The sequence below is a fragment of the Parachitinimonas caeni genome (genome assembly GCF_030129945.1).
GTDB classification, from domain to species: domain Bacteria; phylum Pseudomonadota; class Gammaproteobacteria; order Burkholderiales; family Chitinimonadaceae; genus Parachitinimonas; species Parachitinimonas caeni.
Map to the genome: position 1 here is coordinate 57,672 of NZ_JARRAF010000015.1, position 57,671 is coordinate 115,342.

At 56.1% G+C, this 57,671-nt stretch carries 54 protein-coding genes (2 of these 54 cut by a window edge); 38 read left to right on the forward strand and 16 right to left on the reverse strand.

The features are described 5' to 3' along the window. Positions 1-464: the final stretch of a sensor histidine kinase gene (locus PZA18_RS13660; RefSeq protein ID WP_284101409.1), read on the forward strand. It extends 1,222 nt beyond the left edge of the window; only the last 464 of its 1,686 coding nucleotides appear in the window; its start codon lies off the left edge, out of view; its stop codon occupies positions 462-464. A gap of 428 nt (positions 465-892) precedes the next feature. Then, the gene (locus tag PZA18_RS13665) at positions 893-5,128 is read left to right on the forward strand and encodes an ExeM/NucH family extracellular endonuclease (protein ID WP_284101410.1); all 4,236 of its coding nucleotides are present in this window, start codon (positions 893-895) and stop codon (positions 5,126-5,128) included. Positions 5,129-5,236: 108 nt separating this feature from the next. Here PZA18_RS13665 and PZA18_RS13670 read toward each other — a convergent pair whose 3' ends face one another. Continuing rightward, a complete protein-coding gene (locus PZA18_RS13670) occupies positions 5,237-6,184 on the reverse strand; it encodes a hypothetical protein (protein WP_284101411.1) in 948 nt (315 codons plus the stop codon). A gap of 203 nt (positions 6,185-6,387) precedes the next feature. After that, the gene (locus tag PZA18_RS13675) at positions 6,388-7,335 is read right to left on the reverse strand and encodes a hypothetical protein (RefSeq protein WP_284101412.1); all 948 of its coding nucleotides are present in this window, start codon (positions 7,333-7,335) and stop codon (positions 6,388-6,390) included. 746 nt (positions 7,336-8,081) lie between these two features. On the opposite strand from PZA18_RS13675, the gene PZA18_RS13680 reads away from it, so the two are divergent. Both PZA18_RS13680 and pseB read left to right on the forward strand, forming a co-directional pair. Continuing rightward, complete coding sequence (locus PZA18_RS13680; protein WP_284101413.1) at positions 8,082-10,469, forward strand: O-linked N-acetylglucosamine transferase family protein; 2,388 nt, start codon at positions 8,082-8,084, stop codon at positions 10,467-10,469. After that, the gene (pseB, locus tag PZA18_RS13685; protein WP_284101414.1) at positions 10,462-11,460 is read left to right on the forward strand and encodes a UDP-N-acetylglucosamine 4,6-dehydratase (inverting); all 999 of its coding nucleotides are present in this window, start codon (positions 10,462-10,464) and stop codon (positions 11,458-11,460) included. Before PZA18_RS13680 ends, pseB begins: the two co-directional genes overlap by 8 nt. A gap of 97 nt (positions 11,461-11,557) precedes the next feature. On the opposite strand, the gene PZA18_RS13690 is transcribed toward pseB, so the two are convergent. After that, on the reverse strand, positions 11,558-12,097 hold the full coding sequence (locus tag PZA18_RS13690; protein WP_284101415.1) for a hypothetical protein: 540 nt from the start codon (positions 12,095-12,097) through the stop codon (positions 11,558-11,560). A 482-nt stretch (positions 12,098-12,579) separates the two neighbouring features. Between PZA18_RS13690 and PZA18_RS13695 the strand changes: the two genes are divergently transcribed. Continuing rightward, positions 12,580-13,209 carry a TetR/AcrR family transcriptional regulator gene (locus PZA18_RS13695; RefSeq protein ID WP_284101416.1) on the forward strand — a complete coding sequence of 210 codons (630 nt, stop codon included), beginning with the start codon at positions 12,580-12,582 and terminating at the stop codon, positions 13,207-13,209. Between the two features lie 34 nt (positions 13,210-13,243). Beyond that, entirely contained in the window at positions 13,244-13,690 is a 447-nt protein-coding gene (locus PZA18_RS13700; protein WP_284101417.1) for an AAA family ATPase, read from the forward strand. Positions 13,691-13,779: 89 nt separating this feature from the next. On the opposite strand, the gene PZA18_RS13705 is transcribed toward PZA18_RS13700, so the two are convergent. Both PZA18_RS13705 and PZA18_RS13710 read right to left on the reverse strand, forming a co-directional pair. Continuing rightward, on the reverse strand, positions 13,780-14,433 hold the full coding sequence (locus PZA18_RS13705; protein WP_284101418.1) for a hypothetical protein: 654 nt from the start codon (positions 14,431-14,433) through the stop codon (positions 13,780-13,782). 84 nt (positions 14,434-14,517) lie between these two features. Continuing rightward, positions 14,518-15,108 carry a hypothetical protein gene (locus tag PZA18_RS13710; protein WP_284101419.1) on the reverse strand — a complete coding sequence of 197 codons (591 nt, stop codon included), beginning with the start codon at positions 15,106-15,108 and terminating at the stop codon, positions 14,518-14,520. 353 nt (positions 15,109-15,461) lie between these two features. On the opposite strand from PZA18_RS13710, the gene PZA18_RS13715 reads away from it, so the two are divergent. The 29 genes from PZA18_RS13715 (at position 15,462) to PZA18_RS13855 (ending at position 40,463) form a co-directional block, all read left to right on the forward strand. Continuing rightward, positions 15,462-17,210 (forward strand): sensor domain-containing diguanylate cyclase, encoded by a 1,749-nt coding sequence (locus PZA18_RS13715; protein ID WP_284101420.1) that lies wholly within the window; start codon positions 15,462-15,464, stop codon positions 17,208-17,210. 118 nt (positions 17,211-17,328) lie between these two features. Further along, a complete protein-coding gene (locus PZA18_RS13720) occupies positions 17,329-17,850 on the forward strand; it encodes a GNAT family N-acetyltransferase (protein WP_284101421.1) in 522 nt (173 codons plus the stop codon). Between the two features lie 14 nt (positions 17,851-17,864). Then, positions 17,865-18,575, forward strand: a complete 711-nt coding sequence (locus tag PZA18_RS13725) for a proteasome-type protease (RefSeq protein ID WP_284101422.1) — start codon at positions 17,865-17,867, stop codon at positions 18,573-18,575. A gap of 233 nt (positions 18,576-18,808) precedes the next feature. Beyond that, positions 18,809-19,075: a flagellar biosynthesis protein FliQ gene (gene fliQ / locus PZA18_RS13730; protein ID WP_284101423.1), complete on the forward strand. Its 267-nt coding sequence runs from the start codon at positions 18,809-18,811 to the stop codon at positions 19,073-19,075. A gap of 9 nt (positions 19,076-19,084) precedes the next feature. Further along, on the forward strand, positions 19,085-19,849 hold the full coding sequence (locus PZA18_RS13735; RefSeq protein WP_284101424.1) for a flagellar biosynthetic protein FliR: 765 nt from the start codon (positions 19,085-19,087) through the stop codon (positions 19,847-19,849). A 3-nt stretch (positions 19,850-19,852) separates the two neighbouring features. Continuing rightward, complete coding sequence (locus PZA18_RS13740) at positions 19,853-20,929, forward strand: EscU/YscU/HrcU family type III secretion system export apparatus switch protein (protein WP_284101425.1); 1,077 nt, start codon at positions 19,853-19,855, stop codon at positions 20,927-20,929. After that, positions 20,926-22,977 carry a flagellar biosynthesis protein FlhA gene (flhA, locus tag PZA18_RS13745; protein ID WP_284101426.1) on the forward strand — a complete coding sequence of 684 codons (2,052 nt, stop codon included), beginning with the start codon at positions 20,926-20,928 and terminating at the stop codon, positions 22,975-22,977. Before PZA18_RS13740 ends, flhA begins: the two co-directional genes overlap by 4 nt. Positions 22,978-22,987: 10 nt before the next feature. Then, complete coding sequence (locus PZA18_RS13750; protein ID WP_284101427.1) at positions 22,988-23,713, forward strand: flagellar hook-basal body protein; 726 nt, start codon at positions 22,988-22,990, stop codon at positions 23,711-23,713. Positions 23,714-23,728: 15 nt separating this feature from the next. Continuing rightward, positions 23,729-24,505 (forward strand): flagellar hook-basal body protein, encoded by a 777-nt coding sequence (locus PZA18_RS13755; RefSeq protein WP_284101428.1) that lies wholly within the window; start codon positions 23,729-23,731, stop codon positions 24,503-24,505. Between the two features lie 18 nt (positions 24,506-24,523). Beyond that, complete coding sequence (locus tag PZA18_RS13760) at positions 24,524-25,507, forward strand: flagella basal body P-ring formation protein FlgA (protein ID WP_284101429.1); 984 nt, start codon at positions 24,524-24,526, stop codon at positions 25,505-25,507. A gap of 5 nt (positions 25,508-25,512) precedes the next feature. Continuing rightward, on the forward strand, positions 25,513-26,088 hold the full coding sequence (locus tag PZA18_RS13765) for a flagellar basal body L-ring protein FlgH (protein WP_284101430.1): 576 nt from the start codon (positions 25,513-25,515) through the stop codon (positions 26,086-26,088). Next, positions 26,055-27,224 carry a flagellar basal body P-ring protein FlgI gene (locus PZA18_RS13770; RefSeq protein WP_284101431.1) on the forward strand — a complete coding sequence of 390 codons (1,170 nt, stop codon included), beginning with the start codon at positions 26,055-26,057 and terminating at the stop codon, positions 27,222-27,224. The genes PZA18_RS13765 and PZA18_RS13770 overlap by 34 nt, the downstream gene beginning before the upstream one ends. 3 nt (positions 27,225-27,227) lie before the next feature. Beyond that, positions 27,228-27,626 (forward strand): flagellar basal body rod protein FlgB, encoded by a 399-nt coding sequence (gene flgB, locus PZA18_RS13775; RefSeq protein ID WP_284101432.1) that lies wholly within the window; start codon positions 27,228-27,230, stop codon positions 27,624-27,626. Continuing rightward, on the forward strand, positions 27,626-28,057 hold the full coding sequence (gene flgC, locus PZA18_RS13780) for a flagellar basal body rod protein FlgC (protein ID WP_284101433.1): 432 nt from the start codon (positions 27,626-27,628) through the stop codon (positions 28,055-28,057). The genes flgB and flgC overlap by 1 nt, the downstream gene beginning before the upstream one ends. 1 nt (position 28,058) lies before the next feature. Then, a complete protein-coding gene (gene fliE, locus PZA18_RS13785; protein WP_284101434.1) occupies positions 28,059-28,364 on the forward strand; it encodes a flagellar hook-basal body complex protein FliE in 306 nt (101 codons plus the stop codon). Positions 28,365-28,375: 11 nt separating this feature from the next. Beyond that, positions 28,376-29,884: a flagellar basal-body MS-ring/collar protein FliF gene (gene fliF, locus PZA18_RS13790; RefSeq protein WP_284101435.1), complete on the forward strand. Its 1,509-nt coding sequence runs from the start codon at positions 28,376-28,378 to the stop codon at positions 29,882-29,884. After that, positions 29,881-30,426, forward strand: a complete 546-nt coding sequence (locus tag PZA18_RS13795; protein WP_284101436.1) for a hypothetical protein — start codon at positions 29,881-29,883, stop codon at positions 30,424-30,426. The genes fliF and PZA18_RS13795 overlap by 4 nt, the downstream gene beginning before the upstream one ends. 185 nt (positions 30,427-30,611) lie before the next feature. Then, positions 30,612-31,229: a FliH/SctL family protein gene (locus PZA18_RS13800; RefSeq protein ID WP_284101437.1), complete on the forward strand. Its 618-nt coding sequence runs from the start codon at positions 30,612-30,614 to the stop codon at positions 31,227-31,229. After that, entirely contained in the window at positions 31,226-32,539 is a 1,314-nt protein-coding gene (locus PZA18_RS13805) for a FliI/YscN family ATPase (RefSeq protein WP_284101438.1), read from the forward strand. The genes PZA18_RS13800 and PZA18_RS13805 overlap by 4 nt, the downstream gene beginning before the upstream one ends. A gap of 98 nt (positions 32,540-32,637) precedes the next feature. Continuing rightward, positions 32,638-33,012, forward strand: coding sequence for a hypothetical protein (locus tag PZA18_RS13810; protein ID WP_284101439.1), 375 nt, complete (start codon positions 32,638-32,640; stop codon positions 33,010-33,012). Continuing rightward, positions 33,009-34,106, forward strand: a complete 1,098-nt coding sequence (locus tag PZA18_RS13815) for a hypothetical protein (protein WP_284101440.1) — start codon at positions 33,009-33,011, stop codon at positions 34,104-34,106. Before PZA18_RS13810 ends, PZA18_RS13815 begins: the two co-directional genes overlap by 4 nt. A 90-nt stretch (positions 34,107-34,196) precedes the next feature. Further along, a complete protein-coding gene (locus PZA18_RS13820; RefSeq protein ID WP_284101441.1) occupies positions 34,197-34,601 on the forward strand; it encodes a flagellar hook assembly protein FlgD in 405 nt (134 codons plus the stop codon). 21 nt (positions 34,602-34,622) lie between these two features. Continuing rightward, the gene (flgF, locus tag PZA18_RS13825; protein ID WP_284101442.1) at positions 34,623-35,801 is read left to right on the forward strand and encodes a flagellar basal-body rod protein FlgF; all 1,179 of its coding nucleotides are present in this window, start codon (positions 34,623-34,625) and stop codon (positions 35,799-35,801) included. A gap of 2 nt (positions 35,802-35,803) precedes the next feature. Next, positions 35,804-36,565: a FliM/FliN family flagellar motor C-terminal domain-containing protein gene (locus PZA18_RS13830; RefSeq protein WP_284101443.1), complete on the forward strand. Its 762-nt coding sequence runs from the start codon at positions 35,804-35,806 to the stop codon at positions 36,563-36,565. 339 nt (positions 36,566-36,904) lie between these two features. Next, a complete protein-coding gene (locus PZA18_RS13835) occupies positions 36,905-37,249 on the forward strand; it encodes a FliM/FliN family flagellar motor switch protein (protein WP_284101444.1) in 345 nt (114 codons plus the stop codon). After that, positions 37,249-37,686 carry a flagellar biosynthetic protein FliO gene (locus PZA18_RS13840; protein ID WP_284101445.1) on the forward strand — a complete coding sequence of 146 codons (438 nt, stop codon included), beginning with the start codon at positions 37,249-37,251 and terminating at the stop codon, positions 37,684-37,686. The genes PZA18_RS13835 and PZA18_RS13840 overlap by 1 nt, the downstream gene beginning before the upstream one ends. Continuing rightward, positions 37,679-38,449: a flagellar type III secretion system pore protein FliP gene (gene fliP, locus PZA18_RS13845; protein ID WP_284101446.1), complete on the forward strand. Its 771-nt coding sequence runs from the start codon at positions 37,679-37,681 to the stop codon at positions 38,447-38,449. The genes PZA18_RS13840 and fliP overlap by 8 nt, the downstream gene beginning before the upstream one ends. Before the next feature lie 24 nt (positions 38,450-38,473). Beyond that, entirely contained in the window at positions 38,474-39,235 is a 762-nt protein-coding gene (locus PZA18_RS13850; RefSeq protein WP_284101447.1) for a sigma-70 family RNA polymerase sigma factor, read from the forward strand. Between the two features lie 64 nt (positions 39,236-39,299). Further along, the gene (locus PZA18_RS13855) at positions 39,300-40,463 is read left to right on the forward strand and encodes a tetratricopeptide repeat protein (protein WP_284101448.1); all 1,164 of its coding nucleotides are present in this window, start codon (positions 39,300-39,302) and stop codon (positions 40,461-40,463) included. A gap of 113 nt (positions 40,464-40,576) precedes the next feature. Here PZA18_RS13855 and PZA18_RS13860 read toward each other — a convergent pair whose 3' ends face one another. Next, complete coding sequence (locus PZA18_RS13860; protein WP_284101449.1) at positions 40,577-40,960, reverse strand: MAPEG family protein; 384 nt, start codon at positions 40,958-40,960, stop codon at positions 40,577-40,579. A 209-nt stretch (positions 40,961-41,169) separates the two neighbouring features. On the opposite strand from PZA18_RS13860, the gene PZA18_RS13865 reads away from it, so the two are divergent. Then, complete coding sequence (locus PZA18_RS13865; protein WP_284101450.1) at positions 41,170-41,799, forward strand: hypothetical protein; 630 nt, start codon at positions 41,170-41,172, stop codon at positions 41,797-41,799. Between the two features lie 115 nt (positions 41,800-41,914). Then, entirely contained in the window at positions 41,915-42,679 is a 765-nt protein-coding gene (locus PZA18_RS13870; protein ID WP_284101451.1) for a DUF1223 domain-containing protein, read from the forward strand. Positions 42,680-42,738: 59 nt separating this feature from the next. Here the strand turns inward: PZA18_RS13870 and dhbA are convergent, their stop codons facing one another. The 10 genes from dhbA to PZA18_RS13920 form a co-directional block, all read right to left on the reverse strand. After that, positions 42,739-43,503: a 2,3-dihydro-2,3-dihydroxybenzoate dehydrogenase gene (dhbA, locus tag PZA18_RS13875; RefSeq protein WP_284101452.1), complete on the reverse strand. Its 765-nt coding sequence runs from the start codon at positions 43,501-43,503 to the stop codon at positions 42,739-42,741. Between the two features lie 15 nt (positions 43,504-43,518). Next, positions 43,519-44,367 (reverse strand): ABC transporter ATP-binding protein, encoded by an 849-nt coding sequence (locus tag PZA18_RS13880; protein ID WP_284101453.1) that lies wholly within the window; start codon positions 44,365-44,367, stop codon positions 43,519-43,521. After that, entirely contained in the window at positions 44,364-45,434 is a 1,071-nt protein-coding gene (locus tag PZA18_RS13885; RefSeq protein WP_284101454.1) for a FecCD family ABC transporter permease, read from the reverse strand. Before PZA18_RS13885 ends, PZA18_RS13880 begins: the two co-directional genes overlap by 4 nt. Next, complete coding sequence (locus PZA18_RS13890) at positions 45,431-46,501, reverse strand: FecCD family ABC transporter permease (RefSeq protein ID WP_284101455.1); 1,071 nt, start codon at positions 46,499-46,501, stop codon at positions 45,431-45,433. Before PZA18_RS13890 ends, PZA18_RS13885 begins: the two co-directional genes overlap by 4 nt. Continuing rightward, the gene (locus PZA18_RS13895) at positions 46,498-47,427 is read right to left on the reverse strand and encodes an ABC transporter substrate-binding protein (RefSeq protein ID WP_284101456.1); all 930 of its coding nucleotides are present in this window, start codon (positions 47,425-47,427) and stop codon (positions 46,498-46,500) included. The genes PZA18_RS13890 and PZA18_RS13895 overlap by 4 nt, the downstream gene beginning before the upstream one ends. Beyond that, positions 47,424-48,263 carry a siderophore-interacting protein gene (locus PZA18_RS13900; protein WP_284101457.1) on the reverse strand — a complete coding sequence of 280 codons (840 nt, stop codon included), beginning with the start codon at positions 48,261-48,263 and terminating at the stop codon, positions 47,424-47,426. Before PZA18_RS13900 ends, PZA18_RS13895 begins: the two co-directional genes overlap by 4 nt. Positions 48,264-48,361: 98 nt before the next feature. Then, positions 48,362-52,276: an amino acid adenylation domain-containing protein gene (locus PZA18_RS13905; protein ID WP_284101458.1), complete on the reverse strand. Its 3,915-nt coding sequence runs from the start codon at positions 52,274-52,276 to the stop codon at positions 48,362-48,364. A gap of 2 nt (positions 52,277-52,278) precedes the next feature. After that, positions 52,279-53,145, reverse strand: a complete 867-nt coding sequence (locus PZA18_RS13910; RefSeq protein ID WP_284101459.1) for an isochorismatase — start codon at positions 53,143-53,145, stop codon at positions 52,279-52,281. A 111-nt stretch (positions 53,146-53,256) separates the two neighbouring features. Further along, positions 53,257-54,888, reverse strand: coding sequence for a (2,3-dihydroxybenzoyl)adenylate synthase (locus PZA18_RS13915; protein WP_284101460.1), 1,632 nt, complete (start codon positions 54,886-54,888; stop codon positions 53,257-53,259). After that, positions 54,885-56,081, reverse strand: a complete 1,197-nt coding sequence (locus PZA18_RS13920) for an isochorismate synthase (protein WP_284101461.1) — start codon at positions 56,079-56,081, stop codon at positions 54,885-54,887. Before PZA18_RS13920 ends, PZA18_RS13915 begins: the two co-directional genes overlap by 4 nt. 485 nt (positions 56,082-56,566) lie before the next feature. Between PZA18_RS13920 and PZA18_RS13925 the strand changes: the two genes are divergently transcribed. After that, positions 56,567-57,671 carry the 5' portion of a TonB-dependent receptor domain-containing protein gene (locus PZA18_RS13925; protein WP_284101462.1) on the forward strand. The gene runs 842 nt beyond the window's last position, so only the first 1,105 of its 1,947 coding nucleotides appear in the window; the start codon lies at positions 56,567-56,569; its stop codon lies off the right edge, out of view.

A 57,671-nucleotide genomic window follows, 5' to 3' on the forward strand; every position in this document is an offset into this window, starting at 1 on the left:
ATCTGGGCAAGCTGGCCCACGAGATTCTGGATGAGCTGGAGGTGGATACCTCCCATCCATCTGTCCTCCGTCAGATTCCAGATAACCTGACGGCTTATGGCGATGCAGGTTTGTTGCGACTGGCGCTCGACAACCTGATCGGCAATGCCTGGAAGTTCAGTCGGTATACTGAGTCACCGCTGATCGAAATGGGTGCGGAAGAGCGAGATGGAGGGAAAGAATTCTTCATTCGCGACAACGGGGCTGGTTTTGATGCAGCAAACGCAACGAAACTATTCGCCCCGTTTCAACGTTATCACGGTACCGATCTATTTCCTGGGAGTGGAATTGGCTTGGCGATTGTCCAGCGCATTGTCTATCGCCACCACGGTACCTTGCGCATCCAGAGCTGCCCGGACGATGGTGCAACCGTCTATTTCCGATTGCCGGGAGCCGCCGAGATCTCCTTGCTTGAAGCCCCTTGATCACTGACCGGGCAGGCTGTGACAGCGTGCAGGTTTCCGGGTGGGTGGATCTCTTTTACCTGAAACAAATCGGCAACACCGGTCATATGGGCTTTGCTGCATTGTTTGTCTGCCTGGCGATATTGCGGTAAACCAGTACAGACTCCTGGCAGGGTAGTGCAGACGATGTAGCGTGAAGACTTTTGCGCCCTCTTCAAATGTGCTCAATATGTTGATTTGCCTGAAACTGTCTCAATTTCCCAACAGAAAAATCCTCGCAAACGTTTGATTGTCGTACAGGTCGGTAGTTTGGCAGTTTTTTGTCAACAATTATTCACCTTGAAACGCTAGACTGCGCCCTCTCTCTGGTTCGGGATAGGGGTCTGGTGCTGTTCGGAGCGGTACGCCTTGTCCTGGCCAAAGTTCTACAAACCGGGAAAGGGGTTTTCATGCAGTTCCGCAGAACAACGCTGGCGACACTGATCGCAGCACTGGCTGTTACCGCACAGGCCGACACCACGTATCACCTGTTGGCCAATGGCAATTTTCGGCAGGATTGGACCAACACGGCGCTGATCAGCGCAGACAATAGCTGGGCCAATATCCCCAGCATCATGGGCTATGCAGATGCCCTGACTGGCACGGGTGTCGATGCCAAAACCATTCTGGTTGCGCAGAGCGTCGTCAATCTCAAAGCCAATCAGACTACGCCTAATACCAATACAGCCGGCGGTCTCGCGGAATTTGAACTGACTGACCCGGTCGTTGCCTTCCAAGGCTCAAGCAAAGCCCCGGCTCCGGCACTGGTCATCCATCTTGACACCACCAATAGCAAGAACATCAGCGTCAGCTACCGTCTGCGTGATATCGATGGTAGTGCCGACAATTCAGCTCAGACGGTTGCCCTGCAATACCGTGTCGGCGAAACCGGCGATTTCAAGAACATCGATGCCGGCTATGTGGCCGATGCCTCGACTGGCCCCAGCGCCGCAACCAATGAAGTCAAAGTAGCCGTTACCCTGCCAGCAGACGCCGAAAATCAGGCCAAGGTTCAACTTCGTATCCAGACTGCCAACGCATCCGGCAATGATGAGTGGATCGGCATCGACGACATCGAAATTTCCGCAACCAAGGATGGCGGCAATAGCGGTGGTGGCACAGGCGGCGGTACTGGCGGTGGCTCGGGCTCGCCTGATACCCAGGCACCAGTTCTGAGCGCAGTCAAGGTTACCAGCATCACCGAAAGCGGTGCATCGCTGAGCCTGAGCAGCGATGAAGCAGGTTCTGCATGGTTTGTGGTGCTGCCGGCTGCCGCTGCAGCCCCCAGCGCAGATCAGATCGTTGCCGGTAATGCCGCTGACGACAAAGCTGCGGCGATCAAAGGTAACGGTGCCGTTACGGCAGGAACCGTGTCGTTTGCATTCAGTGGTCTGACTGCGGCAACCGACTACAAGCTCTACGTGCTGGCAGCAGATGCCACAGGTAATCGCACCAACGTAAGCTCCATCGACTTCTCGTCGGCAGCAGCCAGCAGCGTTACACGCATTCATGACATCCAGGGCAAGACCGATGTCAGCCCGCTCAATGGCAAAGCCGTGACGGTTGAAGCCATCGTGACAGCCGTTCATGAGAATGGCGATGGTTCGCTCAATGGCTTTTTCATCCAGGAAGCGGATGCCGATGCAGATAGCGACCCGCTGACCTCGGAAGGAATTTTCGTTTACACCGCCTCGAAGACCGCCACAGTTGCGGTAGGTGATCGCGTTCGCGTCGCCGGAACGGTGACCGAGAACTTCAACAACACCCAGATCAAGACACCCGTAACCACGGTGCTGGCAAAGGGTATTGCCCTGCCCAAGCCCGCCGAGGTGGCGTTGCCCGTGCAGAGCCAGGCCGACTACGAGCGGTTTGAAGGCATGCTGGTGCGTTTTGCCCAGCAGCTGACTGTGACCGACAACTATGGCCTGGGCCGCTATGGCGAAGTGGGCTTGTCGGTAGGTGGGCGCCTGTTGCAACCGAGTGATGTTATTGACATCAACGACGCCAATCCGGACGGCACCAGCTTCACCGGCAAGTCGAATGTGGCGGCACTCAACGCCCTGATCGACGAAAATGCCCGCCGCAAGATTGTGCTCGACGATGGCTTTACCAAGCAGAACCCTGATCCGATCGCCCATATCGACCCGGTTACCAAGACACTGCGTCTGGGCTCTACCGTCGATAATCTGGTAGGGGTGATGGATTACCGCTTCAATATCTATCGCATCCAGCCTGCTGGCCCGATCAAGTTCAACTATTCCGCCCGCCCGGCAGCACCGAAGTTTGCCGAGGCCAACCTGAAAATCGGTTCGGCCAACGTACTCAATTTCTTCAAGACCACGGTCAGCACCGACAAAAACTCGCGTGGTGCCAATAACGCTGCCGAATTCGACCGCCAGTTGGCCAAGACCGTAGCAGAACTCAGCCAGCTTGATGCTGACGTGCTGGGTATTCTGGAAATGGAAAACATCGACCAGACGGCCATCGACCTTCTGGTGGCATCCCTGAACAAGGTGATGGGTGCGGGCACCTACGCCAAAGTCGTCGATGCGATCAAGCCGTTCTCGCAGGGCTCCGATGCGATCAAGGTTGCGATGATCTACAAGCCAGCTGTTGTCGAGCCGGTAGGCGCTTCACAGATTTACGAAGATGCCATCTTTGATCGCCCATCCTTGGGCCAGGTGTTCCGCCACAAAGCCAGCGGCGAAGAGTTTGCTGCGATCATGAATCACTTCAAGTCGAAGCGGTGTGATGGTGCTGGCGGTGCGGATGCTGATCAGCAGGACGGCCAGGGCTGTTTCAATGATCGCCGTCGTCAGCAAGCGACGAAACTGCTGGATTTCGTCAACAAGATCAAACCGGCCAACGGTCGCGTCATGTTGCTGGGTGACTTCAACGCTTACACCCAGGAAGACCCGCTGGATGTTATCCGTACCGGTGGCTTCAGCTCAGTCAAGACACCAAGCGAGTCTTACCAGTTCAATGGCTACACCGGCTCGCTCGACCATGCCTTGGCAACCGCTCCGATGTCCAAGTTGATTGTGGGCGCTGCCCACTGGAACATCAATGCGGATGAGCCGACCTTCGTTGATTACAACCTGGAATTCAAGTCGGCTACTCAGCAGCTTGATATTGCTCAGGGTGGTCTTTATTCCGCTACGCCATACCGTTCTTCTGATCATGACCCTGTGATCGTCGGCCTCAAATTTGGTGCTGGCTCCGGCAATGGTTCGGGTAACGGCAGTGGTTCGGGCAACGGCAATGGCACCGGTACTGGTACTGGTACAACTTTGCCACCAGTCACTGTACCGGGAGGTGTGACCTTCCCGCGTACTGGCGCGATTGGTGAAGTCTTCGCGGGCACTCCGACCAATATCGGCGTGTCGAGCAACGGTGTAGTAGTGGTTGGCGCGGGGGCTTCCGGCAAGGTGGACTTCGTTGGCAGCACACCTGCCGGCACACTGATCTCCATCGCCAAAGGCGGCAAGCTGTCGCTGACCGATGGGCGTAGCTTCAGCCCGGTAGGCGCAGATGCGCTGCTGCGTACCCGCCCTGTCGAGGTGAACGGCAAGACTGTTCAAGTGCTGGATCTGGTGCAGGGTCGTACGGCGGCTGCGGCATCTGATGCCGGCGTCGGCTTGCTGGCATTGCCTGGTGCCACGGTGCTGCAATCCGGCAGCAAGGGTGGCGAGGCCGATATGCAGACAACGGCAGATGGCAGCCGCATCGTTGCCGTTACCAATGGTTCGGCCGCTGTGGTGATGACTTCGGGCAAGGTTGAGCTGTTTGCAGGCGAGCGTACAACGGTCAACGCGAGTGGTAGTGTTGGCGCACTGACGCTGGGCTCGATTGACGGCAAGTCCGGCGTAGCGGGCGACCCGCTCAGTTTGCCAGCTATTGCCGGCATGAAAATCGAAGCCAATGTTGCCAAGGTTGATGCAGCAGTGGCTCGTGCCGGTGGCAAGTCGCTGACCAGCATCATCAGCTCGGTTTCCGGCCTGCAAGTGAATAGCCAACGTGCTGACGGTGTATTGCGCCTCGTAGATCGTGGTGTGACCTACAACGCACTGCCGCTTGGTCCCGTTACGATTGAGCCCGGTCGTGCTGATGGCATGACGACCGACTCAAAGGGGGATGTTTACATCAGCAAAAATGGCGTCGTTGTGCGACTGGTGCCTGCACTGGCAGATCCTGCCGGTTGGATGGCTGCTTTGCGCAAGACTGATCCGGCTGCTGAAGTGACGCTGCGTGCCGATGGCCTGCTGCAAGTTAAAGTGAACGGCCGCACCATGGTGGTTCGTCCGGGCTGGCGTACAACGTCGCTGCGCGCCATGTCTGCCAGCAATGGCCGTCTGTTTGACTATGCAACGTCTAACGGCGAACACCAGACCTTGCACGCAGCATTCCATGACGTTGCCAGCCTTGGTAAGGAGCTGAAGAAGATCGATCAGAACGCCACGATCACTACTGAGGAAGACGGCAGTGTGTCTACCCGCCTGGGTGAGCGTAACTATCGTCTGAGCCCATACCCGACTCTGGATAGCGTACCGGCTGATGCGGGTTCGCAAGCTTGGTGGGTGAATGCTGATGGCCTGATCGTATTGCGCAATAGCGATGCAACCAGCCAGACCTTCACAGCGGAGTAAGTGCTGATTGTCTGCAGATGCCTCCTCGCAGAGGAGGCTGTCTGTAGATAAGAAAAGCCGCTCATCTTTACGGATGAGCGGCTTTTTTCTTGTTACTGAGTAGCGGACTTACCAGATGCGAAGCATGCCCGTCTTGCCGCCAATGATCAGCCCGAGGCTGTTGAGCGCGAGGCGGTTGTTGGCGAGGGTGGTACAGGCTTGCAGCTGCTTCATGGCGGCACTGCCGACACTGTAAGTACCCGTCGAGTTGGCACCACCCGCGACGTTGGAAACGTTGACCGAGGCATAGGTGAAAGTGCGAACCGGGAAGGAAGTACCCGTCTGGGCAAAGGCAACCAGAGGTGCCAGCCAGGCGTTGGGGTCGGTGGTGTAGCTGCCGGTAATGGTGTCAGACGTTGCCCCGCCTGACTTGGTGGTGATGGTGTAAAGCGCCGAGACCGAAGACATATTGGCGTGGCCGGTCGAGGTAAACAACGCTACGGCGTTGTTGGCGGAGACATGGTCGATCACGTACTGCATATAGTCGTCGGTGCCGACATAGGCATTGAACGAGATATTGCAGGTTGCGCTGCTGACCGCAGAGGAGTAGCTGAAAGGCACCAGGATTTCGCCTTTGGTCGCCGAAGGGGCGAGCGGACCGCCGGTGGTGGAGTAGTTACCGACAGCGCCATAGTAGGTGTACGAACTGGCGACGGCACCGGAAGTGGATGCGGTAATCGACCAGCTGGCGAAGCTGTCATTGGATACGCCGACGCTGATGGTGTTGACCATGCCGGCGATGGCCGGAGCAGTACCGAGGTTGGTGCGGCTGACGAAGTACTGCCAGGTGCCGGGTGCGGTGCCGGTGCCTTGTGTCAGCTCCAGCAGAATCACGGAGTCGGAAGACTGGTTACCTGAGGGCAGGAAGGCGGTATACAGCGGCGTTCCACCACCTTTGGCATAAATCAAGGGGTCACCGAAAGTGTGCAAGCCAAGTGTGGAGCCAGCAGCAAAGGCGCTGGCAGAGGTAGCCATCAGGCCAAGACCTGACCCAAGCTTCTTGAGTATGTGTTTCATGAGGAATCAAACCGGGAAAGGTGAAGAGAGGGGCGCCAAGACTGGCTATCTGCCGGCCATATGTGACAGATAGATAGGACAACAGTGAGAGAACTGCTGAACTGGCTTGGCGCCAGCTTGTATTTTGTATTTAGGCAGCCCTCGGCTTGAGATCCGAGGGCTGCACACAACGCATGGCTGTTTAAATGATTGTTTGAAAAGTGTTACCAGATCCGCAACATACCGACCTTGCCGCCTACCACCAGCCCGAGGCTGTTGAGCGCGAGGCGGTTGTTGGCGAGGGTGGTACATGCTTGCAGCTGCTTCATGGCGGCACTGCCGACACTGTAAGTACCCGTTGAGTTGGCACCACCCGCGACGTTGGAAACGTTGACCGAGGCATAGGTGAAAGTGCGAACCGGGAAGGAAGTACCGGTCTGGCCAAACGAGACCAGGGGTGCCAGCCAGGCGTTGGGGTCGGTGGTGTAGCTGCCGGTAATGGTGTCAGACGTTGCTCCGCCTGACTTGGTGGTGATGGTGTAAAGCGCCGAGACCGAAGACATATTGGCGTGGCCGGTCGAGGTAAACAGCGCTACGGCGTTGTTGGCGGAGACATGGTCGATCACGTACTGCATATAGTCGTCGGTGCCGACATAGGCATTGAACGAGATATTGCAGGTTGCGCTACTGACCGCAGAGGAGTAGCTGAAAGGCACCAGGATTTCGCCTTTGGTCGCCGAAGGGGCAAGCGGACCGCCGGTGGTGGAGTAGTTACCGACAGCGCCATAGTAGGTGTACGAACTGGCGACGGCACCGGAAGTGGATGCGGTAATCGACCAGCTGGCGAAGCTGTCATTGGACACACCGACGCTGATGGTGTTGACCATGCCGGCGATGGCCGGAGCAGTGCCGAGGTTGGTGCGGCTGACGAAGTACTGCCAGGTGCCGGGTGCGGTGCCGGTGCCTTGTGTCAGCTCCAGCAGGATCACGGAGTCGGAAGACTGGTTACCTGAGGGCAGGAAGGCGGTATACAGCGGCGTTCCACCACCTTTGGCATACACCAATGGATCACCAAAGGTATGCAGCCCAAGCGTCGATCCGGCGGCAAAGGCGCCTGCCGAGGTCGCCATCAGGCCAAGGCCGATGCCGAGTTTCTTTATCGTGTGCTTCATGTTTAAGGCTCCTTGCAAGGATAAAAGGTGGTGCGCCAGACCAGCTTAAGCGTGAACCAAAAAATAATTCAAGGATGGTTCGTCGGCGCTGCGCGTTCGCCGAAATTCCCGCTTTTGCGATGTGGCGCAAACTGTTTATCGGCGCGGTCTCCGGTTTCTTGAGCGTTTTCTTTGCGTGAATATTCCCGCATTTTCAAATACATATATTTCGGAAACTTTCGAGGTACAGGCAAATTGCGTGCCCGCTGTTCACACCAACAATGGCGACGGCACCCGCCAACCTCGCCCCGAAGGACGCTTGCCTGATTTCGTTATAGAAAAGATTTTTGCCGCTTGCCGTCTTGCTGAAATTGGCCGCAAATGCCGGCCATGTGCTAGTTTTTGTGGGCCAGGCTTGGTTTTGCGTAAAAGATGCCTGCCAGAGCCGGCCAAGGGCTGTCGGTAGCCAATAATGAGAGGATTTGTTCTGGATTGTGTTGAATTGAAATGGGCAATTTGCCTGGAAAAGAAAATATTCAAGTCAGCACGCTACCGGCTCCCGGTTTTATTCAATGCATAAATAGCAGCCGGCAGAATTGGTGGTAATGGCGGCGAAAATTGCCAGGGGGCGATTGCCGCCCAGGACCGCGTCAGCTCTGTGGTGAATGAGCGATCAGGCAAAAACTTAGAGGGCCTTGTTGACGTTTGTCTGGCAGGTCACAAAACAAATGTGAACGGGCTCCAGAAACGGGGATGACATCACAGCTATGCAAAGTGAAACCGAAACACAGGCAGTGCCCGATACCTCCAGCACGTCCACCCCAGCAACGCCACCTCCCGCCCACATTGACCCGGTATGGCATGCGATCCAAGCTTGTGCCGCAGGGCAATTCGACGAGGCACTCCCATTCCTGAAAGCCGTGGTGGAAAACCATCCGGATCATGTCCCGGCTCTGATGGCCTTGGGTGCGGCACATGGTCAGCTGGGCATGCTGAGGGAAAGTAAGGACTATTTTGATCGCGTAGTGGAAGCGGACCCGAAGTCGGCACAGGCGTTTTCCAACCTGGGTAACGTCCTCAAGCTGATGAACGATCTACCTGCCGCAGTCACGGCGTATCGGCGGGCGATTACTCTGCAGCCGGGGCTGGCCGATGCCCATTACAACCTCGCTACCTTGCTGCTGGATATCGGCGATCTGGAAGAAGCCGAGAAGTCGCTGGAACGCGCGCTATTGTTCCGGCCTGCCTATTCCGAGGCGCATAACAATCTTGGCGATCTGCATATGCGACGTGGGAAAGTCGAAATTGCCCTGTCACATTTCCGTCAGGCGCTGGTGTGGAATCAACACTTGCCACAGGCACAGGCCAATCTGGTTCTGGCCTTGTATCGGCTCGGGCTTTATGAAGAAGGTGAGGCGGTTGTCAACACGGCACTGGCGGAGCGCCCTGACGATACACAGGTGCTGATGAATCAGGCCATGGGCTTGCTGGCACAAGGACGCACCGCCGATGCGGAAGCAATTTACCGGGGTCTGATTGAGCGGTTTCCGGAAGAGATCGGGCCGTGGGTGAATCTGGGGGGCGTACTGCAGATTCAACAGCGTTATGAGGAGGCCGCCGAGTGTTATCGCAAAGCCATGTCGCTGAAGGGTGTGAATGCCTCGCTTTGCCTTGCCAGCATGGCGGGTCTCTGGCTGTCGCAGGACCAGCCGGCCAAAGCGATTGAAGAGCTCAAACATGCCGTCATGCTTGAATCGCGCCACGCGGGCGTCCTGGCGAATCTGGGCTGGGCCATGGTCTCGGGCGGCGATGCGGCGCTTGGTGTGGAAAGCATACGACGGGCTGTGGCACTGGCCCCCCAATTGCCAGAGCTGCGCTCTAATCTGATCTACGGCGTACATTTTGATCCGGCACTGACACCCGAAAAACGCTTTGAAACAGCCAGAGAGTGGAATACCTGCTATGGCGACCCCAAGGATAAGTTGCCGATCTTTCCCCTGCGGCAATTCGGAAAAGGGGATCGCCTGCGCTTGGGCATTGTATCGGGCGATCTGCGCAACCATTCGGTTGCGACCTGTCTGGAGCCGCTGTTCGAGCACTTGGATCACGACCGGATTGAACTCAGCTGCTACTACACCTCTGGCCAGCAGGATGCCGTGACCGAGCGACTGAAGCGGCACGCAGACTTATGGCGAGCGGTGGCGCCTCTTTCCTATTTTGATCTGGCGCAACGTATTCGCCGTGATGGCATAGACATTCTGATTGACCTTTCATGGCATACCGGTGGCAACCGGCTGGCCGCATTTGCCCTGAAACCCGCCCCGGTGCAGGCAAGCTGGCTGGGCTTCTTTGCGACAACGGGCCTGGATGCCATCGATTTCCGCCTCAGTGATGCCATCATGGACCCGCCAGGTCAGACCGAAGCCTGGCATAGCGAGCAATTGATCCGCATGCCAACCGCACTGACCTTCCGCCCCCCCGCCGATGCGCCGGCCATTGCGTCGTTGCCGGCAAGCCGCACTGGCAAGCTCACCTATGCCTCGGTGTCGAAATATGGCCGGATCAATGCACGGGTGCTTGATGCCTGGGCACGGGTATTACATGCACAGCCCGATACCCGGCTGATTGTCTTTACAGGCATTGACGCCAGAGATGGTGCAACGCTGGAGCGTGCACGCCGCCAGTTTGCCATGCATGAACTGGACGAGGATCGCATCGACATCCGGCCGCGACTACCGCTTGCCGATTTTTTGGCAGCCCTGACGACAGAGGCCGATGTCGTGCTCGATACCTTTCCCTACTGTGGGGGGGTGGGCACCCTGTACGCGCTGTGGATGGGCTTGCCCACCGTGACTCTGGCCGGCCCCAGCAGCTATGAACGAACCGGCGCCAGTGTCATGACGCATGCCGGGCTGGGTCACTGGATGGCAACGGAGGTCGATGCCTTCGTTGCAATTGCCAGCCATGCCGGTGACGATTTGTCGGAACTCACACGCTTGCGCGAAAGTATCCGGACAAGCCTGAAAGCCACCCCCTTGCTGGATGGCCGGCAGTTTGCGCGGAGCTTTGAAACCGCGTTGTTCGAGATGTGGGAAGTTGCCTTGGCGGCCCAGCAGGCGCAAAAACAAGAAATGACGGAGGGAAGCGATGTTTGATCAGAAAAGCATCATGGTGACGGGCGGTACGGGTTCATTCGGCCGCAAATTCATCCGCAGCGTACTGGCGCGTTACCAGCCACGCCGACTGGTGGTGTTCTCGCGGGATGAACTCAAGCAGTATGAAATGCAGCAGGAGTTCAACGCCCCCTGTATGCGCTACTTTCTGGGCGATGTGCGAGATCGTGAACGGCTGACTCAGGCCATGCGTGGCATTGACTACGTGGTACATGCTGCAGCGCTCAAACAGGTGCCAGCCGCTGAATACAATCCGACCGAGTGCATCCGCACCAATGTCAACGGCGCCGAGAATGTCATCCACGCGGCAATCGAAAACGGCGTAGCGCGGGTGATAGCGCTCTCAACTGATAAGGCTGCCAGCCCGGTCAATCTGTATGGCGCAACCAAACTGCTATCAGACAAGTTGTTCGTGGCCGGCAATAACATTGTGGGAGCCGGCAAGACACGATTTTCTGTGGTGCGTTACGGCAATGTAGTGGGCTCGCGTGGCTCCGTCGTGCCTTTCTTTCGCAAGCTCATCGCCGATGGTGTTAGCGAGCTGCCGATTACCGATGCGCGGATGACACGCTTCTGGATTACCTTGCAGCAAGGCGTGGACTTTGTGCTCGCCAACTTTGAGCGGATGCATGGCGGCGAAGTATTCGTACCGAAGATTCCATCGATTCGCATTACCGATCTGGCCATGGCGATGGCACCACAGCTCAAGCACCAGATCATTGGTATCCGCCCAGGAGAGAAACTGCACGAATTGATGGTGCCAAGGGATGATTCGCGCCATACCATCGAATTTCCCGACCACTACGTTATTGCGCCAGCCATCCGGTTTGTTGATGCCGGCGTCGATTACACACGCAATGCTGTGGGTCTGCAGGGACAGGCCGTCGCGGAGGGCTTCAAGTACAGCTCAGATCTTAACCCTCACTTTTTGACGATAGACGAGTTGGTGGAGCTCGACAGGCAGACGCCGTAAACGATCAAATGGCATACGTGTATCAAAGCAAAATGGGAACGGAAGGTTCCCATTTTGCTTTTTAACGCCTTGCGACGCGGCCATCACATGAAAAGACTCACTGTTTGTGGTTTTTCTTGTTGATGACCATTTCGACCATCTTTTTGGCATGCTCCATGATCAGGTCGGTGTCGTTGAACACTTCCATGCTGTTTTCTGTGGTGATCTGCGCCTGGCCTAGCAGCAGCCCGGTAGGACGATCCTTGATGAATACCGTCGAACGAATTTCATCGCGCCCGGCAAACCAGCCGAAAGCAAGGCGTTCAACCGGATGGCGCATGGCAAAATTCTCGAAACGGATTTCCAGAACCTTATCAGCGCTATCGAGTGAACCCAGCATACTGTGCTTATCCAGATTCTTTTCCAGTTCCGATTTGAATAGCTCTTTTTCATTTCTCGGCATAATGCCGGTGAATATGAAGCTGTAAGCGTATTTATCGGCAGCGGCGACTTCGAGCGGAATCTTGACCTTGGTATGTGTGGCTACGCAGCCTGTGGCAACAACACACAGTTCCGACTTTGCAGGTCTTTGCACACCGGCACACCCAACCAGTACGCCGCAGGCGATGGCGGAAAGGACCAGACTCTTGATTTTCATTCGGGAAATCCTTATATCAAAATGATGCGTTTGCCCGATCAGCAAGACGTAATATAAAAGCCATTCGCATCAGCCAGAGAATTAAAATGGCTGGCACCCTGAATTCGGTGTTTCACACGGCATTTTTGTGTGCCGCTGCTTTTCAAGCATAGCAGACTGTTATCCGGCAGACCGTTTTGTGAAACACTTGGCATATTAACTCAGGCTGAATCGTTCGCAAAAGTCGTTTACCTGTCGGTAAGCGTTCTGCCTGGCGTTGCCAAATAACTTTTACTGGCCAGTCCGTGATGTATGCCAGATAAAATCCAGATACAACAATAGGTTGTCTCCGCTGCAAGTGGTAGGGGAATTCTGATCGGTCTGTGCAGATGTAGCGGATTGGTGCAGAACTTTTTGCCACTGCCCTGTTTTATGCCACTTTGTGGCGACACAGTTCGCAGCGGGCCGACCAAATTACCAGCTGCACCTGAAATTCCATTCTTATGTCTATAGCAGAAAGAAAAAAACGCGAGCGCGATGCGCTTCGCCGCAAGATCATTGATGCCGCCAGGGAGTTGTGTGTCGAGGTTGGCTACGATGCCTTGACCTTGCGCGCCATTGCCGGCCGGATCGATTACTCGACAACCGTCATTTACACCTTGTTTGAAGACAAGGCGGATCTTCTACGCGCCATCGCGGACGAAGACTTTGCCGAGCTCACCCGCCTGTTACAGGCGAACGATGACGAGACCGTGAGTCCTGGTCAGAGGGTGGTGGGATTGGCGAATAGCTTTGTGCAGTTTGCGATGGAGCAACCCGAGCACTATCGGCGTATCTTCATCAATCCGCCGCCACCAGTGTCGGTGGAAGAATCGGCGGCGGAGCACGGGAATCCAAATGAAGATGCTTACGCCTTTGCTCGTTCTCTGTTCGAGGCTGTGGTGCATGACACCCCTCAGATTCTTGAGCGCGACCCGGATGCGTTGCTGCAGATGTTCTGGGGCACACTGCATGGCCTGATTTCAATCAACATGATCCTGCGTGATGAACCTTGGGTGACACTGCAACCCTTACCCAGGCTGGTCGAGGGGGCTACGCGGGCACTGTTGAGAGGGATGGGCGTGGTAGTTTGAGGTAGCAAACCTAACGTCAACATGAGTTTGTAACATGAAGGCAATTATTCTGGCCGGGATTCAGGCAAGTGGTAAGTCCAGTTTCTGCAGACAACAGTTTTTTGATACGCATATCCGGTTGAATCTGGACATGCTCAGAACGCGGCGGCGTGAGGCAATCTTGCTTGAAGCCTGTCTGGCCGCTCAGCAACCTGTGCTGATCGACAATACCAATCCACATAGCGATGACCGACGCCGCTATCTGAATGTGCTGCGCGCTGCGCGTTATCAGGTGGACTGCTATTACTTTCCACCAGACATAGACGGGTGCCTCGCACGCAATGCCGGGCGTGACGGCAAGGCATGCATCCCTGATGTGGCCATTCTCGGTACGGTCAGCAAATGGCAGACGCCTTCGTTTGCTGAGGGTTTCGATCATCTCTACACCGTGAAATTGCTGGAGGGAACGTTTGTCGTCGATGAGGTTATGCGTGAGATTTGAGAGTCCGGACTGTGCCTCCTGGCGGCTGCTTGCCAAGGCTTGGCATGGTTTGGCGGTACGTTATATCCGTCGCAATCATTAGCCAAAACTCAATCGGACTTGACGTTTGCTTCAGCGGGCAAGGCAAACAGGGGGGTAACGCGCCAGCCATGGCTTTGCAAAATGGCTGCCAAGGCATGAGACCGGGTGAGCTGAGCAGGTTCCGAGTCAAACTCGCACAGCCATGCTTGCGGTGCAGAGGTGTGAGAGATCAAACGTCGTAGCATGGGGGTCGGGATATGGGCGCAGGCTTGCAGGCAGAGTTGTGCACGTTCTGATTCTGCTTGGCTAGGGGGCTGTGGGTGACCATGCTGAATCAGCGCCTGAAGGGGTGTTGGGGCGGGCTCCGGTATGGACAGTTGTCTGCTGAAAGGTGGCTCGGACAGATTCCACCAATCTGCAGGCCCCATGGAGGGCGGGGCTATCGCTGCTTGCCAGAGCTGTGTTCGGTTGTCTGGGGTGTTCGGGATGGCCCGGTTATGATCGTCAATGTACATCGCCATTGCATCGGCGGCAGTGCAGGGAACGCAGAGATTGAAATCGCCGGAATTGAAGCTCCCCAGCTCGGCACGGGCGCGTGCCTCATTGAAGATCCCCGCTTCTTCAAGCACATAGACGGTACTACTGTCTTTGGCACGGCGTAGGCTGATGAATTTATCGTCAGCCTGCGTGCCAACAACGCTGATTACATAGTAGAGCGTCATGTTTCAAATTCTTTAGATGGTTCGCCTTGGGCTTGTGTGGCTTCGGCGCTCAATGATCGAGCATTCTGGGTCCGACCTGGGGTCTCAGGAGCGCGGCCGGAACCACAGCCACCACAGACCAAACATGACAAAGCCCACCAGGGCATAGCGCATTGCAAACAGGACTTCCTTCCAGTTGGCACCTTCTACACCCGAAATCACAACAATGTGCATGGTCTCGATATTCAGGTTGCGCGCATTGAGCAAACCCATCGATACCCGGACCTGACTGTCCGACTGGAATCGGACTGGTGCAGAAACCGCCGTGAGTTTTAACTTTTCACCTGCCTTGGCGCCTGCTCGCGACAGGCCGGCCATCGGGTTCGCCCGGTTCAAGCCATTCTCAAAATTCCAACCTGCTTGCCATAACGAGGCGGCATCACCGTCTTCTCCTGCGGTGGCTTCCATAACTACGACGAATTTATAAGGACTCTTGCTGGATTCGACAAACAGCGGCCCACTTTGCCAGTCTTCGGTGCGGGCCGCCATGCGTTCCAGCAGCGATTCATTAGGTTTGATAGGGTCTGGCTTGAATGCGTTGAATTTGGCAATGGCTTCTTTGGGAATTTCATATTCGTAGACGAGTTCCTTGCCATATCTTTTGACCAGCGCCGGCAGGTTATCGACTTGTGCCATCGCCTGATTGGCCATTGTCAGGGTGCACAGAATGATCAGCGTACGTGCGAACAGGAGACGAAGGGGCTGAACCCAAGCGGATTGGAATTTTGGTCTCATACTTTTGGGTTGGAAGCGTTATTGATTGGCAGTGAGCCTAGGCTCTGTTGACGTTGGGTTTGCGGCTGTAAACCCAACGTCAACAGAACCCAGCTGGATTGACTATCCTATAGAGCATATAAAAACGTACCGTGTGCAACCCTGCACAATTGCAAAATGGATCAAAGGCGCCAAGTACTTTGAACAAATGTCATAAGTAGGTCATAGCACGCAGGAGGCCCATGCATTTTCACTCCTTTCGTTTGAAATGGCTAATGTCCATCGCCTTTGCGTTACTTGGGCTGCTGATTTCTTCCGGCCTGGGGATGGCATTGATTCAAGCCGTTGAGGAAGAAATGCGCGAAGAAGTCGGCAACGATCTGGCTGTCACCGCAGTACAGATTCGCGATGCGCTTGATCGTACCGTTTATGACCGCTTTGTCGATTTACGCGCCATGACAACATTGCGGCAAATCAACGAACCGGGCCGCTCACCTGCTGATGGTCGCAAGCTATTGGAGAAAATGCAGATCCACTACCCGGACTTGGCATGGATCGGCTATGCCGACATGGATGGCGTGGTGCGATTTGCCACATCGCAGGTTATGGAAGGCGTGAATGTAGGCATCAGACCTTGGTTCACTAATGGCTTGCGTGATAGTTATGTGGGGGATGTTCACGAAGCCGCGTTGTTGACCAAGTTACTTGGAATGCCCAATTCGCCTGATCAGTCCGTACGTTTCATTGATATCGCAATGCCCGTCAGGGATGAAGCAGGGGTCATACGAGGAGTACTGGGTGCCCACTTGTTCTGGAAGAGCCTTTCTGACATCACCAGTAGCTCTGCAGAGATTGTCCGTGCCCGTTGGGTGCCTGTGGAGTTGTTCATTTTGGATAAAGGGGGACGGGCACTGCTGACACCGCCTGGCGCCAGTAGCGCCATACCACAAACTTTGGCGGTTTTGCAGAAGTCTCCTGGGGTGGCGGCTCAGGTGTTGGGCTGGCCTGATAATTTCGAATATCTGACCAGCGTAACGTTAACCAAAGGTTTGCATGAATTTAAAGGGCTGGACTGGCAGATTGTTGTTCGACAGAGGGCAGACCAGGCATTTGCCTCTATTACATTGCTGCAATCCCGCATTACCATGTTGGGCTTGGCATGCATTGCGACGGCTGGTTTGATTGGGTACCGCTGTGGTAGTTGGTTGGCGAAGCCGCTGCTAAAACTCGTTGGACCCGTACAACTTACCGGCATTGCATTAAAGAGCAGGTCCGAGATCGAACCCAATTGTGCCGAAGTGGCTTGGCTGCTGGACTACTGCGATCGTCAGTCTCGCATGCTCTCTGAGTCCAGGCAGCTGCAGGCTGCACTGGAAGTAGACAGGCATTCGCAACTGGCAGCGGTCAATCAGGCATTGGAAAGCGCCAATCGATCTTTGTGCGGTGCTCTCCAGCAAAGGCAAGAACTTATGGATCAGATTGCGATTCTGACTAGCACCGACAATCTGACGGGGTTGCTGAATCGCAGAGCATTCTATGAGCGCGGCGCTCAGGAGTTGCGATCTCTTGCGCGACAGACAGGATACCTTGCGCTGCTTGTCTTCAATGTTGACGGGTTCAAGCGCATCAACGAGCGCTTTGGTAATGAGGCGGGGGACAGAGCGCTACAACGACTTGCTGCTTGCGCTCAGACCTCTCTCGGGTCAGGCGCCTTGTTGGCACGTTTAAATGGGGATGAATTTGCGGTGCTGTTGCGAGATACCGACGCTAGTGTCGCGCAAGCTACTGCACACCATCTGTTGCAAGCCGTGGCGAGTTTGGGGGTCGAAACAGATCAAGGCCCCATTTCTATGAGTGCTTGTGTTGGTGTCGTGATCAGCAATGGCCGGCAGAGCCTTGAAGTGCTGCTGAGTCAGGCGGATGGCGCGCTAGGTAGAGCCAAGCAGCGCGGCATCAATCAGGTGGAGTGCCAGGCTGCACTAGAGGAGGCGGAAAGTGAGCCTTCTTCGATTCGACTATCTTAATTGGGTAGGTTGAAGGGAAATTTCCGACTGCATCCTGAATGGCACCCTTTGCAATCATGCTCTGTCATCCAGACATTTACAAATCTCAAGCGGCATCGAGTAGTGAGGGCTGCCAAAAATGGCAATAGAAATCCGGCCTGCAGTACCAGAAGACGCTGCGCTATATAACCGCTTTTTTCGAGAGCTGCTGAATCAAACCCGCTTCATGATGTTGTCGGCCGATGAATACAGGCGTTCCGATCAAGAGATGCAGATAGTTTTCAGGAAATTTGCAGAACATGACAACCATCTGTTCCTTCTGTCGATGGATGAAGCTGGCGTCACCGGCTTTCTCTCGGTAGCAGGCGGCGCTGCCAAAAAGAACTGGGGTAATGGCTACGTGGCAATGGGTTTGCTGCGTCGTAGCCAAGGACAGGGAATTGGGGCAGCTCTGTTTGAACATGCCGAACAATGGGCTGCCGTAGCGGGCTTGTGGCGCTTGGAGCTGACCGTGATGGCAGATAATCAGCCAGCACAATGCCTTTACCGTAAGCGTGGTTTTGAGGTGGATGGTGTCAAACGACGCTCCCTGCGCATGGATGGTTGCTGGATTGACGAATTGCTGATGTCAAAGCTGATTGAAGTGAGGAGTTCGTCTTGACTTACTGTGTTGCGATGCGGCTTGCCGAGGGGTTGATCTTCGCCTCTGATACGCGCACCAATGCTGGTGTCGATCACATTGCTACGTTTCGAAAGATGCATGTTTTCGAGCAGCCTGGCGACAGACTGATTGTGCTTCTGACTTCCGGTAACCTCGCAACCAGCCAGAGTGTGGTTGGCCTGCTCCGACACCGATGCGGCCTAAGCGGGGACTGCTTGCTCACAGTCCCAAACCTGTATCAGGCTGCCGTGTTGGTTGGGGCCACCGTGAGGGAGATTCTGGCCAGGGATTCGTTTAATCCAACTGCTGGCCAGAGTATTGACTTTGGGTGCTCGATATTGCTCGGTGGCCAAATTCAAGGTGAAGAACCGGGATTGTTCAATATCTACCCGCAAGGCAATTTCATCGAAGCGAGCGTGGACACGCCATATTTTCAGATCGGAGAAGCGAAGTACGGCAAGCCGATCATCGATAGAGTGTTGCGATATCAAACGCCCTTGAAAGAAGCTGCCAAGTGTACCTTGATCTCATTTGACTCGACGGTGCGTAGCAATCTGTCTGTCGGCTTGCCCATTGACATGATGCTCTATCGAACAGGCAGCTTCACTGCGGCAACCATCTGCCGTATCGATGGTAGCGATCCATATTTCAACCAACTTCGAAAAGGTTGGGGCGAGGGATTGCGTAAGGTATTTGCAAAGCTACCCGACGCAGACTGGTTTTGAATCAGGGCAACCTTGAAGAAAAAATTTCAATATGTAGAGAATCGCAAGTATATAGATAGCTGTGGGCGAGCAAACCATATTGCTCAACAAGCAAATAAGTGCGTCGTAGATAACACCTGCTTGCCTGGCACAGGGTGAATATTGCCACCTAACAGTCTGACAAATTGACTGATGGTCGCATGGATATTAGAATCCACTGATTTAGCTGATGATTTTTGAGAGGATGAAGGGGCTTGAGTTCTGATCTGGTAATACATCTGCTAGCAGAGCTTCTGTGGAATGCTCTGGCAATCTGTGGCCCGCTCATGCTACTTACCATGCTGATTGGTCTGCTTATTAGCGTGTTTCAGGTAGTGACACAAGTACAAGATATGTCGTTATCGTTTGTTCCGAAGCTTTTGGTAACAGTAGTGACACTCGTTGTCGCCGGGCCATGGATGCTGCGGAAGTTGGTAACTTATGCTTCGCATTTAATTGCAAATATACCAAATTATATATAAGGGAATTCCGTGATTATCAGTACGGATATGGCATGGATTGTCAGTGTGTTTCTTTGCTTTGTCCGAATATCAGCTGCCTTGATAATGACACCGGTATTTGGTGGTTTTTCTATTCCTGTTAATTTCAGAGTTCTGCTTATGCTTGCGTTGGCTGCCTTACTGGTTTCCGGTGGCATTGCCAATGTTTCTGCGCTTAAGTTGAGTGCAGGGGTTATTATTGAGGCTGCGGTTGCGGAATTTATCACCGGAATACTATTGGCATATGGGGTGTTTGTCGCTTTTGCAATATTCAGTTTTGGCGGGAAGTTGCTCGACTCTCAAGTTGGATTTGGGATTGGGGGTTTGATAGACCCAGTTACTAGGGCACCATCACCAGTCTTGGCGTCTGCTATTGATATTTTTGCGATTGTATTCTTTTTTACTGCAAATATTCACCATTTTTTAATAAAGGGATTAAAGTATTCATTTGAGATGGTTCCGTTGGGCGTAGGATTGCGTATTGAATCTGCTGATTTGGCACTTCGCCAGTTTGGCCTGGTATTTATTAGCGGCTTCTCTATTGCGGCACCGGTTATCTTTTTATTGTTGTTGATTGATATTGGTTTGGCGGTATTGTCTCGCAATTTGCCGCAGTTCAATGTATTTATGATTAGTGTGCCAATCAAAATTGTAGCGGGTTTGGCGTTGCTTGCAGCATCCCTGCATCTTTTTTTCCCATTGATTAATAAGATATTTTATACAATACCACGATATTTTGAGAGCTTGATCGGATAATCCATGGAAGAAGGTCAAGATAAAAGCCAGCCAGCAACTGAATATAAGCTGAATGAAGCCAAAAAGCGCGGCAATGTTGCCAAGAGTCCGGATGTGGTCTATGTGGCAATATTAGCTGCGGTAGTGGGATTTCTATACGCCATGGGCCCTCGCGTCGTTAAAGAGGAGTTATTGGTGGCGCGCGCTATTTTCTCCAAAATTGGGTCGGTATCTGCCAATGAAGGTGAAGTGTTTCAATTTCTGTCTGGCGCATTAGTCGCCTGGCTGAGCCCATTTGCTCCCTTTTTGCTTCTGGTTGTTGTGCTGGCGGTCGTGGGTTCCTTGGTGCAAACTGGTCCGATTTTAAGTGCCCATCCAATCAAGCCTGATTTTGACAGAATTAATCCTGTTGCGGGATTTAAGAAATTTTTTTCGATCAAGATTATTTATCAAGCATTTAAAAGTTTATTCAAAATAAGTGTGGTAGCTTTTGTATTGGCGGTGACGCTATTCCATCTGGTTCACTTTTTTCTTAAGACCGCACATGCGGAGCCAGTTAGCTACTTGGCGCTGATGTTAGACATAATTGCATCTGTGTTGTTCAAATTGCTCATCGCTATGTTGGTATTGGCTATACTGGATTTTGCTTATACCCGATGGGAATTTTCTCGTCAGATGAGGATGAGCCATAAAGATATCAAGGATGAAGTCAAGCAAAGGGAGGGGGATCCACGCATCAAATCCCGGCTCCGTCAATTGAGAATGGAGCATTTAAAGAAGAGCAAGGCGGCAAAGCAGGCTCCAAATGCAGATGTTCTACTTGTTAACCCTACGCATTTTGCAGTTGCAATTCAGTATAAGCATGGGGAAATGGCTGCGCCGCTTGTGCTGGCAAAGGGGGCAGGTGACCTGGCTGCTAAAATGAGAGAAATTGCTTCACGACATGGAATCCCGATTGTGCAAAACCCCCTGCTTACTCGTGCGCTGTATAGAATGACTGAATCGAATTCCTATGTACCTGAAGAGCTATATCCTCAGGTGGCAAAAATATTGGTTTGGGTGTTTGCAATGAAAAATTCCAGGCAAGCGAGGGTGGTGTGATCGAGTCTCTAAAAAAACTATTGGGAAGAAATTCAGACATCGCGCTAGTAATACTGGTCGTCGGGGTGTTGATCGTATTATTTACACCGATTCCATCCCAGTTTCTCGATTTTTTAATTCTATGTAACATCAGCTTTGCGCTGCTGATACTGCTGCTTACTTTTTATATGGAGAAGCCGGTTGATTTCTCTACTTTCCCAACATTATTACTGATTGCCACGCTATTTAGATTATCCCTTAACATTGCCGCAACACGTCTAATTCTTTCTGAGGGCGATGCAGGTAGAGTAATTGGCGCTGTTGGCAGCTATGTAGTTGGTGGAAATTATGTAATTGGATTTATTGTATTTTTAATACTGATTGTGGTGCAGTATGTTGTGGTAACCAATGGCGCGCAACGTGTCTCTGAGGTTGCTGCACGTTTTACGCTCGATAGCATGCCTGGGCAGCAGATGAGTATTGATGCTGATCTGAATATGGGCTTTATTGATCAGGAGGAAGCAAAGCGACGTAGAAAAGGTTTGGAGAAGGAGGCGGCGTTTTATGGTGCAATGGATGGTGCGAGCAAGTTTGTTAAAGGAGATGCCATTGCCGGCATTGTGATAATGCTGATCAATGTCATCGGTGGATTGGTTATCGGTGTAATGCAGATGGGCATGCGCTGGGATCAAGCCCTTCAAAACTTTACTTTGCTAACTATTGGTGATGGGATTGTTACGCAAGTTCCCGCATTAGTTATTTCTGTTGGCACTGGCATTATTGTTACCCGGTCTGCGTCTGATCAGCAATTAAGCCGTGAAGTTTTGAAGCAGATTGTTTCCTTCCCCAAAACCTTGATTCTTGTTGCTCTGGCATTGATCGGGTTGCTCCTGTTGCCGGGAATTCCCGCTTTGCCCGCATTGTTCATTGCGACAGCTATGTTGTTTTTTGCATGGATGGCCAAAAAATTCTCTCAGGAGGATACTAAAGGCGAAGCAGATGAGGCGTCCGAGGGTGGTTTGGATGGTAAGGACGAATCTTATGATTTGTTGAATGTGGAGGCAATTGAAGTCAATTTGGGAGTTAATCTCGCAGGTTTGGTTGGTGATGAGCATTCCATATTTATGGAAAGAGTATCTGCATTCCGAAAGCAATATGCACTTGAATCTGGATTGGTCCTACCAAAAATTCGCTTTCGTGAATTAAGTCGGTTAGGAACTAATTCATATGAAATTAGTGTATTTGGGGTGGTGGTGGGTAGAGGCGAGATTATTCCGGATCGCATTCTCGCCATTTATGCGGGAACTAATATCAAGAAAATTAAGGGTATCGAAACTAAAGACCCTACATATGGCTTGCCTGCGTTATGGATTGAAGAGTCGGAAAGGGAGGTTGCGCGGGCGGCAAAGTATACCCTGGTGGATGCTGCCACTGTATTGATGACGCATCTCAGTGAGATATTGCGACAACAGTCTGCTGCCTTGTTAACGCGTACTGAGGCAGAGCGATTGCTGACGCAAATCAGGCAACAACAACCGGGGCTGGTTGAAGAAATTGTCCCAACGCTTTTGTCGGTTGGTGATATTCAAAAGGTATTGCAGAGCTTGTTAAAAGAGAAGGTTTCTATCAGGCACTTGCAGGCAATTTTGGAGGCGCTGGCCGATGCTTCTCGTAACAACAAAGATCCGGCATATTTGACGGAAGTTGTTAGACAAAGGCTTGGGGCGATTATCTGTCAAGCACTAGTAACGGGTAACAATGTGCTGCAAGTGCTTACACTTGACCCAGTAATTGAGCATCAATTCTCTCAAGGGGTTAAGTCCATGGAAGCGGGTGCAGGGCTGGCAATGGATCCAAAGCTGGCAGAGCAAGTAATGGGTCGCTTAGCACAGCACGTCGATAAGATGATGAAAAATAATTTACTTCCAGTGTTGCTATGCTCTCCAGAGTTGCGACGACATTTTCGTACACTTTCGGAAAGAATGATGCCTCACCTGCGAGTGCTGTCCATGTCTGAGATTCCGAGCAATATTGAACTCAGATCGTTTGGCACTGTGACAATAAATTAGGAATATATATATGGCAACTAATGCTTTGGCAATATCTGCGCTCAGTATGCAAGCAGATGTGAAGCGTATTGAGCTGATAGGGCAGAATTTGGCAAATATTACGACCCCGGGTTATAGGCGCGTATTTACCGCTACACATTCTTTTCCAGATATCTTTAACGGAAATGTTTCGCCTGAGCGTTTCCCCTATGGCGGAATTGCGGCCGAAAAGAAGATAGATAATCGGGTAGGGCCGATTAAATCGACTGGTAAGATACTAGATCTTGCAATTGATGGTAATTTAGGCTTCTTTGAACTAGCTGGAGCAAATGGTCCTGTATATACGCGACGTGGGGATTTTTCTTTAGATGCCCGGGGGAGGATTGTTAGCGCTGATGGCTTTGCTCTGATGGGGGATTCAGGGGAAATTTTTTTACCGAAAGGAAAACTGGATATTGATGCGAATGGTGTTGTCAAAGTAGACAGTGTGAAAGTAGCAAAAATTAGAATAGCTGTGATAGAGGATGCCAACTCCCTGACGGAGTTGGGAAATGGTTTATATTCTGGCCTTGTCAGTCAGTCAAATAAAGAGGTAGTTGGAGTTGTGCCGGGCCACCTTGAGGGGTCGTCTGTGGTTTCAATGACTGAGATGGTCAATATGCTGGAAACCATGCGCCACTTTGAGGCGAATCAAAAGTTGATGCAGGGCTATGATGAGGTTCTTAGTAAGGCTATTCAGAAATTAGGCGAATTTTAATAAAGAGGGCGAGACATGATAAACGCTATTTATATCGGCGCTAGTGGTATGAGTGCCCAACAGGCTCAAGTTGATACCATTGCAAATAATATGGTGAATATTACTACCCCAGGCTTTAAGCGTAGTGGTGTGAATTTTCAGAATGCAATAGCGCGTGAAATGCAGGCATCAGCATTGCAAGGCCGGAGTGGTGGGGAAGGCGCATCAGGGATTGGGGTGAGTGTCGCGGGGGTCGTGAGAGACTTCGCGATTGGAGAAATTAAATCTACTGAATCACCTTATGATTTGGCAATTAAAGGAGAAGGCTTCATTCAGTTGAGTATGCCTGATGGAACTCTGGCTTATTCGCGTGGAGGGACGCTGAAAGTAAATGAGTTGGGTCAATTGGTTAATCGGGCTGGCTTTCCCATTTATCCAAATATTCAAATGCCTGGTGATGCTACGGGAATAAGGATAAAAAGTGATGGCAGAGTAGAGGCGTTGATGGGCGATGGTAACGATCCCTTGGACATTGGGCAAATTGATCTTGTGTTGTTTGCCAACCCCTCTGGCTTGCAGGCAGGCGCCGATGGCATGTATCGCCCCACTGACAAAAGCGGCGAACCCGCTCTGGCTAGAGAGGGAGACTCAAGGGCGGGTGTATTGCTACAAGGGCAGATTGAATTATCCAATGTGAAAATGATTGATGAAATGATGAGCCTAATGCTCGCTCAGCGGGCTTATGAGATGAGTAGCAAGGTTGTGCAGACAGCAGACGAATTGATGTCGCTTAGCAATAACTTGCGTCGATAGTTAATAAATCATGACTAAATGCGAACCCGTAGGTTTTTGATATTTTTTTCTCAGAGCGTAATTGCTTGGCTATTTATAAGCGGTTTTGCTTTTGCATTGGATATTTCTTTGCGAGAGCATGTGTCCCTGAATGGCAATGTATTACGATTCTTGGATGTGGTGACTAACCCAGAGAGCTTCCTGACCTCAAAAGTCGGATTGCGGGATCTTGTATTGATTAATGGATTGAAACCACGGCAAAGAGTCTATATTGCGCGTCAATCCTTGGCCGATGTTTTACGCAGAGCAGGCTTTGTGGGTGCGGAAAAGATTGTTTGGCAGGGTGCTGAGCAGGTTGTTGTTGATGGGGAGGTAGGGCAGGAGATTACAGAAAATTATTTGGCGGGAGCTGCTGAAAAACATCTGATACAACATCTGAAAATGCAAGGATATCCGGAAGCTGATGTTCGATATATTCCGCCAACAACGGCAACGCAATTGATCGTTGCCAGCGGAGAGGTAAAAGTTACTCCAAGGCCATTGCCGATTGCCACGGTGATTCGTAGTAAAATGACCATTTATGTTGATATTTTTGTAAACGGGCAGTTTGCAATTGGCAGGGAGTTGTTGTTTGGCGTTGCTAACTATACGCCGGTTGCCTTGGCAAATAATGATCTGCCGCATGGACAGGTAATTGCCTGCAGTGATGTTGAATGGAAAATGTTGGATATATTCTCGTTAGCAGAAAAAAGCTTGGACCCATGTCGCCAGAGGGTTATTGCGCGAGAAAATATTCGATCTGGGAGTTGGATCTCTGAGCGCAGAGCGAAAGTGCTCTCAGAGGTCGAGAAGGGAAGCCCAGTAATTTTGCGATTTTCAACAAACGGCGTCACGGTCGAGAAAATGAGTACTGCATTGGCAAGTGCCAATAAAGGGCAGCTAGTATTGGTGCAGCCCGTTGGTGGTAACGCAACTTTAAAAGCGCGAGTAATTGATAGAGGTATAGCTGAACTTGTTCAGTAACAAAAATGAGAAAATATTCATTATTTCTTCTATGTGCATATGTGCTGACAAATGGTGCAGTGCATAGTCAAAGCTTATATAGCGAGAGTACATTCAGATCGCTTGTGGCTGATCGACGCGCCATACATCCTGGTGATTTGCTAACGGTTCAGATATTGGAAAATGCCGTGGCGAGTAGCTCTGCGGACACCGAATTGCAGCGGAAAAACGGTATCGGTGGTGATGCCGGTAGTATTGGCGGTCGACGCTATGGCGTTGATATTCATGCAAAGAACGATTTTGATGGTCAGGGGCGTACCCAGCGTACGGGCCGTTTGGTGGCGCAAATCACTGTTGTGGTGAACACAGTGACGACATCTGGTGACCTTCTTGTGGCCGGCAGGCAGATGTTGGAAATCAATGATGAAAAGCAAGAAATCTATCTAGAGGGCCGCGTGCGGCCGCAGGATGTTAACGAAAACAATGTAGTGCTCTCTTCCCGACTTGCGGATGCCAAGATTTCGTACAAAGGCGATGGTGAGATGGCAGATCGCCAAAGACCGAGCTGGTGGAGCAAATTGCTGACGTGGTTGGGGCTATGATGAGATATCTAAAGGGAAGATCCGCGTTGGTCGGGCTGCTGTTTTGTTTTGTGTCCTTCTTATCGATGGGCCAAGCTGCGGCAGAGGCTATCCGATTAAAAGACTTGGGGCGCTTCTCGGGATGGCGCGAGAATGCACTAGTAGGTTATGGGCTTGTCACTGGCCTTGCTGGCACGGGAGATTCGCTGACCAATAAGGCTACGCGGCAATCTATTTCCAACATGCTTTCGCAATTTGGATTGACCCTTACACCTGATCAGATAGCTAGTCGTAACGTGGCAGCAGTCATGGTGAATGCCAATTTATCGCCATTTGCCCGTGTGGGAGACGGATTGGATATCACTGTCACATCGATTGGTGATGCGCGTAGTTTGGTTGGAGGGGCTTTGATGGTAACCCCGCTCAAAGGCCCTGATGGAAAGATTTATGCTTTGGCACAGGGGGCACTCTCCGTTGGCGGATATAAATATGACGCAGCTGGCAATGTGGTTCAGAAGAATCATCCTACTGTCGGCTCTGTCCCTAACGGAGCAACGGTCGAAGTGAGTTTGCGATCAGAAAACCTCAATCGGGATGGTAATTTGACGTTTCTCCTGACGAGCGCTGATTACACCACGGTGTCTCGTGTGGCTAATGCTATTAACGCAAATTTATGCCGTGGCTGTGCCAAGGCGGAAGATGCTGCGAGTGTTGAAATCAATATCCCCAATGATCAGAAGCATAAGCTGATCGATTTTATGACACGTATTGAAAATCTACAGGTAGAACCTGATAGGCGTGCACGCGTCGTGGTAAATGAGCGAACCGGGACGATTGTTGCCGGGGGGGATGTAAAGATTGATAAGGTGGCTATTTCCCAAGGAGATTTGCGCGTCACGATTTCGACCGAAAATACGGCTTCACAACCAATATTGGTAAGTCAGACCGGTGAGGGTGTGCGGACTGCTATTGTTTCGAATACTCGTGTCGATGTATCTGAGTTGAATGAATCAGGATTTGTCGCGGCTAACAATAACACGGTTGCGGATTTGGTTCAGTCACTAACAAAAATCAAGACCAGTACAAGAGATATTATTTCGGTTCTCAGGGCGATTAAAGCTGCTGGGGCATTGCACGCCGAATTGATTATTCAATAATTCATGATTGGTATTTACATGATAGATAAAGTCGAAGCTGCCTCTGTAGGATTAGTGAAAATGGCCCTGGATGTGGCTAGTCTGCGTCAACAGGTTATTGCGAATAATATTGCTAATTCAACTACCCCTGGTTTCCAGCGATCAAAAGTTGTTTTTGAGGATCTGTTGGGGGCTGCGCAGCAACAATTGAACACAGGAAAACTGGTTGATATGAATATGTTATTGCCTGTGCAACCTATGTTGGTCAATGCAGGCAATTCGTCTCTAGGGAATAGTGGCGCTGATCTGGATATGCAGGTGGCTGACGTTGCACAGAATGCTGTGCAATACCAAGCTTTGTTGAAGGCACTTAACAAGCATATGTCCATTTTGAGCGTAGCAATTAACGAGGGTAAACGTTAATGGACTATCGGAGTGCTTTTGCGATCAGCGCTGTAGGCATGGGGCTTGAGAAGTTGCGATTGGATGTGACGGCGCAAAATCTTGCAAACATGAATGTGTCGGCCCCATCAAATGGCAAATTATATAAGCCGCTTAGATTGCAGGTATCTACAGGTGTTTCGAGTTTTTCAGGTGAGTTCGAGCAAGCTAGTAGCTTGGCTGAAAAAATGCTCAAGTCAGTGAAGTTGGAGGAAATTGATGTAAGCCCCCGAATGGTATATGAGCCTGGGCACCCAGATGCCAATGAATCGGGTTATGTGGCTTTGCCAGGCGTTAACCACCTATCGGAAATGGTTAATTTATCGACAGCCTTGCGTGCCTATGAAGCAAATGTTGTGGCGATGAATGCGGCTAAAACAATGGCCATTAAAGCGCTGGAGTTGGGGAATTAATATGAATATCGAATCTATTGCTGCTATTCGTCCAGTGAGTACGGTCGGCCCGCAAATCCTTGGTAACCAAACTGGTGCAAGCCCTAAGACCAATTTTGGTGACTGGTTTGAGTCTCAGTTAAGCAGCGTTAATGCGCAGCTGATCAATGCCGACGTGAATATGCAGAAATTGGCAACTGGCCAAGCAACCAACCTGCATGAAGTGATGATTAGCATGGAAGAGGCCAAACTCTCTTTGCAGATGATGGTTCAGGTAAGAAATCACTTACTTGAAGCATATCAAGACATTATGCGCATGCAGATCTAGAGGTGCGCAAGGTGTCTATATTTTCTCAGATGTGGGGGCGGTTTGATCTGCGAGCCAAGATCGGTTTTGTATTGGGTCTTGTTGGCATCCTGATCGTGACCATTGCTTTGGCGTTTTGGGCCTTGCGGCCGGATTATCGGACTCTGTTTTCAGGATTGGCAGCTCAAGACTCGGCGGCGATGGTCGCAGAGCTCGATAAGATGAAAGTGCCATACCAAATTTCAGACGATGGTGAAAGCATTCTGGTTGCAGCCGATGCTGTTCATAAAACGCGGATGAAAATCCTGGCAAAGGATATTCCTTTACACGGAACGGTTGGTTTCGAACTATTTAATAATTCCGATTTCGGAATGACGGAGTTTGCCCAAAAGGTAAATTACCAGCGAGCAATGCAAGGTGAGCTTACCCGCACCATCCTCGCGATAGACGATGTGAGCGCTGCCAGAGTGCACCTGGCAATTGGTGAAAATGGACTGTTGAAGAGACAGGCTGCTCAATCCAAAGCTTCCGTTACCCTCACGTTGAAGCCTGGGCGTGTTTTGTCAGGAGAACAGGTTCGAGGTATTCAACGCTTGGTTTCTGCCTCCGTTCCAGAGGTTAAGTACGAAGATGTAACCGTGCTGGATCAGCATGGTGTTGCGCTGACACGCCAGGGCGCTATTGATCCAGAGCTCGACAGGGCAACGACTCGTTTCGATATGAAGCGCAATGCCGAAGAGTATCTGACAAAGAAGGTTCTTGAAGTTGTCGAGCGTACTTATGGCAAGGAGCAAGCTGTCGCGACCGTCAGCGTCGACATCAACCACGACAAGGTGGAAGTGACGACCGAGGATGTTCTGCCAAGTGGCAGTAAAAACGGCGCATCAGGGGTGCTGGTGAAGGAGCGGCGTACCTCCAGGGAAACTTCTGTGCCGAGTGCGGACAAACCTGCTGAAGGTGGAGTTAATACCGTTTCAAGTGAAAGTGAGTATCAGGTAGGTCGGCGGGTTGAGCAGGTCGTTAGTGCTCCCGGTGCCATTTCGCGTTTGACTGTAGCGGTGGTGGTTAAAGCTCCTTTGGATGAGAACCAGTTGGCTAAGCTCAAGGATCTGGTGACTGGTGCGGTCGGAATAGATGGTGAGCGCGGAGATACCTTGTCGGTTCTGACTCTTGCACAGTTGCAGTCACCTTCATCAGTCAACAATGGGGTTGGCTCAGCTGCTCATGACGGGGGCGCAAGAGATGGTGCGGCAAATGGCAAGAAAGTTGAGGAAGTAGCGATTAGTGTTCCGGTTCCGACAACTACTGCCAAGGAGACTTCTAGAATTGGTGGAAGTGCAGCAATTTTTCTATGGCTTGGCGGGGCATTGTTGGTGATTTGCATGGTTTTGTTGCTGACACGGAGTCGCAGCCCCGCAGATTTTTCTGGGTCGGCTCAGTCGTTGGATGATACACAACGCAGTGTAGTGCTGCGGCAAGTTCAGGATTGGCTGGAAGCCAAACCGACACCTGATGCGGATGCAGTGGGAGGTCGGCAGTGAGCGATACCAGGCAAGCAGCGCTGACATTGCATGCCTTGAGCGCTCAGGACCGAGATTGGGTGCTTTCCCGGTTGACGGATGAACAGCGGAGCGAGTTGACGGGGTACCTTGATGAATTGGTGTCTTTGGGTATTCCTAGAGACTCGGGCTTGATTCAAGCCGCTATGGCGAACGTTCCCCCGGTTCAATCTGCATTGCAGGGACTGCCGGCACGGGGGCTTTTAGCCAAGGCGAGTGGAGCGACCATGTATGCGGTGCTAGAGGAAGAGCCTGCATGGCTGATGGCTCAGGTTCTAAAAGCAGGCCCTTGGTCATGGCAGGCTGATTTTATGAGCAGGCTGCCCGAGTCCCGTCGCCGTGCTTTGGCTCAGTCGCTGATCGAAGCGTCCGCAATCGGTGAGAAGGTTGTCGATGCGATGCTAAACAAGCTAGCGCTTCGGCTCACCAGTCTGCCTAACGTGGTGACTGCAAACCCCAACGGCGCGCCGAATCATGACAAGGCGACGGGGTGGGTGACATGGATACGTAAATGGATCCCATAATTAGAACACCGCCTATCGCCAGCGGTCGTAGGGCTCTGGCGCGGCAGAAAAAGGCGGCAGGGCAGATATCTACTTCGGCTGTGGATGCTCGACCGCATGTGGCGTCGGTAACCGCGCCGCCGGTGGCGTCACCCTCATATGCGGCGACAGGCATGGGTACCCCAGCGGTGCCGACGAGCCCATCAGTGAGCAACTCCGGTGTGGCGACGCCGGAGGTTAAGCCTTCGGTGGATATTGAAGCATTGCTAGCTAAAGCCAAAAGTGAAGTCAGGGCTGAGCTTCAGGATGAAGTGGTAAAAGCGAAGGAGCTGGCTCGGCAGCAAGGCTATGAGGAAGGGCTGACCAAAGGGCGCAAGGATGCGCTGGAAGCGGAACACCAGCAACGCGAAGAGCTTGCGTCAATATTGAGCGGCCTGCAGGACATGATAGACCGTGGCTTGCGAAATATGGAACAGGAAGCAGCGGTGATCGCTTATGAGGCGGTGTGCAAGATTGCCGGCTCCGAGTTGTGTACGGCAGAGGGGATTCTAGCTTTTACTCGTCAAGCTGCTGCGAGAGCGCTGCAAGGGCGCCCTATATCGGTGAGAGTCAATCCCCAGTCTCTGCAGCTAATGCGGCAAAGCGAGCGCTGGCTGGAGCAGGAAGAGGGTTTGATTCGCTGGACGGCTGATGAGTCACTGACCATGGGTAGCTGCATGATCGAGTCCGAGTTTGGAAGCTTTGATGCCAGATTGGATGCACAGCTTGAGCGTTTGCGTGATGTGCTGGTCACAGTTCGCAATACACAGCAGGCAAGTACATGAATCCCTATGTCGAGGCAATTCGCGCGGCCGACCTGTTACGCCGGGTTGGCAGGGTCGTGCAATTGGCGGGGTTGAGCATTGAGTCGAGTGGCCCCGATGCTCCGATAGGTGAAGTGTGTGAAATCACCCCGCGCAATGATGGCGCAAAGATTCTTGCGGAAGTGATCGGCTTAAGGGAAGACCGGATTGTATTGATGCCATACGGCGATACCCGGGGTATCGGTGCGGGTTGTAAGGTCGAGGCGACTGGGCGGTTGCCTGACGTGCCGGTTGGTCCAGCCTTGTTGGGACGGGTTGTGAACGCTTTTGGCGAACCGATGGATAGTGGACCTGTCATCGAGGAAATGGGCAAGCGGCCATTGAGGTCGCTGCCGATCAACCCCTTAACTCGACCACGCGTCGATACAGTGCTGGAAACCGGGGTACGGTGCATCGACAGCTTGTTGACCATTGGCCGTGGTCAGCGCATCGGCATTTTTGCAGGAAGCGGAGTCGGAAAAAGTACCCTGCTTGGCATGATTTCCAGAAATGTGCAGGCAGATGTCAATGTTATTGCGCTGATCGGTGAACGAGGACGCGAAGTGCGCGAGTTCATTGAGAAGCATCTGGGTGAGGATGGGTTGAAGCGCTCGGTGGTGGTTGCTGCGACCTCTGACGTGTCGGCACTGGCTCGGGCGCGTGCTGCCTATACGGCGACCGCGATTGCCGAGTACTTTCGTGAGCAGGGAAAGCATGTGATGTTAACCATGGACTCGGTAACGCGCTTTGCCATGGCTAAACGTGAAATCGGATTGTCTGCCGGTGAGCCACCCACTGCGCGTGGCTACACGCCTTCGGTGTTTGCAGAGCTGCCTGAGTTGTGTGAGCGCTGCGGTACGTCTGATTCCGGGGGGTCGATCACGGCGTTGTATACCGTGTTGGTTGAGGGGGATGATTTCAACGAACCAATCTCGGATACCCTGCGTGCGACATTGGATGGTCATATCGTGCTGACTCGTCGCCTGGCGCACCGTGGGCACTTTCCGGCGGTGGATGTTTTGCAAAGTGCCAGCCGCTTGCTGCCTGACTTGGTGCCCGAAGAAGAGGTCAGCTTGGTACATAAGGTGACAGATGCGGTATCTGTTTTCGAGCGCAATCGGGAGATGATTGATATTGGTGCTTACCGGCAGGGTAGTAATCCTGAAATCGATCGTGCAGTGGGCCTCATGCCGGCATTGAATGCGTTTCTCAAGCAGGGGAATGCTGAGGTGGAAACTCGTAGCCAGGTGGTTGCAAAACTTAGGCAGATTTTGGCTGAGGCTCAGCCATGAGCACGGGGATAGATCTACGCGCCTTCAAATACCCGCTGGATGCCATGCGTAAGAAGTGCGACTGGGATCTGACAGCGTTGAAGATGGAGCTGGCGGGTTTGAATACCAGCATCCGCGAGAAGCAAGAGCAGATAGAGGATGTCAAGCAGAACATTGCGGGACTGCAGGCTGATTGGAATAGCCGAATGAATGGTGGAAAGCTGGTTGATCCGGCGGCCAGGAGCTTGCTGATTGCTTTTCTCGGGCAACTCAGCAAAGAGCAGTCAGCGTATGAACAAGAACTACAATCTTTGATGCAAGAGCGCGATGCGGTATTTGAACGCTATGCAGAGCTCGCCAATTTTGCCCAAGGGTTGGATGATCACCGCGAATCCAAATTGCAAGAGTTCAAGGTGGAGGCAAATGCCAGCGCAGCGGCGGCGGCAGACGATATGTGGTTACAGCGTTCCGCTTGGCTAAAGGTAAGAGTATGAAAGTTGGATCTTCAGTAGATAGCCAGATGGCGCCTGGCTCGGCCGGGCAAGCCAATTTTCTCACCCAGAACTGGATGCGTGAGCTTGAAAGGGCCCATCTCGCCCTATTTGCCCAGATGCTGGATGCCGGTAAAGCCGATGCAGCGACTCCGCGACAAGATACTCGGGACGGTACTCCTCAATATGCGGAAGAGCGTCGCCACCGGGATGCAAGCAGTGAACCGGCGATAGTGGATAAGGCGCTGACAGGCCACCCTGTCACCGCTGTAGAGGACATGCAGACACGTTCAACGCTGCAAACAGGTGAAGCTCCGCTAAGCAAGTCGGTGATCGATACAATAGGCCCAGCCACTAATACTCCACAGTATTCAGGCCGGGATGGATTGACGAATCGGGTGGCAGCCAGTCCTGCCGGGCTGTTAGCAGAGCCTGAATCCGACATGGCATCATCAATCGGCGCATCTACAGCCCTTACGGCGGGTAACGATTCGATGGCGCCTGCTTTTGTGCCGTCGGATGTTGGCACAGGCGAGGTCGAGATTCCTTTTGTTTGGGCGCAAGCATCTACGTCGGCACCACCGATGATGTCGTCTTCCTCTGTGGCAAGTCTCGCCGCAGCGCGTGTAGCCAGCATTGAAGGCATGGCCTACGGCTCTGGCCTGCCGCATATGGTTAGCGTGCAACGGTATGCTGAGCCGACGGGGTTCGGAGCGCTGACATTCAGTGCAGAGCAAGTAATCAAGGATGAGACCGGGTCATCGGAAGAGGCTGACTTGTCGAGCTATGCTAGACGCAGTCAGTTGACCGAGGAGTGGGATAAACGAGTGATTCACGTCATGCAGAAAGAGGGTGAAGCCAAGGTGACAATCCGGGATAGCACGCTTGATGTGCTGGCCCAGCAGCGCATCCTTCTGCAAATGGCCAGCCAATTTGCCAATGATGGCTTGCGCCTGCATAGCCTTACTCTGAATGGGCGGGAGATGCGCAATGTCGATTCGGATGCTGCGCCCGAACAGGGGCGGGAGGAAAAGGCCAAGTCGGGTGCATCCTCGGGGCTGCTTGGTTCGGATTTGAAGCTGGGTCGATATTTTTAAGAAGTGCTTTTTTCAATAAAATGAATTTATTCAGGCTGTTGCTGCTTTGATGCGGTACTCGCCAATATCGAAAACATCGGAAAGTAAACCATGACTATTAGTTCAACAGGCGCAACGACTTCAGCTGGCAACTTGCAGGCTGCTGGCCTGGGGATGAATGATTTTCTAAAAATCCTGCTGACACAGCTGACTTACCAAGATCCATTAAAGCCGATGGATAACCAGGAATTCATCGCCCAGATGGCGCAATTTACCGCGCTGGATGGCACTCGCCAGCTGAATGAAAAGATTTCTCAATTATTGACCATCCAGTCTGCAACCCAGTCTATCGGACTCTTGGGGAAAAGCGTGGATGTCACCTTGCCCGGTGGCGCCAAGACCGGCCAGGTGGCGTCATTATCTTTTGCCTCGGGCGAGCCGCAAATGACAGTCAAGACGGCTTCTGGCGAGCTGCTGACGGGCGTCTCTTTTTCACAAATTCGTTCAATTCGCTAAATTTATTCAGAAAGTAAAGCAATGCTTGATTCTATTTTTATTGGCATGACTGGTCTTTCGAGCTACTCGAAAGACCTGAAAGTAATTAGTAATAACGTTACCAACCTGAATACTCCCGGTTTCAAGAGTTCTCAGTTGCAATTTGGCGATATGTTCTATCAGGATCAGGGTGCGCCGCGTGACGAAACCCTACGCTTGGGTAATGGTGTGAACTCCCTGGCAACCAGCCTGAATTTCAAGGCTGGTGAATATCGCCAGACGGGCAATGATCTGGATCTTGCCATCAAGGGAAAAGGGTTCTTCATCCTGAAGAACGATGATGGCTCGTATAGTTATACCAAGGCAGGCCAGTTCAGCTTCAATGATGAAGGCGTGCTGGTGACGCGTTCGGGCGGCAAACCCGTCATGAGCATCGATGAAAACGGCTCGGTAACCCAAATCACCATGGCCGGGATGCGTAGCAGCGACCCCAAGGCGACAACGTTGGTGACATTGACCGACAATCTGTCCCTTAACGACACCACGTTCAATATCGATGGTGTGTCGGTATTTGATGCTGCGGGTAACGAGCACGTCATCAAGCTTACTTTCAACAACAACAACGCCACCAGTCCTGGCAGTTGGAAAGTAACGGTCAAAGAGAAGGATGCCACGCTTGGGACTTACGACATCAAGTTCAATGCAGGCAAGCCTGTGCCTGGCCTGGATAGCTTTGTGGTCAATATTTCGCCAGCTGGCGTGCCGCCTTTATCGTTTACCGTAAAGCTGGGGCAGGATGCCAAGTCAACTGGAGGTGTTGGCGAAACGTCACGTATCAAGGTTGATACCAAAGACGGCTACGGTGCGGGCTCAGTTACCAAAATCACCTTTGATGAAGCCGGTTCGCTGGTTGTGGCTTACTCCAATGGCCAGACATCAAAGACACGCAAGCTGGCAGTCGCCAGTTTCGATACCCTTGAAGGGCTGCAGGCGGTTGGGGGCAACGAGTTTGTCAACAACAACAGCCGGGCCCTGCGTATTGGCAAGGCCGGCAAGGAGCTTGGAGATGTGGCGTCTGGCACCATCGAAATCTCCAATGTTGATCTGTCGCAGGAATTCAGTGATCTGATTATTGCGCAGCGTGGCTACCAGGCATCGTCACAGCTTGTCAGCACCGCAAACGAGATGATCAAAGAACTCTTTGATATGCGGGGCCGTTGATAGTGGAATCTCGCCGTTTCGTGCTGTATCGCCCCGCAATACTGGCGCAGGTTGAAGAACAATTGCTGGCGGTTCTGCAGTCTTGGGCGCAGCCTTGGGGCTTGGACACCAAACTGTTTGCCATCCATGTCGAGCCGGCCCATCAGGTCGCTCAGGTCGCTCGGCTGCAGGGGCGCCATTGGCATACGGCAAAAGGGGATAGCGTATGGCTGGGGCTGGGTGAGGGCATGCTCAGAGCTATTGAGCAGCGTCTGTTCTCGCGGGACCACTCCGATCCTGATACCGAGAACCACCGTGATTCGACCTTGGCCAGCGAAATTGCCGGTGAAGCTGCTACCGACCTGTTGAACACGCTGCATCGTCATTGGGTGGGTGAGGGAGCGACGGAGCTGGCTGCCTGTGCTGTGCCGAAGTCGGCTCGTGGTGATGGGGCGCTGATTTGTACGCTGTCATTGGGCCCACGCTCTGCTTACCTGTATCTGGGATCAGGCCTTTTCAGTAAAAGCCTGAGCAAGCCGGCGGCCCGTGGCAAGCTGGCATTGCTGCCCGCAGCATTGACGCATCAACGACTGCAGCTTGCACTGGAGCTGGGGGAAGTGACGCTGACCTTAGGCCAGCTTGAGACCCTGGCGATTGGTGATGTTGTCCGGCTGGGTACGAATATCGATCAGCCCGCCAAGCTCATTACGACAGATGGCCGCATGGTCTGTCACGGCCATATCGGCGCTTGCGAAGGGGTTCGTGCTGTCGAGGTATTCAAGTAAGCGCCCAGGCCCGGTTGACGTATCCGGTCGTGCTGGGTCGAATTTTGGGGTAAGGCGAGGTAGGGTGAGCGCAGTATGGCGAGTCAAATGAGCGAACTCTACCGACGCCATGTCCCAAAACTCGACCCCGGCCTTGCGTGGCCTGCCTCAAAATCCGATCCGGCGCGGCCGGAAAAACTAGGTTTGCAGAGCCAAAGCTTGGCGCATTCAATGCGCTTGGCTTGAGAAAGCCCCCGTCTTATTCATTTGTGAACATAGTGACCTGCAACGATACGCACTGTCACGCCCGGTACGGACCCGTTTGCCGACGGGTTGTCGAAGCATATAAAGGATTTAACCTTGAGTAGTCAGAACAACACTTCTGCGACTGAGCAGAACGCCCCACAACTCGTTGAATTGCCCGAGTTGAAATCTCACCCCACCAAGACCAGTGCCGTTGCCAATGGCATGGACGTCATTCGTAGTGTCAAAGTCCGATTGTCAGTGCGGCTGGGAGAGACCGATATCTCTGTCGGTGAGCTGTTGGATATGAAAGAAGATTCGGTACTCAAGCTCGACCGGCTGGTGGATGAGTCGGTGGATATTCTGCTGGATGGCAACGTGATTGCCCGTGGTCAGCTGGTGGCTATTGGCGATAGCTTCGGGGTTCAGATCACTGAGAAGCCCAATATGGGTAAGCATTGATGCGACGAATCTGGTCGCTATCGCTAGCGATGTGGTTGATGGGCACCGCCTTGGCTGCAAGCGACGGGGCGCCGTCGGTTGCCCATGCCTTGGGTGGCATGACTCGTCCCGCACCAGCTGCGCCATTCAAAAACGAGCCGGGTGCTGGCGAGCTCCTGTTACGCGCTGTTGGCGGCCTGGTCTTTGCAGGGCTGGCAGCGTTCGGCGCTGCCTTGGTCATCCGCAAGGTCGCGCCCAATCTGTCATTTGGCAACCGCAATAAACGCCAGATCCGGATTGTGGAGTCCGTGCGGTTGTCTGCTAAATCGCAGCTGATTCTGGTGCAGCTGGCTGATGAAGAGTTGCTGCTATCCGAAGGAGAGCAGGGCGTACAGGTGCTACGTTCCCGTGCGATCGACCAGCCCCGGCAAGAGGAAGGGGCAAAGCCTCATGTTTAGATTGAATCGTGGTAACAGGCCGCTTGCCATATTGGGCTGCCTGCTGTTGATGTGCATCCCGATGGCGCTGGCGGCATCGTCTACCTCGCTGGGTGGGATCGAGCTCAAAGTGTCTGGTGGGCCGGAAGGCCCGGAGCAGGTGTCAGCAGCCATCAAGGTGCTGGTCGCCATGACCTTGCTGAGCCTGGTTCCGGCCTTTCTGGTTTCGATCACCTCATTCGTACGCATCACCATTGTGCTGTCGATGTTGCGTCACGCTCTGGGCATGCAGGAAACACCGCCAAATTCGGTGTTGCTGAGCCTGTCATTGTTCCTGACCCTATTTACGATGAGTCCGGCGCTTACCGAGGCGAACAAGACGGCGTTTCAGCCCTATATGGCAGGCAAGATCAATACCGATGCGGCCTTGCAGCAAGGCATCAAACCGTTTCGTGAATTCATGATCCGGCAGACCCGCGAGCAGGATCTGGCGTTGATGATTGAAATGTCACACGCCCCCGAACCCAAGACCATCGACGAAGTGGGCAATATCCAGCTGATTCCGGCTTTCATGCTGTCAGAGTTACGCACCGCCTTCCAGATCGGCTTCTTCGTCTTCCTGCCTTTTCTGCTGGTAGACCTCATCGTGTCGGCGATCCTGATGTCTCTGGGGATGATGATGGTGCCGCCCACCTCCATCGCGCTGCCAATCAAGATCTTGATGTTCATTCTGATTGACGGCTGGAGTCTGATTGTTCGTGCCTTGCTTGGGACGTTTGCCTGACCTTCTGCTGATTCGGCAAGCAAAATGAAAAAAGGCAAGCAGGGTGAACAGGTACTTGAGGCGACGAAAGAGGCCGAGCTATGGCGGGCGTGGATTGACCATCGCGACCAGCATGCCAGAGAGCGTCTGATCGATGGCTATATCGGTTATGCCCGCATTCTGGCGGCCAAAACCTACGCATCCCGAACTTACTACGAGCTTGAGTTTTCGGACTATATGCAATATGCCTCGATCGGTCTGATCGAGGCGATCGACCGTTATCAGCCAAACGACAACGCCACGTTCACCACCTATGCTTCCAAGCGCATCATCGGTGCCATTCTGAGCGGGGTGGAGCAGTTAAGTGAAATGCAGCAACAGGTGGCGTTTCGCAGGCGATTTCTGGCTGAGCGTACTCAGTCCCTGGTTGCGGAGGGGGCTGGTTTCAGGGCCGGGCCTGAGGCCGTGTTTGAGGAGCTGGCGAAAATCGCGCTGGGCTTGGCCCTCGGATTCGCGCTCGAAGATTCGGGCATGATTCTGGAAGATGAAGAAACGCCACACCCTGAAGAAGTTTATACCCGGGTCGAGCTCAGACAGTTGCAGCGACGGGTTGTGGCCTTGGTAAACCGCTTGCCAGACCGCGAACGCAAAGTGATCCGTCATCATTATCTGCACCAGCTGCCACTTGAAGATATCGCCAGCTTGATGAATGTCGGCAAGAGCCGGGTGTCGCAAATACATCGCAAGGGGCTTGATCTGCTACGGCTTGAAATCAAGCAGATCCGGGCGTGTGATGTGGCCTGGTAAGCAAAAGCCTGTCCCCACCAAAACAAATTTGATGTAACTGTAGGTATCTGAAGAAAGGATCAATGTGAACCCGTCCCCAAATCTGGAAGATCCGCGCTGGCAAAGGCTGGAGAAGGTGAGAGGCTATATGCAGGTCGATCCTGCCAATCGCCACTTGCGTGACGAAGAAATTGATCTGCTGCTGGATTTGCGGGAACTGGATGCCGCCCGCATCAAGCTTGATCTGGCCCTGCAGGCAGAGCCGGGCGAGCCCTCGCTGCTGTTCCGGCTAGCGACACTAGCCATGATCAAACGCGAATTCGCCGATGCCGAGAAGCTATTGACCGGTTTGATCGCCGCCGGGGTACGTGAGCCAGGCGTGGCCTACAACCTTGCGTATTGCCAGTTTGTGCAACGGCGCTTTGCCGATACGCGCCAAACCCTGACCAGCTACCCGGAAGCACGGCAAGTGCCCGCCGCCATTCCTCTGGAAGGCCGCTGCCTGCACCATATGGGCGAATTGCCCGCAGCGCAGGAGCTACTGCATGCCCACCTTGCTCAGTATCCCGAAGACGTGGACGCCCTGGGGCTGGCTGCGCTGGTGTGTGTGGACCAGAACCAGTTCAAGGAAGCCCGTGAGCTGGCGACAGCGGCACTGCGGCGAGACCCGAACCGTATTGAAGCGCTGATTGCGATCGGCACCGTCGATCTTAACGAAGAAAATTTCGAGGCTGCCGCCGCAGCGTATCAGCAGGTGTTGAGCATCAACGCGCGCGATGGCCGCAGCTGGCTTGGCATGGGCATTATCATGCTGCTGTCCCAACGCCTGCCCGATGCGACGGAATGCCTGCGCCGTGCTACCGAGGCGATGCCGGAGCACTCCGGAACATGGGTAACGCTGGGCTGGTGCCTGGTCATGCAGAATCATCTGGAAGAAGCGGAAGCGGCCTACCGGCATGCGGTGGAAGCCAGTCGCGCCTTCTCGGAGGCGCACGGAGGGCTGGCCGTGGTGGCTGCACTCAAGGGTGACAAAGAAGTGGCCAAGCGCAGCATGGAGATTGCTCGGAGGCTTGACCCTGGCTCAATGTCGGCTGCCTATGCAGATGCCTTGTTGTCAGGTAACGCCAAGGATGCGCAGGGCTTGTCGAAACTGGCGACCGATCTACTGCAAAGCAAAGGCATGCTCGATCCGCAAAACCCGAGTGGTCGCCGGTTGATTCAGCAGCTGACGCTACTGGGAAAGCGCTGAGCCGGTACCGTTATCCCGCTCGATTCGCTGCTTCGCCAACAAAACGGCCCTCTGCTGGAGGGCCGTTTGTTTTGGATGCGCCGCTGGAATAGGTGCCTGGCTGTGCGGGGAGGTCAGGCCGCTTGGCGAATTGCCATCCCCAGCAGGCCAACCACACAGGCGACGGCGACCAGCCAGGCCAGTGAGCGCTGCCAGGCCCAGTCCTTCAGATAACAGATACCGTGCAAAATTCGGCAGATGATGAAAACAAGCGAAAGCTGGTTGATGGCCTCGTGCGGCACGCCGGCTTGGGTGGCAATCACCACGCCGGCAATAAATGGCGGCAGGGCTTCATGGGCATTCTGCTGCGCCCAGTTGGCCCGCGCCCGCCAGCCGGTGAGCTGTGCTTGCTGGGCCCGTGGCGCATGGTTGTCATAGCGCATGGTGGCCTTCGCGCAGGCGATCCAGACAAGCGGCAAGAATATGGCAATGATGACGCAAATATAAGTAATAGCCATCCACAAGCTCCTGTTTGTTTGAGGTCATGAGAGCCTAATGGATTGCCCCGCTTGCCGCTACCCTATGGGCTGATATCAGCGTCAAAAACGGTGATTCAGACGAGAATGTCGCTGATGATACAAATGGATTGCCGTGAATATGGTTTGCCGTGTGTGATGCGGGGTTCAATTTTAAGATAATCGAAATGGCCGGGTAAGGAATTGAGGCTATGGGCTTCAACTTTTCTTATGTAATCGGATTTGATGCCAATAAGGTAGAGAATGTTTTGCAATCGCTGATTTCGGCGGTCGATGAAGAGTCTGGCGAGGGGTTGAGGCTGATTATTCCGTGGCGGGCGGCGGTGAGTTTCAGCAAAAGAATCGCCACGTCGGAGCAGGTCGGCAGCGCAAGACTGGGCTTTACTGGTATGGGGAAGGCCCTGCATTGCTATGGGAATCACCTCTGCCTGGCACTTAAAATACCGTTCTCCCGTATTTTGCAGAATGATTTTAATAAACATGATTTTAGGTTGGATAACGATTCGGAGTTTGTCAGTCTTGGTTGTGTCTGGACGACAATTAATGTCGGAGAAGAATATGGATTTTTATCGCTAACCGCAGCGACTTCTGCAATGAGCCGGCTTTTTTACGAATCATCTGCGCTCAGGTGTTTTGTAAGGGATAAATTTCTTCATGCCAGTCGGTGCATTCTGCTCGATGTCGAACAGGATTATTTTTATATGCATTTCCCCAGATTCGCAAAAATTGAAATAGCCGATTTGGAGGAAATGTATTTTGAAGATAGCCAGGAATTGTCAGCCGATCTGTTGATGAAAAGGCTGCTGGCAGAAGCCCGATAGCGCGGAGGCAATCAGATCTCGTCCCGGCTTGGGGCCAACGGCTGACTGTTATATCGACGAGGGATGTGCGACCAAGGAGCATGGCGAATTTGCCAGAAACCATTGGGAGACATTCATGCGGCTTGCCATTTTGCTGGCGGGGCTGATTGCGCAGGTATCGGTATTGGCGATGGCTGCCGAGGGATGCCGGCACCAAGATCGCCTGTCTGGCCCACACCAAGCCAGTCTACTGGAGTTGTATACCTCGGAAGGTTGCAGCAGCTGCCCTCCCGCAGACCAGGCACTTTCCGGCTTATTGAACAAGGCAGATCCATCGCTGGTGGCACTGGCATTCCATGTCGATTACTGGGATTACCTCGGCTGGACCGATCGTTTTGCCAGCCCGCGCTGGTCGCAGCGGCAATATCAGCGTGCCCGGCAGGCGGGCGTGCGCACCGTGTATACGCCGCAGTTTGTCCTCAACGGCCGGGACGTCGCGATGGTGGCGGAGCGTCTGTTGCAGAAGCAGCTGGCACAACCGGCTACCGCGCCAATGTCCATTCGCTTGAGTTTGAACGTCGCTGAAAAGGGGCTTGCTGTCGCGGTTGAGGTCAAGCCCCTTGCGGCGGTGTCTGCCGGCAAGGTGTATGCGGCACTGTATGAGAACGGTCTGGAAAGCCGGGTGCAAGCGGGCGAAAACGCCGGCACGGTGCTGCGGCACGATGCCGTCGTCCGGGGGCTGTTAGGGCCTTGGCAGCTGGATGCGGGTGGGCGTTTGCAGATGACGGGCATATTGCCGCTGGGTGTGGGGCAGCGCTTGATGAATAGCGGCGTCGCGGTCTGGGTTGAACATTCAACCAGTGGTCAGGTGTTGCAGGCCCTGTCAGTGGCCTGCCAGTGAGTCGCAGCAAGGGCCTGCGCCCTGTCTCTATAGAGGCTGCAATGTCGGTTGACGTTGGCTCAGGCACCTAGCGTGGCGCCGCCGTCTACCACCAGCTCCTGCATGGTGATGTGGCGGGCGCGATCCGAGGCCAGGAAGCAAACCGTTTCGGCGATGTCGGCCGGGTCGGCGATGCGCCCCAGCGGGATGCCGACGCGGTAATGCTCGGCGGAGCCACGCAGGATGCCATCAAGGCTGTCGGGCTGGGTCCAGAGCTGGCGCTGCATGGCGGTGTCGGTTGAACCGGGCGCCACCACATTGCAGCGGATGCCGAAGGGGGCAAGCTCCAGCGCCAGACAACGGGTGAAATGGGCGCTTGCGGCCTTCGATGCGGCATACGCCGCCATCTGTTGGCGGGGGACCCGGCTGGCGTTCGAGCCGACGGTGATGATGCAGCCACGGCGACGAGGCTGCATGCGACGTGCCACGGCCCGGCACAGGCGGAATACGGCCAGCGTATTCACGGCAAAGGTCTGTTCCCAGTCTTCATCGCTCAGCTCGACCACCGGGCTCATCCGCAGCACTCCAGCCACATTCACCAGAACATCAATCGGGCCGATGTCGTCTTCGATATGGGCAATGGCGGCGTCGATCTGCGCTCCGTCGCGCAGGTCCACGCAAAGACCGGTGGTCGAGGGGCCCCACTGACGTGCCTGTTCGACGATGCCGGGTTGATGGTCCAGGCCGACCACGCTTGCGCCTTGTGTCGCCAAGGTTTTAGCGACGGCGGCGCCAATGCCCTGGGCCGCGCCGGTGACTACGACGATCTGATGTGCAAATTCCATAAATAAGCGGATGACTCAGGAGTAAAGATTGGGATTGCCACTGGAAACGTGAAGCGACTGGCTCAGTACCGCGCCGGGGCGGAGCTGGCCCCCTTCCAGGGGTACCACTACCGGGGCGCCGTCGCCGGGCGCCTTCAAGACGGTGGCTTCAATGTCGTACAGGCGCTTGACCAGCGCCGGGGTCACGATGTCTCGCGGTGCGCCGGCGGCCAACAGGTGGCCATCGCGCATGGCGATCAAGACGTCGGCGTAGCGGGCGGCGGCGGCGAGGTCATGCAAGACCATGACCACGCTGCGACCGCTTGCCGCCAGCAGGCGGATCTGGTCAAGCACTTCCACCTGATGGCCAAGGTCGAGCGCGCTGGTTGGCTCGTCCAGCAACAGCAGCGGCGTTTCCTGCGCCAGCGACATGGCCAGCCAGCAACGCTGGCGCTGGCCGCCCGACAATTCATCGAGCCGGCGCTGGGCGAGGTCGGCAACGCCGGTGGCTTCCATTGCCAGCGTTACGGCGCGCTCATCGGCGGCTGACCATTGGCTGAACAGGCTTTGATAAGGATGCCGGCCATGACGGATCAGCGCCGCCACGGTCATGCCTTCGGGTGCCTGCGGAGCTTGCGGCAGCAGCGCCAGCCGACGTGCCACATGGCGCGGCCGTAGCTGCCAGATGTCTGCGCCATCCACTTTGACCGTACCCTGGTTTGGCGCGTGCAGGCGCGCAATGCTGCGTAACAGGGTGGATTTGCCGCAGCCGTTGGGACCGACGATCACGGCGATCTGTCCTGGTTCGACACTTAGACTGATCCCCCGCAGCACAGGGCGCTGGCCGTGGGTCGCGTGCAATTGGTCAACGATCAGGCGGCTCATCGGGCTTCTCCCTCGCGTTCATTGAATAACAGCCACAGCAGGAATGGCCCGCCCAGCAAGTTGCAGACCACGCCGGCAGGCAGCTCGTTGCCGGCCAGCAGGATGCGACCGCCGGTATCGGCCAGTACGATCAGCAAGGCGCCGGTCAGGGCGGAGCCAAGCAAGGCCAGTCGCCCACCGCCGGCCAGGCGGGATGCCAGCCACGGTGCAGCCAGGGCAACAAAGGCAATCGGGCCACACAGCCCGACCGCCAGACCCGCCAGCAGAACAGCAATCAGCAAGGCAAGCAGTCGTGTGCGTTGCAGATTGACGCCCAGCGTGCGGGCGATGTCGGGATCAAGCCGCAGCAGGTTGAGTTGCCGCAACAGGAGCAGTGTCGGCAGAAACAGGCAGGCCAGGCCGATGGTCAATGGCAGCGCCGCATCCAGGCCGCGACCGCTCAGGCTGCCGGTGCTCCAGTTGTATAGCGCGCCGGCATGGGTCAGATCCTGTCGCGACAACAGCAATTCGACGAATGCGCGCAGCAGGGCGGCAATGGCCAGCCCGACGACCAGAATCTGCTCTCCCCGCCCGGCATGGCGGCCAGCGGCCAGCAGGAGTAGCACGATGGCGACCAGGGCGCCGAGCGGGCCGGTCCACCAGGGGCCGAGCATGCCGCTGGTGCTGGCGATCAGCCCGACAACGGCGCCCAGCGTGGCGCCATCCGATACGCCCAGTACATCGGGCACCGCCAACCGGTTACGACTGAGTGCCTGCGTCAGGCACCCGGCCAGCCCGAGGGCGGCACCGGCCAGCAGGCCGACAAGGATGCGTGGCAGGCGGAATTCGATCATCAGCAGTTGCTGGTCGGGGCTGGCCCGGCCGCTCAGCACGGCCCACAGGTCGGCCGGGGTGAACCAGGTATCCCCCGCCAGCAATGCCAGTGCGATAGCGCCAGCCAGTGCCAGCAGCAGAAGGAGTCCGGTCAGCAGGGGACGCCAGGCTATCAATAGGGAAAATGGTCCCCAGCGCAAGCCAAGTGTGCCGGCTTCGAGCGCGCGTGGCACAAGGGGCAGTGGGGCGTTCATGCGGCGCCTTTCGGCTGACTGGGGGCCTGCCGGGCCAGCCAGATCAGCAGCGGTGCGCCAAGCAGCGCGGTCATCACACTGGCGGGTGTTTCAAACGGGCGGATCACCAGCCGGGCGCCGATGTCGGCCAGCAGCAGCAGGCTGGCGCCCAGCCAGGCCGAGGTCAGCAGCTGCTGAGACAGGGCATTGCTGGCCAGTTTGCGACCAAGAAAAGGGGCCAGCAGGCCCAGAAAAGCAATGGGGCCAGCCAGTGCGACCGCGCTGCCGGCGAGTGCGGTGACGGTCACGGCAATGAGCAGACGCAGGCGGCCGGGGCGGTGGCCAAGGCCACGCGCCAGATCGTCACCCAGGCGCAGGGCGGATAGCGGGCGGGTCAATAACAGTGCAGCCATCAAGGCCAGAATCACCAGCGGTGCGCATTGCAGCACCGTGTCGAGCCGGATGCCGGAAAGTGAGCCCAGCAACCAGAACCGATACTGATCGTAGCCGGCCTGATGACTAAGCAGGATGGCCGAGGTCAGACCGTGAAAGGTGGCGCCGAGTGCCGCGCCGGCCAGAACCAGCCGCAAGGGCGAGCTGATACGGCCCTTGTTGTGGGCGGCCATCATCACGCAGACATTGCCGGCCAGCGCGCCCAGTCCGGCCCAGCCGAGCAGGGCGACGCCGCTGCTGGCATCCATCCATACCATGCCGATCACCACGCCGAGCGCCGCGCCGGCATTGATGCCCAGCAGGCCGGGTTCGGCCAGGTGATTGCGGGTGACGGTCTGCATCAGCATGCCGGCCACCCCGAGCGCAGAACCCACCAGCAGTGCCGCCAGGGTGCGCGGCAGGCGCAGGGTCAGCAACACCGTATGCAGTGCCTCACGATGCTCGGCCGGGGCTAGACCAAGCAGGCCCCCCAGGCTGTCGAGCGCTGAATAATCACCGCCCCCCAGCAGCAACGACGCCAACGCCAGCATCGGCAGGCTGATCAGGGCCAGCGCCCAGGCGCCACGACGCAGACCGGAAGGGGCCGTGGTTGCGTCAGCGGGGCGGCCGGTCAGCCAGGCGGGTGGATGGGTCATGGCTTGCCCAGGGCCTTTTCGACGTCAGCCAGCACAGCCAGCGCCGCCAGCGGCCCACCCAGGCCGGTCCAGAGCGAGCCATCCACTTCCACCACCCGGTTTTTCTTGAAAACCTGCAACTGCTGGAAAGCCGGGGTCTGACGGGCGGCGGCCAGCGCATCGCTGGCCTGGCCTTTGGCGCTGAGGGTGCCAACGAACAGCCAGTCGCCATCAATGCGGTTCAGCGCCTCAAGGCTTAATGGGGGCGAATGGGCAATGCCGGGCTGTTGCTGGCCGGCGGGCCGTTGCAGGCCCAGATCAGCCAGTACGCGGCTGGCAAACGCATCTTTCAGCATGTAGGCCGGCCCTTGCGGATTCCAGCGCACCACGCTGACGTTCGCCCCTTTGCTATGGCCCAGCCGCTGCCTGGTTTGTGCCAGCCGCTGCTGGTAGTGGGCAATCACCCCTTCGCTCTGCGCGCCCTGGCCGACAAGACTGGCGATGCGGCGCAGGGCGGTTTGCCAGTCTTCGCCGAGTTGGTAGCTGACCACGGTGGGCGCAATCTTGCCAAGCTGCGACAGAAGCGCCGGGTCGGGTTGGCCGCCAGCCAGGATCAGGTCCGGCCGGGCGGCTATCACGCGGTCCAGCACCGGGCTGGCAAATGCGCCAACGCTGCTGATGCCCTGAGCGGCGGTTCCCAGATAACGCGGTGGGCCATCCTGCCCCCGGCCATTGGTAGTGCCGACCGGCTTCTGTTGCAGTGCCAGCAAGGCGTCCAGATCCAGTTCTGAGAGTGCCAGCACCCGCTTCGGCTGATCTGGCACGCTCAGCGAGCGGCCCAGAGCGTCGGTTACAGTGTGGTTGCCGGCTCCGGCGGTGCCGGTCAGCAGCGCCAGGGCAACCATTACCAGCTGGCGTCGGCTACGTTGCAGCAAGCGCAGGCTCATGCGGCTTCCTCCTCGGCCAGGGCTTCCAGTTCATCCATGATGCGGTGGCGTTCCTGGTGATAGGCCTCTTCGGTTTGCTGATCTTTCCAGTAAGGCACCGCATACAGCATGCGGCGGGGTACGGCCCGACTCTGGATCAGCCAGTCGCGAATCGCTACCACCTGGCTGTTCTCTCCAGCCAGTGTGACCGATGGCGTGGCTGGCCAGTCGAGCGCCTGCACGGCCGCCAGCAGCTGACGGCTTTCTCCGGCCGGACGCCCTTCACGCGATAACCAGCGTACTGGCATGCCGCTCGGGGCGGGCAGGGGTTGAATCTCTGTGGTGTCGGGGACTTCGATCAGCACCGTGCCTTGCGCCGAAGCCGGCAGTTGGCCGAGTACGGCCTTGATCAGCGGCAGGGCGCTGGGGTCGCCGATCAGTAAAAACCAGTCGGCCTGTGGTTGGAACAAGGCCGGCGCTGCCGGGCCGGCCACGCCAATGGCGGTGCCCGGCTGGGCATGCAAAGCCCAGCTGGAAGCCGGGCCGTTATCGCCATGCATGACGAACTCGACGTCCAGCTCGCCCGCAACGGGATCATAGGCTGCGACGGTGTAGGTGCGGGTGATGGGGCGCTGATCGGCCGGTGGCCAGATCGGGCCATCCGGGCCCAGTGTGGGCAATACCGGCTCGGTCTGGTGGGCTTGCGGCAGCATCAGTTTGATATGCCAGCCTTCGGTTCCGGTTGGAAAACCGGCCAGGGCATCGCCCGCCAGCGTGATGCGGCGCATATGCGGGGTTAAATCCGTAATGCGACGCACTCTCAATAAACGGGGAGGTGTTCGCGTTGGCGTACTCATGGTGCAAAAATCCTTGGAATCGGGAGATGTCATGCAGGCGGGCTGCCGAATGTAACAGATTCTGGCTGCCGCGCCGGCGTTTTATGCTGTTAATCGGCCTATAGACCTACTTTTTCATCGAGGTTTTGTCGTAATGCTGCACAAATCACGGCCAATGGTTCGGTAGTCAGCAGTGTGGAGTGCCCGGCTTCGACCGGGATCACGCAGATCTCGCCATCTACCAGTGGCTGCCAGCTTTGCCAGTCTGGCGCCTGTGCCGTTCGGCGTGAGGCACGGAACAGCAACATGCTTCCCCGATACCGACGGGTTTGCCCTTGCCGATACAAGCGCATGGTGTGCAGGGCGGTTGCGGTCAGACGAGTCAGCTGCTGCGGCGGCAGGCCGCGCAGTGGGCTGCCTTCCCCGCGCAGACGCTGCAGGATTTCGGCCACGCTGAATTCCGGGTCATCGGGCTGCGTCGGCCGGTCAGTCAGGTCCAGCATGGCTTGCAGGGCATCGCGCTCGGTGGGCTCGGGCATATTGCCAAACGCGCTGGACGGATAGCTATCGAGCAGGGCCAGCAGTTCTACTTGTTCACCTGCCGCTTGCAGTTCGGCCGCCATGGCATGGGCCGTACCGCCACCTGACGACCAGCCCAACAGCCGATAGGGTCCCTGTGGCTGCACAGCGCGTATCTGGGCCACGTAGTCGCTGACCATTTCCTCGAAACAGGCGGGCTGCGTCTCGGTCAGGCCGCGTGCCTGCAAGGCGTACATGGGCAGATCGGGCAGGTGGCGGGTCAGGGCGAAATAGGCCCAGCCCAGTCCTTCGGTCGGATGGACGCAGAACAGCGGCCGCCCGGTACCCGTCTGGATGGTCAGCAGCGGGTCGAATGCCTGGGCGCTACCAGAGGGCTGCGTAAGGCGCCGTGGCGCTTGTTGCAATGCCGCGGCCAGTGCGGCCACGGTGGGGTGACGGAACAGCATCGAGGCGGTGACTTCCCGCTCCAGCGCCATCGCAAGCCGGTTGGCGAGCTGGATGGCCTGTAGCGATTTGCCGCCCAGCATAAAGAAGTCCGACGCCGGGCTGAGCTGGGAGAAACCCAGCACCTCGTTCCAGACGGCCATGACCTGTTGCTCCAGCTCGGTGGCGACGACCTCGGCGCTGGTGTCCGCCAAGGGCAACAGGCGCAGGGCGTGGCGGTCGATTTTGCCGTTGGCGTTGCGCGGCAGCCGCTCGACCGCCGTGTAGACACCCGGCAGGGCGGGTGCCGGCAGGCGTTCCGCCAGAAAGGCCCGCAGCTCGGCCAAGGGGGGCAGCGCAGTCTCAACGACCAGGAATGCCAGCAAGCGCTTGTTGCCATGCGCCAGCAGCTGGCCGACTACGGCGGCTTCGCGCACGCCGGGCCAGGCCAGCAGTGCGGTTTCGACTTCCGCCGGGTCGATGCGATAGCCACTGATCTTGAACTCGTCGTCGAGCCGGCCCAGATAGCGTAACTGACCATCGGCAGCCAGCAGGGCCCGGTCGCCAGTGCGATACGCGCGTGGCTGGTCGGGCAGCGTGTGCAGGCTGACAAAACGGCGCTGGGTGACGTCTTCCCGCTCAAAATAGCCCAGCGCCAGCGCACCGCCGACCAGGCACAGCTCGCCTGCCTCGCCGGGGGCGACGGGGTTGAGCTGGGCATCTACCACCACGGCGCTGACGCCGGGCAGTGGTGTGCCGATCGGCACGCTATCGCCGTCCCAGTCCAGGGCCTCTGGCCCAGCCAGTTCGGCGGTAGTGGCAATCACTGTCGCTTCGGTCGGGCCGTAGGTGTTGAGCAGCCGGACCGTCGCCGGTGCCGACTGCCGCCAGCTACGCACACGTTCGGCCAGTGCGGCTTCGCCGCCGATGATGACGAGCCGCAGGCTGGTGGGCAGTGGGGACTGGCTGGACTCCAGATAGAACGCCAGCTCGTGCCAGAACGCCGTCGGCAGATCGAGCACGCTGATGCGCCAGTCTGCACAGGTCGCGACAAACTGCGGCAGCGATTCGAGCATGGCGTCGTTGCGCAGGACCAGGGTCGCGCCATTGCAAAGGGCGACAAAGATCTCTTCGACACTGGCGTCGAAATGCAGCGGCGCAAATTGCAGGATGCGGTCGGTGGGGCTCGCGGCATAGCGTTGGCTGGCACTGGCCACAAAATGGGCCAGCGCAGCGTGGCTGATCAGCACGCCATTGGGGCGGCCGGTGGTGCCAGAGGTGTAGATGATGTAGGCGAGGCCGTCAGCGGGTATCGCCACCGGCTCTGCCAGCGCCGGCACCGTCTGTAACGATGGGGCATCCAGATAGAGCGTTGGCAGCGGGCTGGCCAGTGCTGCGTGTTCGGTCACGGTCAGCACCAGCTGAGGGCGGGCGTCGGCCAGGACGTCGGCAATCCGGCTGGCGGGGCCGTTCGGGTCGAGCGGCAGATAGGCAGCACCGGCCCACAACACGGCCAGCAAGGCCACCACGGTCTGGCTGGTGCGTGGCAGCAGCAAGGCGACCCGGCTATCGCCGCCGACCCCGCGTGCGGCCAGCTGGCCGGCCAGACTTTGCACGGCAACCAGGAGTTGTTGGTAGCTCAGGGCCTTGCCGTCGTGCTCCAGGGCGATCTGGTCCGGGCGCGTGGCGGCCTGCTGGCGCAGGGCGTCTATCACCGCTGTGGGGGGGGCGGTCAGTGCCGGGCCGTGGAGCTGTGCGCGGGGGAGGGTTGGCGCGGGTAGCAATGTTGCCATCGGCGCCTCTGGCTGGTCGGCAAAGGCTTCGAGGGCCGATAGCAAGGAGGCGTGCAAGGCGACCAACTGTTCCGGGCGGTAAGCCGATGGGTTGGCTTCAAGGTCCAGGCGTAATCCCTCCGGTGACGGCGCCATGCTGATTGCCAGATCTTCAACCGGCCCGGCAGAAACCGGCAGGACTCGGGCGGACAGCGCGCCGAATTCCAGGGGGCGATCAAACGGCATGAGGTTCAGTACCGCCCCAAACAGGCGTTGCGTACTGCCTGTCAGTCCCAGATCCTGCCGTAGCCATTCATAGCGATAGCGTTGATGCAGCCTGATCTGCCGCATCAGGTTTGCCACTTGCTGCGCCAGTGATCGGATTGACTCATGCGGATTCACGGTCAGGCGCAGTGGCACGATATTCATGGCCATGCAGGGGATGGCCAGAGCGGCTGATCCCATGCGGTTCATGGCAGGCAGGCCCAGCGTGAGGTCGGTTTGCCCGGTCTGGCGGGCGATCCAGCCGGCAATGGCGGCGAGCAGCCAATGACTCCAGTCACAAGGAATATGGTTGGCTGCCTTCTTCCAGTGGTTGAAGCGCGGTGCCGCCACCTGGCCGCGATGCCGGAGTACGCCATGCGCCAAGGGCTGGGCCGGGGCGAGCAGCACCGGGGTTGGCGCGCCGGCGAGCTGTTGCTGCCAGAAGTCTCGGTCTCGCTCAAGGGGGCCGGACTGCTGGTAGTGCTGATCTTCGGCGACCACGGCCTGTAATGTGGCCGGGCGCAAAATGGGGGTGGGGGCTGCAGTGGTAAGGGCGGCGTAGTGCTCAGCCACGCTACGGGTCAGCAGGCCATAACCAAACCCGTCCAGAGCGAGGTGATGGACTTGCAGATACCACCAGTAGCGACAGGGGCCGAGCTGGATAAGCGCTGTACAAAACAAAGGGCCCTGCTGCAGGTCGGCTGGTTGTGCCAGTCGGGCATCCATCCAGCTGTGCGCCGCTGCCTCGGGGTGAGCCAGCTTGCTGAAATCAATCACTTGAAGGGACCAGGGCCTGCGGTCGGTGCTTTGCCAGGGGGTGCCGTCTGTCAGCGTCACTCGGGCATGCAACGCATCGCTGTGATGGATGACGGCGCGAACAGCGGCTTTGAAGGCAGACCGATCCAGATCGCCGCTCAGCTCAATGATCTCTGCGGTCCAGTAGGCCGGGCTGGCCGGATCAAGCTGCTGGCCGAGCCAGATGCCATATTGCGCGGCGGTCAGCGGTAGTCGTTGCAGCGGGCGATCAGCTTTCATGTTCACTGCTCCGCCGCCAGCAGCGGCCACCATTCCGCCAGCGTCGGCCGCTCGGCCAGATCGACAAAAGCAACTTTGGCGCCGGCATGGCGGAAGCGCTCGACCAGCGCCATCAGGCGGATCGAATCCAGCCCGGCGTAGAGCAGATTGTCATCCAGATGCAGATCGGAAGCCGGCATCTGCAGCAGCTTGGCGACTTCGGCCCGCAACTCGGCCACGGTGGCAGGTAGCGGTGCGACGGGGTTCAGCTGCTGGCAGATGGCCTGCGTGCTAAGGACGACGCCACAACGTTGCGATACATAGTCAAGTGCCATCCGGTGCTGTTCGGGCGAGAAGTCGGCCAGCGCATCGGCCGCCATAAAGGGCTGGATGTCGTGCATGAAGGCGTCGGCCAGGGTCATCAGGCAACCAATATGCGCATACACGCCGCAGACGATCAGCTGATCCCGCCCCTGGGCCTGCATGCGCTCGCGCAGGTCGCTTTTCACAAAGGCACTGTAACGCCACTTGGTCAGTACCGTGTCCTGCGGGCGGGGTGTCAGGCCGGCTACGATCGGCGCCTGTTCCGGTCTGGCAGTCAGGCCAGGCCCCCACCAGTCCTGTAGCAGCCCGCGCTGTTCCAGGCTCTGTTCGCCGGGCTGGGCGGTGTACACCACCGGGATGCCGCAGGCATCGGCGACTTCTCGCAGACGGCGGATATGGCTGATCAGGGTGGGTACCGGCTCGGCGGTGACGTCATAGAAGTCGAGGAAGTATTGCTGCATGTCGTGGATCAGCAGCACGGCACGTTGGGGGTCGGGCTGCCAGTCAACACGGTTGGCGGGCAGTTCGGTGGGCATGGCGTAAGTGGCGATACGGGGAATGGTCATGGTCGCTAGCGGGCTGGCCCTTGGGTGGCCAGCCGTGTCCGTCAGAAGTAGGTGATAGGTGTTGTAGGTTTTCTGCGCCGGCTGCGGCCGGCTATTGCGGGTAATTGCAGGTTAATTGGCCAGCTGTTGCGCAATCCGCTCGCGCAGGGCTTTTTTATCGACCTTGCCGACGCCGGTTTTGGGAAAGCCGTCTACAAACTCGAAGCGGTCGGGAATCTTGTATTGGGCCACCCCGCGTTCACGCAGGAAGTTGGCAAGTTCGATGCCGCGTGGCCGGTCTTCGCGGCAAACCAGATAGGCGCAGGTCTTTTCGCCAAGAAAGCTGTCAGGCATGGCAACGATGGCAGCGTCGTGTACCGAGGGGTGCGCCAGCAAGTGGTTTTCAACCTCTTCGGCGGCCACTTTTTCACCGCCCCGGTTGATCTGGTCTTTGGCGCGACCTTCGACCACGATATGGCCGGAGGGTAGCTGACGCACCAGATCGCCAGTGCGATAGAAACCATCGGTGGTAAAGGCACGGGCATTGTGCTGGGCTGCCTTGTAATAGCCGCGAATGGTGTAAGGGCCGCGTGTCAGCAAATGACCGACCTCTCCCGGCGTCACCTCACGATCTTCGTCATCCACCACACGCACCTCGTCGGCAGGTGAAATCGGCCGGCCCTGGGTGGTCATCACCAGCTCTTCCGGGTCGCCGCAGCGGGTGTAATTCACCAGCCCTTCAGCCATGCCGAACACCTGCTGCAAGGCGCAGCCGAGGGTAGGGCGGACGCGGCGGGCGGCTTCGGCGCTGAATTTGGCACCCCCTACCTGCAATAGCTTGAGGCTGGAAAGATCGTGCTGACGCCGGCTTGCGGCATCCAGCCAGATCAGCGCCAGAGGTGGCACCAGTGCTGTGATGGTGACGCCTTCGGCTTCGATCAGCGGGAAAACGTGGTCGGGCGCGGCCTGTCGGGTCAGTACGACGCGGCCGCCTGCATAAAAGGTACCCAGCGTGCCGGGCGAGCTCAGCGGAAAGTTATGGGCAACAGGCAGTGCGCACAGATACACACTGTCGGTGGTCAGGCCACAGATCATCGCGCTTTCGCGCACGCTGTAGAGATAGTCGTTGTGGGTGCGCGGGATCAGCTTGGGCAGGCCGGTGCTGCCACCCGATAGCTGCAGAAAGGCGACATCGCAGGCTTCGGGCTGGTCGGCAATGTCGATCGGGGCATCGTAGAGCGCATCCAGCGGCGTGAATTCGGCGGCGTCACCCACCACCACCACATGCTGCAGGCTCGGCGCCAGCGCCTGCACTTCGCGCGCCAGCTGGCGGTAGTCGAATCCGCCATCGACATCGGCAATCACATAGGCGCGGGCCTCGGCAAAATTGAAGAAGTGTCCCACTTCGGCGCGGCGATGGGCCGGCAGGGCAAACACCGGCAGGGCGCCCAGGCGGAACAGGGCGAAGCAGACGGCAAAGAATTCGGCAATATTCGGCAGCTGTACCACCACCCGGTCTTCCCGCCGGATGCCCAGGCGGGCGAAACCCGCCGCCAGCTGGTCGGCACGACGGTCGAGTTCGGCGTAGCTCCAGCGTCGATCGCCGCAGACCAGGGCAATCCAGTCAGGATGGCGCTGAGCGCGGTCGCGCAGCATCGCGCCAAAGGTTTCATCGGCCCAGTAGCCGGCGGCGTGATACCGCTCGGCCAGTTCGGCAGGCCAGGGAGTAAAGCCGGGCAGGGGGGCGTGTTTGCCGTATTTCATGATTGGTCCTCCAGTACCGATTCAAGGGCCATCGCCCCGAGCATGGTGCGCAGCTTGGCGCTGGTCTCCGCCAGTTCGCTGGCCGGAACGGAGCCGGCGACAACGCCTGCGCCAGCATAGAGCGTCAGCTGGTTTTCACTGACTTCGGCACAGCGGATGGTGACGGCCCATTCGCCATCGCCATCGGCATCGCACCAACCGGTCAGCCCGGTAAAGAAGCCCCGATCGAAACCCTCGACACTTTCGATAAAGTCGCGGGCTTCGGCCGTGGGGTGGCCACACACGGCCGGCGTGGGATGCAGGGCCAAGGCGAGTTCGAGCGAGCTGGTGCGCAAGGCGTGCAGTTCGCCCCGGATTTCGGTGCCGAGATGCCACATGGTCTGGGTGCAGACCAGGGAGGGGCGGGCAGGTACCTCCAGTTCACGGCAGAAGGGCCGTAGACCCGCTGCAACGGCATCGACAACCAGCTTGTGTTCATGCAGGTCTTTGCCGGATTCGAGCAGCGCCGCCGCCCGTTGCCGGTCTTCCACCGGATCGGCGCTACGCGGCACCGAACCGGCCAGTGGGTGCGAACGTACCAGCCGGTCTTTGCGGGATAACAGCAGTTCCGGACTGGCGCCAACCAGATGCCGGTTGGTACCGAGGTCGATGGCGAAGGTGTAGCCGAGCGGGTTGCGCGCTGCCAGCCGCTGCATCAGGCCCGGCAGGTCTACTCTGGCCTCGACGCTCAGACTGCGTGACAGCACGACTTTTTCCAGCTGCCGGGCCTCGATCTGTTCGAGTGCCAGCGTCACATTGCGGCGGTAATCGGCGGGCGAGGGTGTCATCAGCACCTTGCTGACCGGTTGGCGTTCAGCCGGTGGCGGTGTTCGGGTGACCGGCGCATCCGGCCGGTTGGTGCCGGGGCCGATGGTGACGAGGGCTGGCATATAGAGTTCGGCCGGCTTTTCGCTGGCGAAGGGGACGGCCCCCATCAGTACCGGCAGGGGCCAGCCCTGATTGCGGGCGTCATCCAGCATCGCCTGGGCTGCCTGTGCCAGCTGGCTTGGATCGCACGCCGGCAAGCGGCTTTCCACGCCCTCGGTCAGCAAGGTCTGGCGCGGCGAGGCAAACAGGGTCATGCCTGGCCGATAGCGCTCAACCAGATCGACCGGCCATGCCAAGGCTGCGGTGTCGCGGAGTCTGTCGTTCATCGGTTTTCTTCCTTCGCTACAGGATTGTCGGTGGGGTGTCTGGCGCGTCGGGCTTTCTTCAGGTTCTGCAAGCCTCATGTCAACAGTGCCTAGCATTGCTGCCTGTTTGACGGCAGTCGATGGCTGGCATCCTAAATCAAATGAGAATCGTTTTCAATCGCAAATGAGATTGACTCGCATTTGCAACTTGCGGCAAGATGGCGCCGCTGACTGCTGCAAGTGCGTCTGATCCAGCCCACAAAGCGCTGGTTTGGATTGGGCTCTGTTGACGTCTTGTTTCCGATCCGAAAACAAAACGTCAACAGGGCCCGGAGGAGTGAGGTCAACCCGGTGAAGTCATGCTGCAGTCAGCCCCACGCCATTCGGGTGCATCGCCCGGGTGGGCGTGACGGTAAAAAACAAACCAATGCCACCAAACAAGCGGTTCTTTCTTTATTTTTTCGCTGCAAGCGACTGTCTTGCGGCATCTCAGAGAGCAGATAGCCATGTCCCACCGTCCGAATCCCAACCGATCCCGTCTTTTGCCCCTGCCTGTCACCCTGGCGGTGGCGCTCGCACTCAGTGCGGTAGCGCAAGCTGAAGTTGTCAAGGAAACCGAGCAGCTCGACCCGGTGCTGGTCAGCGCCAAGCGTGGCAAGGACACCAATACCGTGGTGCGCAGCAGTCGTATCGACGTGGAGCAGGCCACCAGCCTGCGTGACATCTTCAAGCAGACGCCGGAGGTCAATGTGGCTGGCGGCCTCGGCGTGGCGCAGAAGCTGTATGTGCGGGGGATCGGCGAGCGCATGCTGGCGGTGACGATTGATGGCGCGGCCCAGCCAGAGTCGGCTTATCACCACACCGGACAGGTGATGATCGAGCCGGAATTATTAAAGCGGGTGGAAATCGAGGCAGGTACCGGCGCGGCCACGGCTGGCCCTGGTGCGTTGGCGGGCGCACTGCGGCTGACCACCAAGAGCGCCGATGACTTGCTGGCCCCCGGCCAGAAAGTAGGCGCGCTGGTGAAAGCGGGCTATCAGGATGCGAGCGCCGGTACCAAGGGCAGTGCCACGGTGTTTGGTCGTCTGGGCGAACAATTTGGCATCGTGGCCAGCCTGACCAAGCTGGATACCGAGAATTATCGCGATGGCAATGGCGATGACGTCGCCAATAGTGCCACCGAAGCGAACTCGGCCTTTGTTAAGTTCAACGGCAAGTTTGATGCGCACCAGTTTGCGCTGGCCCATGAAAAACATGACGACGAAGGCTTGCGTAACAAGCGCACCAATCTGCTGCCTTCGCCCTTCAACCCGACCGAGCGCCAGCGTACCGAGCGGACCTCGACCACCTTCAATTACGGCTACGACGCCGGTAATGATCTGATCAAGCTGCACCTGACCGCCTACGACAACGAGAACTCGGTCCGGCTGGCCATGGGTAAGAAGAACGAAGAAAAAGATGGCACACGCAGCCACGGCTTTACCCTCGGCAATGTCAGCCAGCTGGCAAACCATAAGCTTAGCTATGGTCTCGACTACCGTCGCGATACCGGTTACGCCAACGTGCCCGGCAAATCGATCAAGGATGAGACGGCCGGTGTGACGGGCCTGT

Coding starts and splice junctions, on each gene's coding strand:
- PZA18_RS13915 (WP_284101460.1), bottom strand. CDS start 54,888: ATGAAATACGGCAAACACGCCCCCCTGCCCGGCTTTACTCCCTGGCCT.
- PZA18_RS13760 (WP_284101429.1), top strand. CDS start 24,524: ATGCGAACCCGTAGGTTTTTGATATTTTTTTCTCAGAGCGTAATTGCT.
- PZA18_RS13695 (WP_284101416.1), top strand. CDS start 12,580: ATGTCTATAGCAGAAAGAAAAAAACGCGAGCGCGATGCGCTTCGCCGC.
- PZA18_RS13865 (WP_284101450.1), top strand. CDS start 41,170: ATGGGCTTCAACTTTTCTTATGTAATCGGATTTGATGCCAATAAGGTA.
- PZA18_RS13705 (WP_284101418.1), bottom strand. CDS start 14,433: ATGACGCTCTACTATGTAATCAGCGTTGTTGGCACGCAGGCTGACGAT.
- PZA18_RS13850 (WP_284101447.1), top strand. CDS start 38,474: ATGAAAAAAGGCAAGCAGGGTGAACAGGTACTTGAGGCGACGAAAGAG.
- PZA18_RS13755 (WP_284101428.1), top strand. CDS start 23,729: ATGATAAACGCTATTTATATCGGCGCTAGTGGTATGAGTGCCCAACAG.
- PZA18_RS13665 (WP_284101410.1), top strand. CDS start 893: ATGCAGTTCCGCAGAACAACGCTGGCGACACTGATCGCAGCACTGGCT.
- PZA18_RS13720 (WP_284101421.1), top strand. CDS start 17,329: ATGGCAATAGAAATCCGGCCTGCAGTACCAGAAGACGCTGCGCTATAT.
- PZA18_RS13820 (WP_284101441.1), top strand. CDS start 34,197: ATGACTATTAGTTCAACAGGCGCAACGACTTCAGCTGGCAACTTGCAG.
- PZA18_RS13750 (WP_284101427.1), top strand. CDS start 22,988: ATGGCAACTAATGCTTTGGCAATATCTGCGCTCAGTATGCAAGCAGAT.
- PZA18_RS13690 (WP_284101415.1), bottom strand. CDS start 12,097: ATGAAAATCAAGAGTCTGGTCCTTTCCGCCATCGCCTGCGGCGTACTG.
- PZA18_RS13905 (WP_284101458.1), bottom strand. CDS start 52,276: ATGAAAGCTGATCGCCCGCTGCAACGACTACCGCTGACCGCCGCGCAA.
- fliE (WP_284101434.1), top strand. CDS start 28,059: ATGAATATCGAATCTATTGCTGCTATTCGTCCAGTGAGTACGGTCGGC.
- PZA18_RS13880 (WP_284101453.1), bottom strand. CDS start 44,367: ATGAGCCGCCTGATCGTTGACCAATTGCACGCGACCCACGGCCAGCGC.
- PZA18_RS13670 (WP_284101411.1), bottom strand. CDS start 6,184: ATGAAACACATACTCAAGAAGCTTGGGTCAGGTCTTGGCCTGATGGCT.
- PZA18_RS13900 (WP_284101457.1), bottom strand. CDS start 48,263: ATGAGTACGCCAACGCGAACACCTCCCCGTTTATTGAGAGTGCGTCGC.
- PZA18_RS13890 (WP_284101455.1), bottom strand. CDS start 46,501: ATGACCCATCCACCCGCCTGGCTGACCGGCCGCCCCGCTGACGCAACC.
- PZA18_RS13840 (WP_284101445.1), top strand. CDS start 37,249: ATGCGACGAATCTGGTCGCTATCGCTAGCGATGTGGTTGATGGGCACC.
- PZA18_RS13895 (WP_284101456.1), bottom strand. CDS start 47,427: ATGAGCCTGCGCTTGCTGCAACGTAGCCGACGCCAGCTGGTAATGGTT.
- PZA18_RS13710 (WP_284101419.1), bottom strand. CDS start 15,108: ATGGCACAAGTCGATAACCTGCCGGCGCTGGTCAAAAGATATGGCAAG.
- PZA18_RS13700 (WP_284101417.1), top strand. CDS start 13,244: ATGAAGGCAATTATTCTGGCCGGGATTCAGGCAAGTGGTAAGTCCAGT.
- dhbA (WP_284101452.1), bottom strand. CDS start 43,503: ATGGAATTTGCACATCAGATCGTCGTAGTCACCGGCGCGGCCCAGGGC.
- flgC (WP_284101433.1), top strand. CDS start 27,626: ATGGACTATCGGAGTGCTTTTGCGATCAGCGCTGTAGGCATGGGGCTT.
- flgF (WP_284101442.1), top strand. CDS start 34,623: ATGCTTGATTCTATTTTTATTGGCATGACTGGTCTTTCGAGCTACTCG.
- PZA18_RS13920 (WP_284101461.1), bottom strand. CDS start 56,081: ATGAACGACAGACTCCGCGACACCGCAGCCTTGGCATGGCCGGTCGAT.
- PZA18_RS13715 (WP_284101420.1), top strand. CDS start 15,462: ATGTCCATCGCCTTTGCGTTACTTGGGCTGCTGATTTCTTCCGGCCTG.
- PZA18_RS13765 (WP_284101430.1), top strand. CDS start 25,513: ATGAGAAAATATTCATTATTTCTTCTATGTGCATATGTGCTGACAAAT.
- PZA18_RS13725 (WP_284101422.1), top strand. CDS start 17,865: ATGCGGCTTGCCGAGGGGTTGATCTTCGCCTCTGATACGCGCACCAAT.
- fliP (WP_284101446.1), top strand. CDS start 37,679: ATGTTTAGATTGAATCGTGGTAACAGGCCGCTTGCCATATTGGGCTGC.
- pseB (WP_284101414.1), top strand. CDS start 10,462: ATGTTTGATCAGAAAAGCATCATGGTGACGGGCGGTACGGGTTCATTC.
- flgB (WP_284101432.1), top strand. CDS start 27,228: ATGATTGGTATTTACATGATAGATAAAGTCGAAGCTGCCTCTGTAGGA.
- PZA18_RS13805 (WP_284101438.1), top strand. CDS start 31,226: ATGAATCCCTATGTCGAGGCAATTCGCGCGGCCGACCTGTTACGCCGG.
- PZA18_RS13740 (WP_284101425.1), top strand. CDS start 19,853: ATGGAAGAAGGTCAAGATAAAAGCCAGCCAGCAACTGAATATAAGCTG.
- PZA18_RS13910 (WP_284101459.1), bottom strand. CDS start 53,145: ATGACCATTCCCCGTATCGCCACTTACGCCATGCCCACCGAACTGCCC.
- PZA18_RS13815 (WP_284101440.1), top strand. CDS start 33,009: ATGAAAGTTGGATCTTCAGTAGATAGCCAGATGGCGCCTGGCTCGGCC.
- PZA18_RS13680 (WP_284101413.1), top strand. CDS start 8,082: ATGCAAAGTGAAACCGAAACACAGGCAGTGCCCGATACCTCCAGCACG.
- PZA18_RS13860 (WP_284101449.1), bottom strand. CDS start 40,960: ATGGCTATTACTTATATTTGCGTCATCATTGCCATATTCTTGCCGCTT.
- PZA18_RS13870 (WP_284101451.1), top strand. CDS start 41,915: ATGCGGCTTGCCATTTTGCTGGCGGGGCTGATTGCGCAGGTATCGGTA.
- PZA18_RS13675 (WP_284101412.1), bottom strand. CDS start 7,335: ATGAAGCACACGATAAAGAAACTCGGCATCGGCCTTGGCCTGATGGCG.
- PZA18_RS13885 (WP_284101454.1), bottom strand. CDS start 45,434: ATGAACGCCCCACTGCCCCTTGTGCCACGCGCGCTCGAAGCCGGCACA.